Source organism: Bartonella japonica (genome assembly GCF_040545385.1).
Lineage (GTDB): Bacteria > Pseudomonadota > Alphaproteobacteria > Rhizobiales > Rhizobiaceae > Bartonella > Bartonella japonica.
Window position 1 is genome coordinate 1 of the sequence record NZ_JBEPLT010000014.1, and the last position, 40,568, is coordinate 40,568.

Here is a 40,568-nt window from a genome sequence, read left to right on the forward strand (position 1 = left end):
GACCGGAACCTCAGACCGGAACCTCAGACCGGAACCTCAGACCGGAACCTCAGACCGGAACCTCAGACCGGAACCTCAGACCGGAACCTCAGACCGGAACCTCAGACCTTTTAAAACGTTTGTTTGTGAAGAAGTGCTCCTAGGATGACAAATTACGCTTTATGCTGTCAACCTTTTTTATGAAGAAAATATTTTATGAACAACCTTGTTTTTATCCTCTTATTGGTTTCGTGTACAGATGATTTTAACAGCTGTTATTCTGATAATAAAATGGTCAAAATCTATCCCACAGCACAAACATGTGAAAAAGACGTGATACCCACCACCCAAAAATTTGCCTTTTATGGACAGCAAATATTTGCCCAATGCACCAGCATAAATGCAAACCTCCATCAACAACAGGTAAAGCTAACCTGGTCAGTGACAAATCAAGGCAATTTCCTGCTTAAAAGTCAAAATATGAATGATAAGATATCCGAAAACCATAAAGCCGTAGAAAACTTTTCAACATCATCCCAACTTCTAGGAACTTCCCTATAGACCTCTTGCATAACAAAACTGAAAAGCGTAAACTCATCAAGCATAATCAACAAATGAGATTCTATGCTATCAACCTTTTTTATGAAGAAAATATTTTATGAACAGCCTTGTTTTTATCCTCTTATCCGTTTCATATACAGATGATTTTAACAACTGTTATTCTGATAATAGAATGGTCAAAATCTAGCAATCTAGCCTACAACACAATCATGTAAACAAACTCTAAGTAAACAATCAGCAGAAAAGTACGGTATGATGGATAATAAGAAAATTGATACTTCAAAAGACCATCTTACAGAGCAAAGCACATTGCTTCAAGATCCTCCCTTACATCCTTCAGTAGAGCGCGTGAGAAAAAAACTCATGCTGTTAATGATTATTTCCATATCAATAACGCTTGTTCTTATTCTTGCTGTCCTATTTGGAGTTATCTATAAAATTGTCACAACGGAATCATCTTCAAAACAAGCCGATCTCTTTTCCTCTCACAAAACAAATCAAAAAGTGATTCACCACACACTTTCATTACCAAAAAACACACAGATTTTATCGCAAAGCCTCTCAGAACACAATATTGTGTTGAAAATCTTAACACAGGATGGGCAGATAAAATTTATGATTTACAACTATCACACTGGCGCACTAATCACTGTTCTTTCTGTTGAAATAACAGAAGAAATTCCTACAATCCGCTCCCATTAAGAAGATGCCTTCCACAAACACTTAAACATGTCTTTGTTTCAATCATCTTCCTTTTCTGAAGATGGGATCACCTAGCAACAACACAGTTTTTCTGCACCGGTCTTCATACAATCACAGTTGAAGAGACACTACTCCTGTCCACAAAACCCATTGCTGAAAATTTCTGATGTTGTATCTGAAAATACAAACGTGAATTCAAAATATAAACATTCGAGGGATTTTTCTAAGAACCTGTTTATCATTCAGCTGAAAACATCTCTCACAAGAGCTTCAAGCATCCCTTTCTGGATTAAACATTTTCCTCTGCTGAAGATGCAACCACCCGACGCCGACGTGTTTTTTTCTGTATCTCTTTACTTAATAAAGGCAGAGAAGAAACTTTTTCTGTTGTAGCATCACCATCTTGGGAAGTTGCTGATGTTTCCCATGCAGTTTCAAGGGATGGCTCTTCTTGAGCACGCACAGAACGACACCGTGAAGGTCGGCGTGTTTTTTTGACAGGTTCAGCATTTTCTCTGACAACATATTGCTCTTGATCAATTTTCTCATCAGAGAGGTTAACCTCTAATTCATCTTCACGCGTCCACCCATTTTGGGCCTTTGAATGCTGACCATGAGCAGTTTTTTGCAACTGTGTCTGTGACTCATCGGTATTGCAATTGACAGTGTTTTTTCTTTCACCTTCAGCGTTTACTTCGCCACATTCTTGTTCGTTATTTTCCTCACGCCGAAGAGGCTGTGGTGTTTGCCCGACGGCTGCCAAAATAATACGCAAGTAGTGTTCAGCATGTTGCAAATAATTTTCCGACATAACACGATCACCGGCACCTTGTGCATCACGAGCAAGGCTTATGTATTTATCTGCAATTTGCTGAGCATTTCCGCGAATTTTCACATCCGGACCGCTACTCTCATAATTTCGAGATAACGGATTAGGACCGCGACGATTATTATTGTTATTGCCATTGTTGTTATTATTGCGACCGCGTACCCGTCTATTTTGTTGTGGCCTCATTTTTATCCCTTTTTGGAGTGTGTGTGTCTTAATTGACTCTTCTTCATTACACTATTTTCGATAATGCTAGTCATGTCTAAAATACGGTTATCAGACTATCCGCGTTTTATTTCACTGAGATGATACCTACTGATATTTGATAAAAGCATTATACTTTTTGAAAATCACAAGAACAGCAAGGAAAACTTAAATTCAAAATTTCCTATTTCTCTGTTAACCAGCAGAAACCTAGTGATGTTCACATAAAATGCCAAGTATTTTTTTTAAATAGACCATATTTTACTAAAAAAGCAACTATCTTGTGGAAAAACAAAAAAACGAAAACATACATACAGAGCCTCTGGTAAAAAAAATGACCTTCACCAGAGAATAAATAGATATCCCTTTTTGTTTCTAAAACCGACCCTAAAAATGCCTATACCCTTTACCCCCTCGCACATTTAACGCATAAGCACCAACACCCACACGAATACTGTACGAAACATCTTATGAACATAGCCTCTCTTCTGCAATAAAGCAACCCCCTGTGATCGACAATCCACTATCGCTGCGGAGTTTCTTTATACTATACATAGATTAATATCAAGTATTATTCAAGACCTCATCATCATTTACAGATCAGTGTTCTTGCCAAAGGGACCCAATTACACTATTAATTTTTCTAGCTAAGTTCCACGGAATTTATAAATAAACTCTATCATTTATGAAAATCAGTATAAAATAAGATGCTAGAGAAAACAGAGAAACTTTTGAGAAAGAAATAACCAGCATGTCAGGCCAGAAAAAAGTTACAAATCCTGTCAAAACAAAATCTTCTCAAAATAAAACAACGGCTGTAAACAAAGAGATCCTCGTGCACTCTCCCTTTTTTGTTATACTTCCTGATACGAGAACCTTATTTGCAAAAAGAGCAGAGCGTTTTGCACATTTAGCCACGAAAGAGCCAACTCAAGAGTTACTCCTTTTTTTTGCACATTTTTGTAATGCGCAACAGCAGTCAAGTAAAAAATTTAAAGATCTTGCGATCCCTCTTAGCCGTTTTGGTGCCTCCTCAGCACCTCCACTTGATCGATCAAAATTATTAATTTTGGGCTTATATGAAAGCATTGTTGAAGATTTTTTGAATCATCTATCAACTCCAACATTGTCTGTTCAACCCCTCTCAGAGACAAGATACGCAGCTTTAAAAAGCACAAAACAACAAAAGAACGACTGGCGCCTGTGGAGCCATAATCTCTTAAACCATAAGCTTCCCCAACATCAATTAACAGAACATGTGTTCATCCTTGGGGCATTGCAAATTATGTATTCTCTTGCTGCTTCACAGCTTGATGCACAAAATTTAACCGCACAGCAGAACAACCTTTGCCCAGCCTGTCAAGGAACACATTCCGCCAGCCTCATAATCGACTGGAAAGCGCACGAAACTGTAAAAGTTTGTTCTTGTCTTTATTGCGGGACTCTCTGGTATCACCCACATACCCAATGTACTTTCTGTGAAGCAACAGAGCCAATCTCTACACACGTGAGCCCCACCACCCCCGACGGCATTTTATTTGAAACTTGTGACAACTGTGGCTCTTATAGCAAACTGCTTGATTGCCACAAAAACCCTACACTTGATGTTTTTACTGATGATATCAGTACTCCCACACCAGAGTTTTTAGCTTCTTCTTTTAAATATAAGAGCTTTAACCCTTTTTTAGAACAAAAGAAATAGACCCCACACCCGACAGCCCCCTAAAGAGCTGCCGGAAACTCATGGAGCGGTAGCTCAAAGCATAAAAACGAATCTTATCGCCACTATGCAATAAACATAACATTTCTCTTGCTACCTAACACAAACCTAACAAGTTCTAGAACGATTTCGATTGTCAATAACAATACGGCAGTTTTATGATTTATCTTGAAAAATTTCTCAGGTTAAAACTGTTCCAGCAATATTACAAGAACATGAAAATTTCTATATTTCCTGAATAAAAATCAAAGGAGTATGCTTTAGCATATCTCTTTTCATTTCTTTTAACTATAAACATGAAACTTCGAAAAAATATTTACCTGTTTATTTTCTCAGCTTTGTTGACTTTATGATATCCTTTAACTTTGTGGATAAGAAGAAAATTTTTCAAGACTGCCTCGAACTTCAAGCTGTGCTTTTTAAAAAGTATCTTCACTTAAAAAACACCCATTATAAAATGAGATCTTCTTGAAAAACTGGATTTTTGTATTTTAAAGTTTTTGTATAAAACTTAAAAATAATTGCGCATGGTATTTTTTCCCTCTTTTTCATTGAAGAAACAATTCCGTAAGAGAAAATAATTTCCGTCTCCTGGTCGCACCATTTTCACACATTTTTTCTTTGCATTATAGGAAAGTTCCTCCCACATTTCACGAATTGCAAAATAGGCTTCACTTTCTGAACGAATACAATGTTGGTACACGTCTTTTTTCATGTCAGGCATAACTGAAGCGGCAATTTCCTTACAATAGATACGTAAATCAAAAACAGGAATAGTTAAATCAACAACAGTTTGTTGTGTTATTTGTTTTTTAGAAGAAAAATGACTGATTATTTTTGTAACAACAAAACAAAATGCCACGATAGAAAGGAACAATACGCCAACAAAAGCGATTTTACGATATAATCTTTTAAAATAAGCTTTTTGTCTTGCGCGGATTCTTTTTTCCATAAATCCGTCTCCTTTAACATTCCAGATAAGTTTTTTTTGCAGCAAAAAATGATAGAAGAATCAATACAAACAAAATATGTAGCAAACACAAACTCTCAACATTTCTCATGTTAGAATATTCATGATATATCATGTTAGAATATTCATGATACATAGAGAAAAGAAATTTTATTCTCTTTTATTTTTAAAAAATTCTGTTTGCAACTTTCTTATCAACTTATATGATTTATCCACTTAGTATGATGAAAGCCACAGAGAGGATACTACCATAAGTACTTACTCATGTAAAATACATACAGAGGATATAATAAATTATAGATTGAGAAAAACAGACATTTTTCAATAAACGTTCTTTTTTCATGAAGCCATCTTTCTGTTTTGGAGTTTCCATATCACTTTTCAGAGCTGTGGAAGAATTTCATTCTATCTTCCCACACGAAATAAGCACCAAAATCAAAGCACAGAAACCAGAAATGAAATATATTTCCATGTTTTGGCTTTTAGAAAAAAATGAGATAAATAAAAGGATTTTACCCTTTTATACCAGCCAGCCAACACACAAGCGACCAACCACACAAGCGACCAACCACACAAGCGACCAACCACACAAGCGACCAACCATACAAGCGACCAACGCCAACCATCCGCACCACTCCAAAATGAGCCCAACCGATAGAAAACTTTCTTTGCAACAGAAGAAGGGGGATATCTCAATTTTATCATGGCATTTTTGAATAAAATGCCAAAGCTACCATTACTTATCTTGAGCATCTTCATGGCGCCTTTATTACCTATTTTCACTATTTTACTGTCTTATTTAGCTTTTTGTTTGAGCTCCTCGAGGCTTTGTCTCGTTGTTTTCAATTGTTTTTCTAAAGCATCTATACGCTGTGAAAGTAGCGCAATATTTTTGCTTTGTTGTTTATCAAAATTACTCATATTTTGATGTGCTTGATTCAACAGTGCATTTAAAGGGGCGTGTGCCATTCTTCCGCTAGCATAAAGAACGACACGAATATGTTCAGGATTATCAATATCTGCAATAGAAAATGGAAAAAGTACCATTATATTCTCTCTTTTTGATACGCTATAACCATATTTGCAAATCAGAAACATTGAAGATTGTTTATCCATCTTCTTTTCCCCCATGTTTCACCAAGAGTGGCAAAAAGATCTGGATATTGCGTTTGTAAATAAGGTTTTTCATCACACAATAGCTAAACCTATCGGTACTTTTTCTAAGCAAAAGTACCGATCAATATTTTATAAATATTCTTTGGTATGTTTCACCATTGCGCGCGCACTATTATTAACTAAGCTTGGCAGCTGTCCCTCTGCTCAATTTATACTCTCATCGACATAGGCATTTTCTGAAGCGATGATCGAGTAATCATACATTGAATTCATATAATATATCCTTTTTTCCAAAAAGAAAAACGAGCAAAGAAAGCAGCAATTTTATTTTTAGGTGATCTTATTTTTTCTATTTGGAAGCCAATTTTGTTGTAATCGACATGTAACAATTTTGTTTTTGCATTAACAAAAACAGCATCGGGTTTTAAGCGCAATACATCTTGAGCAAGAACGCCGCGATAACGTTGTGTATCTCCTTTATAATTAAAATCATAAAGCGGATAGCCATTTTTTTTTCCTATAGGGACAATATTTTCTTTAGCTCTCACATCACAAAGCCCCAAGATTCCTCCCACCAATCCAAGCACTTGCTGTATATCACGTAGAGGATCTTTTGTAACAGAAGGTATTGTTGTGGATTTTCCTGATGTTGTTCCGTAATTTCCTGCGGCCTTTGTTCCTATTTGCAACAAGCGGTCTAATTGGTTCCATTCTTTATTCTCTTGTTCTGTCCATTTTTGGCGCTCGGCATCTAAGGCATTTTGACGGTTAAGATCTTGGAAGGCTCCACCTTTCAAAGCGTTGCTTTGCGCATTACTTTGTCCTTGAAAATAGTTGTTTGCTGCATTCATCTGATCATACTTCGACCGATCAATCATCTGATTGGCATTCATCATATTATTGACATCTTGATTATATTGCTGAGCTGAAGCACTTGTTGCCAATGTGCCAAGTTCATCGGCAAGCACACCGGTATGCGCACCAGATCCGTAGCGCCCTGCTCCTGACATAGATTGATTAATCGCATCAGAAGTTTTATTCAGAGCATTTTGCAATGCGGCATTAAATTTACTATTATTTCCGATCCAATTTCCCTTTGCCATATCAGCGAGATTTGTAGCACTTTGTGTTGGTGCATTAAACTGCTGAGTCAATGTAGGATTATTATACTGCTCGGCAGCTTTTTCTAAACCAGCGAGAGCATTTTGTGTTATATTTCCCAAACCAGCAATACGTTCTCCTTGATAAATATTTCCACCAATACCTTTATTATAGAGATCAAGTGCTTGAGCGCTGGCTTTTTTAAAGATGTCTGTAGCCCAAGCGGGTGGAGTATTTGTTTGTGTTGTTGTTTGTACTCGCGGTGTTTTTTTTCTACTCATGAGTTGAGAACCTTTCTATAATAAATAAGATTTCGAGAATATCCGTGATGATCGAGCATTTTTGCCCATCCAGCTCTTCCAAACATGTGCATTTCCTGAGCATTGATTGTTCGCGCCCATTGTTCGACCTTCTCGATCATCTTAACCAATTTCAGCCCTCCCTCTCCGGCAAGATCTGAAAGAACGACGCATTTTTTTCCGGTATGGGTTATTTCGATTTTAGTGATTGCAAAGGCACAAAATTGAGTTTTATTTTTTAAGACCACCCACAATTGTGCTTTTCCGGTGGTGATTTCTTCAGCAATTGTCTGCAAACAAACCTCATCAGGAAAGCGCTTAGCATATTTTTTCAGTGCGGCATTGATATCCTGTTGATAGGGCGCCATTTTTTCCCATGACCATTGCTGTGTAAGATGCGCAGAATAAAGATTTTGACTATCATGTTTCGGTCTTATGATTTTGCTTTTCATCTTTCTTTTCGATAGAATCATGCGCTTATGACACATGCAGATCTTTTCCTTTTTAATAAGTGATATTGCAGCTCTTTCTTTTTATAAGAAGCCCATCGGGCGTGACTTTTATTCCTACCTGTATTCAAGCGCTTTAATTACCCTGTTCCCTGTAATTACCCTGTTTGCCTGTTATCTGCCTTTAATGCTTGGCAGTTCAGGTACTTTGACGATAAATACCTTAAACAGCTGCCTCTTTCTTTTACTTGATTCCATCGGGCTTTCTCTTCACATTGAACACGGGAAGTTTTTTGTTATAGGTTGCCTCCATTACCGAATACCGGCAGACTTTAACTCCACATCGAACCCAGACACATGCGACCAATTGACGCCCTCTGGAATACGCAGTTTAAAGCGATAAAACCGTGCCCTTGCGCGAGAATGAATCTGTCCCGTATTATGAGAAGGTTTTTTTTCGGGTAACCAAACAGTTTTTTCTTCAAGGGTTTGCCGAAAGCGCATTCCTACAGACAAATAAAACACCCCACTATTGACTTGTGGCATAATATTTCTCACCCGTGTTATGATTCCGTTTGTCTGCCCCATTTCTTGTGAAGTCACCACGCAAGCCATAGGTGGCCCTGAAAAAGCGCCTATTCTTCCTTGATGATCAATAGCACCAAACACAGGCGCTTCATTTTTCCAAACTCTGCTATCGAGAGAAAAGGGTAGATCATCAATACTTTTAGAGACACAATCGAGTCCTTCTAAAGTCATCCCAGCTAAAAAAATGGGCAAAATCATTTTGACATTTACGACTGCTTTTGTCCATTTTTGTAATCCCCAATCATAAATAAGTAAGATACTTTTTTGGGTGCTATCATCGATATCGATCATCCAGTATACGCGATTATATACCCCATCAATCGCTGCTGAGAGAGTATAGGCATTATTCATGCTTGATGTTGTTGTCATGGTTCGATCAATTTTTTCAAAACCAATTGGTATAATCTGCCCTTCGTTAGTGATCTGATAAAATCCTCCTTCATCAGCAAAGAATGCAAGGTTTCCTCGACAAACGATAGATTCTGAATTTTTTGCACCACGTTTATCGTGTATTTTTTGGAAACTGAAGATCATCTTAGATCCAGGGACAAAAGATCCTGCATAGATTGCAGAACGCATAAAGATGATAGGGTTTGTTGTTTCGGTAGCTCCTTGAATGAAACCACCATCGGGGAAATCTTGATAATCGCAGCTTTTTTTCCCCACAGTCCAGTGTTCTGCATCGTTCAATCCCGACCAATGTACGCGTCTTGGATTTTCTGTTAATTTCATCAAACAGACGAAATCGCCCCACACACGTACGATACCGGCTTTTGGTGGATTTCCGCCTAAATTTCTAAATTCTTTGTCATGATTAATATCAATCACTTGTGGTTTATCATTAGCGTTGACAGCAATCACATAATCTCCAAACAAAGCGAAAGACCACGGAGAATCGATATTAGCGAGATAGGAACTTTCTTTTCGACTAATATCTTTCCACTGCTTTGTTGTATTATTGAGAAGGTAGATTTTTTGTCTTGTTCCGACAATAATAGACACACCAGTTTTTGTTCTCACAGCGAAAGCCCCTAGAATGGGCTCAGGACAAGGCTCTGAGATAGGATTAAAACTTGGCATAGGAATATAAGAGCCATCAGCTGGCAACACATTGATCAATTCATCGGTAAAGCTGCTATTAATGTCAGCCACATCAGGCCGATAATCAGCGATTGGGAAGAAAGCCATTGAGAACCCCATTAGCAGAATATTTGAAGAACCTTTTCGACAGGATATTTCAAATCGACAAGGCTTATTTGTTTAACGACAAGAAACCGGATAAGACTATAAATCATACCACTCAGACTGTAGAAATGGAGGCACTGTGATACCTCCACCGGTATAATTCCCCCAACGTCAATTCAGCTCTCAGTTTTTGATTTTTTTAAAATCTCATTGGAATAATATTTGAAGTGTTTTTTCGACGAGATGTTTCAAATCGCAAAATTTGAAGATGTTCTTGATAATCTCTAAAAGAAACAGCAGCATATTCGGAATCTTTGAGGATATTTTTATAGAGCTCATATTTTGCACGTGCTTTAATGAGATCGAATGCATAAAGCAACCAAGGATTATTCTCCTCCATTAGCTCGCCATCCCCCAAACTGACATAGTTATAAGAAATGCTTACAGTTTCGTCCTGTTGTGGTGTTGGAAAGAGACCTATTTTTTGATCAATACAGGTATAAAAAAGAGGTATTCCTTGGGGTACTTTGTCCCCATATTGTTTTTTCAAAGCTTCAAATGATTTAAAAAACAATTGTTTTTGTGTTGTAGGATTTTTTCCTAAAATAACGGATTGCAAAGTTTTTTCTGATGCAATAGAAACGCCCTCTTCTTTCCCATACCACGTTTTTCCACCTTGTGTTTTGAATGTTAGGTCTTTTTTCTCATTAAAGAAAAATGGTTCATGTTCACACAAACGCAAAGCAGTCAAAATGGAATCTTGAATTTGAGTTGAATATTCAGCTGTTGTATCATCGATTTCGTCTTGAATGATCGCCACCATATGGGAAAAAGTGTTAGAATGATCAAAAGATGTGCGATCAAGATCATTTGTGTCAATATCAGAAACGGTCATAAGCAGTTACAATCCTTTTGCGTATGATAAATTTTAGATATTTCTTCCCCTCAAAAAAATATTAACCGAACATGAAATTTTACCGAACGTGAAATTTTATTGAGGAGAAGAATTAGAAAGTTTTTCAACAATGCTTAAATAAACGCTCCATAAGCAGCACTTAAAGCAAGCACTTTATGATCAACATTTTAAGCGGGCGTTGCATAAGTTGGTATTACGATAGTTCCAAAATCCTGCTTGCCTTGTTGACCTCCTGGCAAATTGTAGCAAGTTTTTTTCATACCGATAATGGTTTTAGCAGCAACACCGAACTCACGTTCATAGTCGAAGAGTTCTTCAACCAATTTATAGCGTGTTGCCCCACGATCTTTTCCAAAAGCAATGACGACACTTTGTGCTCCCAACAAAACAGCACGACGTACATTTTGTACAGGTTTGGTTCCATCAACCCCTTCTGTAATGTGTTCTGTTTCACGCAAAACGACACCATTATACATGCCAAGCGAGCCATCATAGATTGGATTTTTGATACGGCTTCCACTATAGATTGCTTTAGTGATATCGAGCCACTGTCCGGCATCTGTATTGGTACGCAATTGTGTGACCTGAGTTGGATGTAGATAAAGCACATAAACATTTTCCCCATCGACTCGAACTGGTCTAATTTTAGGGTTTGCAAGTTTAGCCCGTTCCACGGCTTTATCGATCAACGAAAGACTGAAGACATCTTTTTCTTTCAATTCTTCATCTTTTGTTTTTTCATTAGGTCGCAAGACTCGTTTATCAGTTGGTGCTGTTGGAGTATTAAAGCCGTAATGAACAGGTTTGATCGCAATATTGCGTCCTTCAAAGTTAATATTTAATGCACTATATCCACACACTTGAATGAAGAACATCATACTGAGACGATCTGCATACCAATCGACCAAACCATTTTTAGCTTCGGTCCGCAAATTGTGCAGAATTCGTTGCTGATCGATGGTTCCTTCATTTTTGACTCGCACTGCGTGAACGAGTTCATTAATTGCCAATCGATCGTTAAGAAATTGGAGAGATTCTTCATTTCCTTCAAGGGCTTGTCCTTCAGTCACCCCATCACCGTGCAGCTGTACACGCAAATTAAAGTGAATGGAATCACCACTTTCTTTATTTGTTTCATCTTTTAATTGTACAATACTGTTTGAATCTGTACCGATCAACGGTGCAATAGGGATTGCTTTTGAGACTTCTTGATTTAATAGTTTAGACCATGTTTTTACTGCCATTGGGTCGTTAATTCCGATACGAGTTACAGACATTTTATCCTCTAAAAGTTTATTGACATAAAAAAATCGGCAAAGCGCCGATTATTGACATTCCACATTTCTTCATCTTCAGATAGTGGATGAGTTATTGCGTATTTTTTATGATGTTAGTTGATCACTTTTCCCCCCTCTTTTAGAGATCTCCTCTCTGTGTCTTTGCTTTGAGAAGTCTATAGATCTCGCTTCAGATCCCCAATGCCCCCATCTCAGAACCATAGCGCCGTCACCTTATCCTTCTTCTCATATTTCCTATGCTTCTCCCCCGCCCATTAAGCGGTTAAAAGCAGCTTTGTTTTTAGGATCGGTAACCCAAGTACTAAATTCTGCTTCCGACATTTTGTCGAGCATATCTAAAGAAATGGGTCCATTGGGAGTCAAACCGTTGTAAGCAGCCAATGTGCGTGCAGAATTGTGTCTTTCCTGCAAATTCTCACCAATGTTATTGGGAAGATTTGTGTAGCCAATTCTTTGTGCAATCGTGTAGATCACTTCGGCAGGGTTTTGATTTTTTTGCGCACAATCCTGCAAGATTTTCTTCAACTCATTTCCAATCACTGTATCAACAACTTTTGGATCTGCCATTTCAGGATAGAGAGAAGCACAAGCAGCTAACTGCTTAGCACGCGTCTCATAAATAAAATCGGCAGCTTGATCAAAATCATGATATTTTTGTTTTACATTAGCCACGGATTGTTGATAGAAATTATGCAACTGTTCTGCTTCAAGAGCAGTGGAATGAGGTTGTTGTTTGTTGTTAGCTCCCTCATGTTCGTGAATTTTTTTCCCCAACCATTGCATATATCCCATAAAGTCTTTTTGCGGATCTGGTGGAGCATCACCCTCTCGCGTCTTTTGAACTTCTTGTGACTGAATAGCTTCCTGCATAAATGACTGTTGATAAAGATCTTGACGTTCTTGGAAGCTTTCTTCAAGCGTTTTTGCACCTTCACTTCCTCCAATTTTACTGTCTTCTTCCTGTTCAGTTTCTAGAGAAAAGTTCTGTTTTAATTGATTTTGTTCCGCCGGCGTTAAGTGTTCTTGATCCATATTGTTTGCCTTTTCTTTTTAAACGATAAGATAATATTTTTTAAAGGATGCCCTTTAACTTTGCACATTGTTCCCCTGCAAATAGACTAACAGCTCATCATGCTTACGATACCTCTCGAACATTCAGGCGCATTCACCTTCCGATATACCTCTGCTTCCCTCTCTCAGCATATTCCTGCACACCTTCCGATATGCCTCTGCACCCCAAAATACTCTCGCTCTTGCTCTAACGCACCGCACATCTGATCCTTATTGTTGTGCTTTAGTAGCAATTTTTTGGATCAAGAATGCCGAGGATGAGGAGCATAAAAAACATGTTTCTTGAAAAGCTGCCTTTAGCTTTGCCCATTCATTCTTTGTAAAATCGACTGCATCAAATGCTCGACATTCCCACCATATTCATCTCCAACATGAGCATTCTCTTGCCCTATCCCACCTTGTATGTCTGAGCCTTGTTGTTGTGTTTTGATAGCAATTTTTTGGATCAAAGATGCAGGTAAAGGTGAATAGCGTAAAAGATCGAGCATAATCTCTGGAGTTGTAAAATTTTGCATCAAAGGTAGCAATTGCGTAATAATGGCAAATGTGCGTTCTTTTTCATTAAGACTTGTTGGAGCATCATCAACCACAATATCATATTCAAGGCTTGTGATCATTTCGCGTGTGAGAGGAACATATTGTGCATTTTCGTCACCGGCAATACGCACCAATCGCCCATCGGAAAGATAGTTTTGAATAAGATATAGGATAATTTTTCCCTGTCGTTGTCTATAGCGACGCAAACCATCAAAGAATGATGCCAACAGATTGAGTGAGGATTGTCTGCGTTGTTCTTCAAGGATTCCTGGTTGATTAACTGCTCGTGTTCCCACAAATTCAGACGACAACCCTGTCACTTGTTCGATAGCGTTTTTTGCCTCATTAAACAGATGAAAGAAGCCTTGCGGGAATTGAGCAACGGGTTTAGGCTGGATTCTTCCCCCAGAAACGGCTCCACTTTTAAGCCAAGTAATGCTGTCTGCCCTCGCCCAGCTTTCTACAGCTTGTCGATCATCATCGAAAGCATCGCGTTCAGCCATAATACCACCTTTTGACTGACTATTTAGCAAATGCATAATTTGGCTAAAATATTTATTTGCCCAACGCTGAGGATCTTTTGTCGGTTTTACAATACCATAAAATTGTCGACTTAGCTTATCAAAAGTCCCTGTAATACACTCCCATCCCAGTTGATTTGGTGGTACCAAGGGCTTATCGGGTGCTTCGAGCAATTTTTTTCCCAAGAAGGCGCGTTTGACAATTTTTTTAGTTAATCTTGTTGCTTGTAGGAGAGGAAAACTCTGACTTAAGGTTTGGAATTCTTGTTCTGAATAATCGGTAAATTTTCCGCTTTGTGGATCAAGGACTTTATAGACAACCTCGCGTTCGAACCATCGGCATTCAGCCAAAGTAACCTTTTTTGGTCGTTGGGTGCCGTAAGTATTTTCTCCATCGCCAGCATATTTTTGTGTCTCTCCAGTGCTCGTTTGGTTGGAAAAACTATAATGTTTTACCCAGTCTGCATCCAAATCGCTCCAATGAACATGTGGGAACATTTCTTGTGCAACGGTTAGCGGTTTTTCATCAATGTACCACATACGCTGAGCATCGACCAAATTTGGTTTCACGGCACTTGCATCCCAGACCATTTTCATGGGATCCAACCTTGCAATCACGGGTTTTCCTTGTGGATCTTCTTCATAATCAAGTCTTGTATCTGTCCATCCCATACCGCAAATAATAGCGTCTTGAAAAGCATCAGAATCTTCATACTCTCCATCGGCTTCGTCACGAAACCATTCTGCAGCACCGGTAAGGATCTGATTTGCAAAGGCGGCACCTTCTTGACGTGGAATGAATTGCACTTGCCGTTTATTATTTCGTTCAGCACCGATGACAGCATTAATCAAAGGCGCGATACGGTTAAAAGTCATGACGGGTCTGTTTTGTTCTCGCAAGACATTGAGATCTTGTTCATTCCATTGGCGTCCATTATAAAAATCGTAGTCTTCTTGGGCATTTTTTCGCCATTCGTCGACATGTATTATATCGTCGTGATACCAGCTGACGAGTTTTTTAAACAGCGCTTGATGCTCAAGGATTTTAGTTGGATTAAAAGGATCTGTAGAAGTATTCATTAGAAAGCCATCCATGAAGTTTGAGAATGGTGAGAGAAACGATAAATATTTTTTTTGCGTTTTTCGTTTGGTTGTTCATAAGCTAGACACATAAGTCCGAATGCATCTGCACCATGGCTAGCCCAATCATGTTCAGCACCTAAACCGATATTGCGCTGTTCATCACGTTTTTCGTGATACCAAGCGAGAGCTTTTCGTCCTGCTTGTGTTGTTTCGCGGTTAAACCATATGGCAGGAAACAATCGCCTTACGGCTTCGATCCGCATTTTGACAGCCCCACTTCCCTGATTAGGGATTACTTTTGTTTGAAATCCAGCTTGTTGTAGCGCACTTTCAAAACTGACATTATAGACTCGATCTTTTGTTGCGCCATCATGAGGCAGCACCATGAGTGCTTTTTCATATCCCCTTTGGAACACCCATCCGACATGTTCTGAGAGCGGTTGTCCTTGTGCTTCATAATAATCGAGCACACGGATTTCACGTCCGACAAATTGTGCAACCCATAAAGCAGTGGCATCGGCTTTTGCGCCTGTCCCTCCGATATCCCAAAAGATTTTGATTTGCATAAGCGGATCGCGTGGCACGACAGTGATACGCCCTTCTTGTTGAGCTTCGAGAAGGGATTTTTGGTAATAAGCGCCTTGCATGGCTTGGAGATATTCTCCTTCCCAAATATGTGTATATTGTTCGGGTCTTTGCTGCAGATCGTCTTTGCGATCTCGATTAAGTTTTTCTGGAAATTGGGGATTATCGCGCCAATTGATTTCAGCCCCTTTGATATTAGGATTGTTGACATGACGGAATCGTTTTTCCACGGGTGCATTTTCTCGGCATGGGTTCCATGTGACCCATAATTCAGCATTCCAATCTTTTCCTTCTTCTCGCAAAGTTGGAATGAGTGTTTGCCAAGCGGATTCGGTTACCGGCTCTGCTTCATCGACCCAGCATAGGAAAACGCGCCCCATTGATTTAATACTTGCGATATTGCGATCCAATCCAGCGAAGACATAGACGATACGTCCATCCTTTGACTTGATATATTTATCGCCGATTTCATAATAATCTTGTAGAAAAGGATAGGCTTCAATAGCCCGTTTAATTTCTTCCAATGAACTTTCATTGAGAGAATTTTGAAATTGTCGTGCACAAAGAATAATGCCTCGTTCTCCAGCTTTTCCATGACGATATCCAATCACGGCAGACATTAAGGCGAAGGAACGTGTTTTTCCAGAACCTCTCCCTCCCCAAGCAGCACGCACATCAGCCTTTCCGGTAAAAACGGGAATAAGCTTTGGAATAAGAGCAATTTTTGCAGTTGTCATCCACCCTCAAACACTATCGTTAAAAACCGCACTCTCACAGATCATGAAAAGCTCGCAATCTTGAAGCTTGTTGCCCCCAGATCTCTTAGCTATCCATACCTCCTCTTCCCAAGCACGATGCCCCTCCAATATCAGGTCCTTCAACCTATCTACTCTCTCAGCTATCGCTCTTTATTCTCCATCACCCGCTCTTTATCCTCCATCACCGCCCCTTCAGACGCCTCCTCTTTAACCACCGCATTTTTTGCCTTCACTGGCACAATTTCAACGCGTGAAATTGTTTTTACCTCTCCTCCGGCATCTCCTGTAACCTGCAAAGGTAGCACTTTTGCAAGCAGAGAAAAAAAAGGTACTGGATTATTCAGAGCATGATATTGCAGATAAGAGACCAATCCATCCTCACCATAATGATATCCAGCTTGCTCAGCGGCTGTCAGAAGAGCTTCATTAAAGCGTTTTGTTGTTTTATTTACAGCGGCTTTTTTCCGCCCTCTTCGACGTAAAGGAAGACAAAGTTCATCAGCCATCAGATCATATTCCTGTACATAATCATCAGATCATATTCCTGTAAATCATTAGGAGCTAACTCATGAGATATAAAACAGTATAAAAATCAGCCACGAAATTTTCAGATTACCTATTTTTTTATAAATCAAAGCACTAGGATTTTCTCAACCATTCCCTTCTAGAGTAAGATTTATCCCAATCTCCTCTTAAGGAAGGAAAACAGTATTTCCCTCAATATATTTGTTTGCAGAAAGCCAATATATTTGGTTTCAGAAAGCTTGATATTCGAAAGAAATTTCGAAATTTGAACTCCCTCTCCGAAGAGTTTCCGAAAAATTAAAAAAACCGTGCCCCCCTGACCACCGTCTTCTATATACTGTTATATCCCCCGTTTACGTACATGGGACCGCTGCTATATCATCTTATATTGATTATATTGAAAGATATTGGCGGCACAAAGAGGAACACCAAAAGCAAGAAATCTTGCCCCTCGCCTTTTTCCCTCATCATGAAGATAGCTTTAAGGAAGAATAGATCTCATTTTTCCATTTCCATTTAGAAACGCACAATTCCGATCTTGCACTTATGGTATCTGTTTAGATTTACCTTGTCAACTTTTTTCTGTTTTTATGAGTATTTTTTTTCAAGCATCCTTTTTTTCTGTTTCTGGCATGAAGATCAATTGATCACCTTCTTTTGCGACTGTCACTGTTGTTTCGTCCTGAATTTGTCCAAACAAGATTTTTTCAGAGAGTGGATCTTGAATTTCTTTTTGGATGATGCGTTTGAGGGGACGAGCTCCATAAAGGGGATCATATCCTTTCTGAGCGAGGAATTGTCGCACTTCTGGTTTGATATGCAGTGTTATTTTTCGCTCATTAAGCAAATTTTGCAGATATTGTATTTGAATATCAACAATTGCTTCCATATCCTTTCGTTGCAATCTTTGGAAAAGGATAATCTCATCGATACGGTTTAGAAATTCTGGTCGGAAAGTGGCTTTTACCACATTCATCACGTCGTTTTTTACCTGATCAGTTTTTTGTCCTTCTGGCAAAGCAGTTAAGAATTCGGCTCCAAGATTTGATGTCATAATCAGCAATGTGTTACGAAAATCGACAGTACGTCCTTGACCATCTGTCAGGCGTCCTTCATCCAATACTTGCAGTAAGAGATTAAAAATATCTGGATGAGCTTTTTCGATTTCATCGAATAGAATGACCTGATACGGTCTTCTACGCACGGCTTCGATCAAGACTCCTCCTTCTTCGTATCCGACATATCCTGGCGGAGCTCCGATCAATCGTGCACCGGCATGTTTTTCCATATATTCCGACATATCGATACGCAACATTGCATGGGGATCTTGAAAGAGAAATGTAGCGAGTGCTTTCGTTAACTCGGTTTTTCCCACTCCGGTAGGGCCAAGGAACATAAAAGATCCGAGAGGACGATTTGGATCTTGGAGACCAGCGCGTGCCCTCCGTACGGCACGTGAAACGGCTTGCACAGCTTCGCCTTGTCCCACGACAAGGGTACCAATATCGTCTTCCATACGTAAGAGTGCTTCTCGTTCAGCTTCGAGCATACGATCAACGGGTATTCCCGTCCATCGCGAAATGACCTGAGCAATATGTTCAGCGGTAACGGTTTCTTCCACGAGGTGATTTTGTTGGTCATCATTTTCTGCGATTTGCAATTGTTTTTCGAGTTCTGGAATGACACTATAAGCGAGTTCTCCAGCTTTTTGGAATTGTCCATTACGCTGTGCGATAGCCAAAGCATTTCGTGCATCTTCGAGTTGTTTTTTCAGATCTGCAGCATGTCCTAATTTTTGTTTTTCTGCTTGCCATGCGGTCGTCATCTCTGCAGATTGTTGTTCTAATTTTTCGAGTTCGGTCTGCACAATTTTCAACCGTTCTTTGGCTGTTTGCTCGACATCTGTTTTCAAGGCTTCTCGTTCGATTTTCAATTGTAGGATTCGTCGATCGAGTGCATCGAGCTCTTCTGGTTTTGAATCGACTTGCATCCGCAATCGTGCAGCAGCTTCATCGATGAGATCGATCGCTTTATCTGGCAAGAATCGGTTGGTAATATAGCGATGAGACAATCGCGCAGCAGCGATCAAAGCGCTATCGGCGAGACGCACTTTGTGATGTTGTTCGTATTTTTCCTTAATGCCGCGTAAGATAGAGATTGTATCATCGATTGTTGGTTCTTGCACAAAGACGGTTTGGAATCGGCGAGCGAGAGCGGCATCTTTTTCGACATATTTTCGATATTCGTCGAGAGTTGTTGCCCCCACACAATGGAGTTCTCCGCGTGCAAGTGCGGGTTTTAAGAGATTAGAAGCGTCCATAGGCCCGTCGGATTTCCCAGCACCGACAAGATTGTGCAATTCATCAATGAAGAGAATAATCTGCCCGTTTTCGGCTTGCACCTCAGCGAGTACAGCTTTAAGTCGTTCTTCAAATTCGCCTCGATATTTTGCGCCAGCGATAAGTGCTCCCATATCCAATGCATAGAGTTGTTTATCGCGCAAAGTTTCTGGCACATCTCCATTGACGATGCGCAATGCCAACCCTTCTACGATTGCGGTTTTCCCTACACCTGGTTCTCCAATGAGCACAGGATTATTTTTAGTGCGTCGAGAGAGCACTTGGATGGTGCGACGAATTTCTTCTTCACGTCCAATAACAGGATCGAGCTTTCCTTCCCGTGCATCTTTGGTGAGATCTCTCGCATATTTTTCCAAAGCATCATATTGGCTTTCGGCATGAGGGTTTGTTGCTGTTTTTCCTTTCCGCAGTGCATTAATAGCCTGATTAAGAGACTGAGGGGTGAGTCCTGCATTTTTTAAAATATCTGCTGTTTTTGCGGAATTTTCCATGATAAGTGCTTGTAGCACACGTTCCACGGTCACAAATTGATCACCAGCTTTTTTTGCAAGATCTTCGGCCATGGTAAAAACTTTTGCCAATGGCTGCGAGAGGTAGAGCTGCCCGTTTCCGCCTTGGACTTTTGGTAAAGCATCGAGAGCTTCTTTGAGTGTTTTTTGAATGATAGTGAGATCACCTCCTGCTTTTTGGATCAGTGACGCAGCCAATCCTTGAGGATCATCTAGGATCACTTTAAGGAAATGCTCAGGCATAAACTGCTGATGGTCAGAAGAAAGAGCATTACTCTGAGCTGTTTGTAGAAAACCTTGCAACCGTTCACTGTATTTTTCTAGGTTCATTTTTTTCCTTTCTTGCACCACCAGCCTTCTACTACCAGCGCACTTTCTGTCCCCAAGATGTCTTACAAAAACCGGTCTAAACCACACACAATAAATAAAGCGCTCCCACCAAAAGAAAGAGAACTTCTCATATAAAAGCAATATGGGTTCTCATAAGAACGACTACAAGAGAAAAAGAAAGACGGGCTCTTATTTTTAATAGGCTGCAGCAAACGACATCTTTCCTAACCCAGCCTCATAACCTCACCCTCAAGGCTCCATTATCTATTGTGCACCTCCTTATACCTCACCCTCAAAGCTCCATTATCTATTGTACACCTCCTTATACCTCACCCTCAAAACTCCATTATCTATTGTGCACCTCCTTATACCTCACCCTCAAAGCTCCATTATCTATTGTGCACCTCCTTATACCTCACCCTCAAAGCTCCATTATCTATTGTGCACCTCCATCTTTACGCTTACTGGAGCAGCAAGCCCGCACCATCGTTATATTTGCCAGCTCCCAATGTTGCGATAGACCTTGCATTAAAACGGTTCATAAGAACCATTTTAAGTCCTTTCTTATATAAATTTGATCCACACGCTCATCCTACTTGTAACGTGCAAGCGAATGGTTTTAATTGATGTAATATAAACAGGTTTGAAATGAGACAATTTTACGTTATTCGGGACTATCATTCAACATACAAAACAGTGAATTATCATTACAAATCAATTTCTTGCACCTAATATTAAAAGCTCTATTATCCATTGTTAAAAATTGAATTTTCGCAGCAGGAAACACAACACAAATACAGACTTTGTTTAAAATAAAATGATGCTTACAATAGAATAAAAACCAAAAGTGTTCTTCATATTCTTACTTAATAAAATTCATATTTTTACTTAACAAAATATTGAATACGTATTTTAATTTTCATGTGTTTGCACTGTCTTTATTGAATTAAATGAAGCTCAATATGCCTCACAACATAAATAAAGTGCTTTTAATATTTTTTATTTCTTTTCATCAGTAAACCAAGCTATGCTGTTTTTTCTGGCAAGACTGTTATGATGCGACACACATAGGCTGAAAACATATCATTTGATACATTTTCTTTCTTTCAACAAATAGCTTACGTGATAGACCTTTCTCTATCTATTTCTGTAGAAACAAGTTTCAATTCAAGAATGGAAACAGCGGGCAGATTGGTTTATTCAATAGAGACTCTTAGAGCATTCACTTCTCTATAAGAATGCAACTCTATAAAGGATGCAATGAGGTGGAAAAGTGATAAATGCAAACATTTTACTCATGCAAGCTCGACCGTACGCCGGTAAGATTGAATTTCCGTGAAAGATTGGACGTCTCGATACCAATGAGATATTTTTAAGAATGGCAATCTTATCACAGAAAATAATAACCGATCTTATATCTATCTGGTAAAGAAATAATAGAATGAATTAACCTTTTAGAGATAAGAAAGCCTCTCTCAAAGGACACTCAGCCTTTAAGAGGTAAGAAAATTCCTTTCTCGATTTGGAAGCCAATGGGAGAGTGAGGAATAACTTTTGGTCTCACTACCATTGTTTTTTACTTTTCTGGTAGCTCTAAGCTCATTATTTTATCCGTTAGAGAAATGATACTTTAACTTTTAAAACGCCTTTATAAAGATCACAGTTTTTTATTTTTTAAGATTTGTCTGTTTTTGTGCCTCTTTCAATTTTTTTGTGACTGTTTTACCTCTCATCTTGCACTTTTCCAGTCTCATTTTTATGATCTTAAATATTTTTCTATTTTTACTCCTCTTCATCACTTATTTGCGGCGGCGGCGGTAAGATATAGGCACCTGAAAGCCAGCGGTTCAGATCAATAGCTCGACATCGTGTTGAACAAAAGGGATAAGTATTTTGCTGTGATTTATGTCCACAAATTGGACAAGGATGAGGAGGACGGTTTGTTTTTGTTTGTATGAAGTCTGATTTTTTAGGCATTTTGTGTATTTTTGTTTTTTCTCTCAGGCATTTTTTTGTGTTGTTTTTTCGATTTCTGCGTCTCTTCTTTCTATATTTTAGGCTATTTCATTGGTTTTGCCTGTTGATAACTTTTTCTAAGTTTATCAACTTATCTTAACTTATCTCACTTATTTCGCTAGTCCAAGTTGAGAGGATGGGATATTGATAAGCTGTTAGAAGATCCATAGTTTCTGCCAATGGCAATCCCACCACATTGGAATAAGATCCGGCGATATGGATTATGAAAGCACCTGCTTTTCCCTGAATAGCATATCCACCTGCTTTTCCCTGCCATTCTCCAGAATCGATATATGCTTGCATAATCTGAGAAGTTAATCGCCTAAAACGAACACGACTTTCGACTAATTTTACGGTTATTTTTCCGGATTCATTGAGCGCACAAACAGCGCCATAGACTTTGTGGAATCGTCCAGAAAGGAACCGTAAACATTGATAGGCTTCATCTTCACTTTCTGGTTTAGGTAGAATAACACATCCAACAGCGACCACAGTATCAGCTGCCAAGATGACAATTTTCTGTTTTTCAGCTTTTTGTTTATTTTTTTGGTCACTTATTTTGTCACTTAAGTGCAAAAAGTCTTGTGCTCTGAGCGCTTTTTCTTTTGCCAAGCGTTTTGCAAGATTTGCAGGATGCTCTCTTAATTTTGGGGTTTCATCGATATTTGTCGCATAAACTTCATGAGGATCGAGTCCAATTTGTGCTAAAAGCGCTAAACGACGTGGTGAAGCAGAAGCAAGTACCAACTGGATTTTTTCTGAAGGATTTTTGTGCAAATCATTTTTTTCTTTATTTTCCATTTTTGCCCCATCAGAATGCTTTTAAGCCATCACTCCATTCACTTTTGCGCCACGAACATTCTTTAGGATTCATGCTTTCCTCAAGTTATGTCGATTTTTGCCTTTATTTTATGTTTGATTTCTAGGAAATAAATAGAGATATTTTAGAAATAATCTCTCATTTTTTTAAAGTTTTTTCTAAAAAGGGAAAGGCATTAGCGAAAGGCATTTCTGAGTTATTTATAGCGATATATGATCCGTCCTTTTGTCAAATCATAAGGTGTCATTTCGACCATGATTTTATCACCAGCCAACACACGAATACGATTTTTTCTCATTCTTCCAGCGGTATGAGCGATAATTTCATGATCATTTTCTAGTTTCACACGAAACATTGCATTCGGTAAGAGTTCGGTTACGATGCCAGAAAATTCCAAAACTTCTTCTTTTGACATAAACAGTAATTTCCTTTATAATGCGTACGATTTTTAGCTGCGCGTCATTTTTCGATATTGATAGCTTATTTTCTTTATTTTGTGAATAAAATTTAACAAAAAGGAAGATATTTTTCTTTTTGTGTGTTTTTTTTGACGCTCTTAAGAGGCTCTAACTAACATATTAGCATATAGCATAGCGTAAACAAGTTCTAAGCGATTATTCGCTCACTCGCGTATTCGCTCACTCGCAGATACCCTTCCATTATATCCTTTCATCCATGATCCCGCTCATCTTTTCTTTACTCACCACAACTGAAACCACCTAAAAATCTCTTCCTCACCTCCCACACAACCTTCCACCCTCTACTCTTCATCCCACCCTTATCCCCTTCTCAATGTCCTCTCTCTCATCCCACCTTTATCCTCTTCTCAATCACCCTCTCTCATCCACTCACCTTATCCTTTTACATTGCAATAAGGTAAGAACATCGTACGGCATAATCTTTTACTTTTTACACATTTACAGATTTACGCTTTTGTAATTTCACAGAAGATACTGCCTATAAAAACCCTTCTGAAACATATGAATAAATCTGCCTTGAAGTTAAAATTCAAGATGCCCTTCACGAAATACCTTAATGACATTGTTTTCATATAAGAAAGATCACAGTATTAGAAATTGATAAATAGAATGAGAGTATCACCTTATAGCTTGCATAAGCAAAGATAGTAAAAGCTCATGCATTTCACATGATGCTATTTTTAGATATTGTCGTAAAATAAACCTAAAAGCAAAGAGTCATCACACAAAAATATTATGCCAAAACAACCCATATGATCATCGTAAGCTGCATTCTTCATATTTAAGTTGCTCATAGTTGATAAAAAGAAGCTGTCTTTAGCCTATTTTTCTAGCAATATGACGGTCAAAATAATGGTATGTTCGTTCACCCTTTTACAACTTTAAGAAGCATAGCATTGTTAAAATGTTTTAACCTCTATTCAATAAAGCTTTTTACAATGAAATTTAAATGCGAAGATGAGAACATAATGCATTATATTATCAAGCTTATAAATTCATATCAGCAATGATCAATATACAACAAAAAGAGAGGTCCATTCACAAGGAATAGACCCCACAATAATTAGAAAATCGTTTGACAACATCCTTCTAATCTTAAACCTAACACTTTTTAAGCATTCACTTCAATACTAAAAAAATCTAACGACAAGAATGAATCTAGTGCGCCATTTAAAAATGACAAGAGAAAAAAGTTTTTTATCAGTAAAAAAGATTTAAGTTAAAGAAGTGCTTACACAAGTTACCATAAAGTTTTTTTTCGAACAATAATTTTTAATTCTTCCCACCACTTTATTACTTTAACACTTTACAACACTTTTTAATACAAAGAATTCATGTAACAATTGCATAAGCTATCAACAATGCCCTATCCGAGTACTACAAAAATTGAGAGTTAAATTTTTCCCTGAATATCAAAAAAGAGATGGCACCACGAAGAGTACCATCTCTTTGTTAAGATAATATTGCCTTAAAGTTTTATGAGAAACCTTTAAGGTGAGGAAGGAAACCAACTTGACAACAACTCATATCTTACGGGATCATCGGCACATTGCCCACCTCCACATTCGAGTACGGTAGAAATCAAATTCGCAGCAATCAAAAAAACAAATAAGAAACTTGCCATTTTGCTGAGCACAGGCAAAGAAGAAAATATTTTAAATTTGTGCGACAACTCACCTAAAATCATAACCAAGGAAACTGCGAAAATACAGAGGACTGAGATAATGAATGCCCAAGTGTAAAAATGCAAACCGAAGAAGGTTGACCCATATCCGAGATCATCTGGTGTGATATGCAAGAACACTTGGCGTGCAGCAATAATACTTGTCACCATACAACCAAGAATTACCATACCATAATGTGTATTTTTGACTTTATGGTGGATATTGAGCAAGAATCCACACCCTGCAAGCATTAAACCGACACGCTGAAGCAAACAGAGTGGACAAGGTAATTCAAATTTTACCAATTGATAATAAAAAGCAATCAATAGGACGATGGATAATCCAATAAGCCCTAACGCATTAAGGAATATGATGAAATGAGGATTTTCTTGTTTATGATCCATGATTACTCTCTCAAAAAGACAAATTCAAAGTAGATGTTGCATGATGATTAAAGGTGAGAAGGATGACAACCAACAGAACTGCCCATAAGGCATAACTTATATTTTTTTTGCCATACAAAGTCGTTATTGCTGTACCTAAAGCAATGAGAAATGGAACAAACATGGTGAAATCTCCTTGTACTTATTATGACACGTAACATATCTCAAAATTTGTCAAAAAAGAGACAGCACGCCTGTTATTCACAATTCATCATTCTATTTCACGGAATTTTGGGTATGAAATAAGAAACGATATAACTAGATCATTAAAAGACAATATCAACAATAAAAAAACAATATTAACAAAAACATTTAACCAAGAGCTCTTTAATTTTATCAACAAGCAAAAAAGCGCATTTCCCCAACAAGCAAAAAAGCGCAAAAAGCATATTGCCCCGCGTGAAAGAATTATTTTGTAGCGAGATAAGGAATTATTTTTTCATATAATTATTTGTTAATATTGAGATTTCCCCCCTTTATTTTTCAGAATAAAACACTTTTTTTTCAGATATCTTATTCGCCTTTTTTCAGATGTCTTAATTTGCCATCACCCCTTATATTCAAGCGATGGCTTAAAGCTGCTTAAAATTTTGGCGGATTTTAACTACAATTGTTCTTTTTAGCAAATAAAAAATTTAATCACAATGTAAGATTCTTAAAATTTTACAAGAAATTGTACTTTACCTATCAAACATTTTCTCTTGAGTTTTCCCTGTTAACAAGCACTCAAACACATATTATTCTCTTTATATTTTCTTTCGAAGATGTGACACTCGAAATCAAAGCACTTCTCTCTGCCTCTCTTCACATAATTCCAAGAGAAAAGATAACTTTAATATATTTTCTTGGCAAATTGTCCTACTGTCCATAATATTTCGACAAATTATGTCTTAAAATCTAAAAGGAAAGCTTTTATTTTTGTTTGCCCGTTGATTTTAAAATATTTCTTTACAAAATCCTTTGTTTTTTCCCTTTGTCTTTTCATTGGAGTAAATCTATCTGTGTGATAAACTTAGAAAATCGCAGATTTTTTTTCTTAAGAATTAGGTATTCAAAGCCCTTAAGTTTTTTTTACAGAAAATACTTTCTGAAATACAATATGATGAAAAGTTAGCATCACTGTTTTATCAACTATGGATAAATTCTATAGTTATGAAATCCATAGCCATGTTAAAATTCACTTGAAAAACTGTTGTTCTATCATCAATTGACTTTGCAAAGTAGAGTATAAAACTCTAAAAGAATAAAAAGAAAGAATCGCATTGAACATTTGAAAAGGATTTAGCAATGACGAAGGAAAGATGGGATGTAGCGATTTTAATGGGCAGTCAATCGGATTGGCAAACGATGCGTCATAGCGCGGATATTTTAACCTGCCTTGGTATTTCTCATGTTTCTCGTATTGTTTCGGCACACCGAACCCCTGAACGTCTTTATCAATTTGCGAAAGAGGCAAAAGCGTCTGGTTTTAAAATTTTGATTGCTGGAGCTGGGGGAGCCGCTCATCTTCCTGGTATGTTAGCAGCGCTCACTTCACTTCCTGTTTTTGGAGTTCCGGTGCACTCACAATCTTTATCTGGTCAAGATTCATTATTTTCCATTGTACAAATGCCGGCAGGAATACCGGTTGGCACATTAGCGATTGGCAAAGCAGGTGCTATTAATGCAGCACTTTTAGCGGCCGCAGTCATGGCAGTTTACGATGATGCCCTAGCACAGCGTTTACAAGATTGGCGTCATCAACAAACAGCCAATGTCGGGCAAACTCCTATCACTGAGGTATAAAATGACACAATCTTCTGACATTTTTTCTTCACCCCATGCCCCCTCTATGCCTCACACAACCTCGGCATCCAGTGCGCCCTCTACACTTCACGCGCCTTCCACGCCTCACACAACCTCTGCGTCTATAGCCCCCTCTATGCCTCACACAACCTCGGCATCCAGTGCGCCCTCTACCCCCACTTCATCCCAAAAATTCTCCACCTCCACTATATTGCCTTTAAGAAGTGTAATTGGTTTAATAGGTGGAGGACAGCTGGCACGCATGTTATGCATAGCAGCTGCAGAATTAGGATTTCGGACGATTGTTTTTTGTCCTGAACCAGATTGTCCAGCAGCCCAAACAGCCAATGATCATATTGTTGCATCCTATGATGATACTTCGGCATTAGATCGTTTTATTTCTCTGTGTGATCTTGTGACCTATGAGTTTGAAAATCTTTCACTTCAAACGGCTCAATATGTAGAGAACGCGAAATGTGTTCACCCCTCTTCTAAAGCATTGGAGATAACGCAAGATCGGCTTTTTGAGAAGCAATTTTTGCATAAGCAAGGCATCCGCACGGCCTCTTGGTATGCTGTTGATAATCACTCTTCTCTTGTTTCAGCGCTTTCTGCATTCAATGGATATGGTCTTTTGAAGACACGCCGTTTTGGCTATGATGGAAAGAACCAGATTATGTTGAAGCAGTCAGATGAGCAGTCTATTGATGAAGCCTTAACGGCTTTTCATGGACAGCCGTCGATTTTAGAAGAGATTGTGCCTTTTTTATCGGAAATTTCGGTTATCTCAGCACGCACGAAGCAAGGTGAGCATATTTTTTATGATTGTTCCGAAAATCAGCATGAGAACGGTATTCTTCGTAAATCATTTGTTCCATCGTATGTTCCGCCTAACGTACAGAGGACTGCGCAAGAAATAAGCGTAGCAGTAATGGATAGCTTAGATTATGTTGGCGTACTTTGCATTGAATTTTTTGTTTTAATAGATGGTACACTTTTAGTGAATGAACTGGCACCTCGTGTCCACAATTCTGGTCATTGGACGCAGAAAGCATGCGTAACGTCACAGTTTGAACAGCATATTCGTGCTATTTGTGGTCTTCCTTTGGGCAGCACATACCGTCATAGCAATTGTCAAATGATTAATCTTCTTGGTAATAATCTCAATGATTTCAAATATTTTTTGAAACAAAAGGATACCTCTGTTCACTTATATGGCAAGAGTTCTGTTCAATCGCTACGCAAGATGGGACATATCATCCAATTAACGGGACCAGCGACCAAATCTTCCCCCTAATTTTTCCAAGATCTCTCACTTCTCCTTTCCTCAAGGGATTCCCCTTGCGTAAAGGCATTCTCTTTTACGCAAAAGAAAAAGAAACTCCATTCATCTTCATCAACGACAGTCAAAAGGTCACCTCATCAACGACAGCCAAAAGATCTCCTCACGAAAAGTTAGTCAAAAGGAATATTGATCAATTTTCCCCAATTATTCCAGAAAGAGTACTAAGCAATGATAAGAATTTCTCCTTACCCCGATAAATTCTTCCATAAAAATGTGAAAACAGGAGGTGTTTTATCAATCACCGTAACAGCGCTACAAGTTTGGCATTTAACTGCGCTTTCCGTAACTGCGCTTTCTAATATTTCATGTAACCAATGTGCCAATTTGTATCAAACACACCATAGAATCTACAAAAGATAATCTCTTGACAAAAAGAAGGATTTTTGTTAGAAAGGTTGTAGCTTTTTAAATTTTCGCTTATTCATTGTAGAGATGAAATTTGTGAATGTGCTCCTTTATTCTAAAGGTGCACTTTTCTTTTTTAGTCATAATGAGTAAAGTGTTTAAGGTTTAAGTGTCGTAACACAAAATAGCACAATGTTCGTAGAGCAGTGTGTGGAAGTATGGGATTTTCCTTATCGTTGTGTTATAGAGGTATGTATAAACGGTGAGTCTGATGAAAATTAAAAATTCACTTAAAGCACTGAGAGATCGCCACCGTAACAATCGTTTGGTGCGTCGTAAGGGTCGTGTTTATATTCTCAATAAAACGAATCCACGTTTTAGAGCTCGTCAAGGCTAATGGTTTTTGTGCCTGCTTTTTTGTGGGCATTAAACCTTCTTTCCTTAATAATATATTTTTGATACCATTTTATTGCCTGTTGTTTTATTTTTGTGAGATCTTGTCTTTCGAAGCGGCAATATAGGGAGTGTTTATATATATTTAAAATTTCATATATAAATTCTTCCCATATCATATATAAATTCTTCCCATATTGAGCGTTTTTCCCATATTGAGCATTTAACGTCATAAAGATATGATGTTGTTTATGCCTGATTTCTATTTTCTTTTTTATTCACTCAATATATTTTCTTTTTCATTCATTAAGTATAAAGTTAAAAACTGAAGTCATAGTTTACCTTTGGAGTTTATGAGGTTAATAGGTTGTTATCCGGTAATTCCGTACAGAGCGTGATTTTATGACATAAGCCTAGATGGTGATAGTCTTCGTTGAAAAGAGCGAAGAGAAGTTTGACTTTTGAGGACTTATTTTTATGGAATTTTTTATTTTTCCAAAAGCTTTACAATTGCAAAGGTTCTGTATTTTCCGGCAATTTTTTTTGCTTTGTTTAAGTTTTTTTTATTTTACCTCTAGTGGATATGGTCAAAATCCTCCTTCGCTTCCTCAAGATCGTCCTTCTCCACAGTTGTTTTTGCCCTTAGATGATCTGATTCCCAGCAAGCCCTCATCACCGACGACGTCACATTCTGATTCGTCAGCGACTCTTCTTGAAGATTCTGATTCCTCTTCGCATAAGCATGCAGATGGGGCGAAGCAGCGTAAAGAAGCGGAAATTGTACGCCTTCTCAAAGAATTGAAATTTTGTGCCGATGCTTCTGAAGCAAAGAAGCTCAGTCAACAGCTTCAGCATTTATGGTCTCAATCGGGCAGTGAAACGATTGACCTTTTGATGTCTTGGGCTGAAAATGCGATCAGCACGGACAATCATGGTCTTGCTCTTGATTACATTGACAATGCTCTTGCTCTTTTACCCACTTATGCGGAAGCTTGGGTAAGACGTGCTTGGATTCATATTCAACTGAGTGATTTTAAGCTTGCCATGATTGACCTTCATCATGCTCTCCAACTTGAACCTCGTAATTACATGGCATTTTTTGAGCTTGGAATAACCATGGAAGCAACAGAGCGTCCACATCTTGCTCTTAAAGCTTATGAAAAGGCGCTTGAATATTATCCACAAATGCATAACTTGCAAAAGCGCATTGAAGTTTTATTAGACGAACAATCTCCGCAAACACTTTAATCTTTCGTGAGATTTATTTATCACGCTTTTGTATTTTGTCTTCTTAACTCTAAGATTATGCTCCTAGGCTGGATTAATTCATTTTGGCTTCCTATGCGACTGAATCGCGCTTATAATACTTTCCCTACACTCTGAAACTTGAAGCACACAATTAACAGTGTATTTTTTTGATTTTTAAATCATCACGGAAATGAGATATCTTTCCCAATTTTTCCCTCTTACTTTTTCGCCAATGCTCTATCTCCATGTCTTCATTTCAATATTTTTCTCTCTTATTTTCTGCCATTTTTTCAAATCCTCCTTACACATAGCGGAATCAGTTTTTTCTCAATCTCTTTGCGCAAAAACATCTCTTGCATCCAAAGTCTCCTCAAACCTCACCTCTCAAATTGGCTAAAAAGACGTTATATAAAGATCATTTTATATCTAGCCGAAACTCTCAAACTGTTTTATATTCATAGAGGTGTTCTGCGCTTCTCGACAGGAAATAACGTATTCCTGAGACCGTATTGATCTCCAAGGGAGCTGTCCCTGAGAAAGCTCGTGGGCTTTTTCATATGGCGCCCACCTATTTGTGTAGGTTCCCGGGATCAACTTTTTCCATCGGCTGTTGTGGATCACCTTTTTTTCATACAAAATGAACTATTATAATCCTTTTTCGCATGAAGTGAATGACCATAATATCTTTTGGAACAGGGGAATTTTTGACAGTTTATCTTTATTTTCCTGCAGCTTATAGCAGGGTCTAAAATGATTGAAAAACAATGACGCAAGATACAAAAGATCTGCAAGCTATTTTGTCGTTTCGATCGCAGTTACGCAAGAAAGGTTTATCCCAACGAGATGCCCTTTCTGCTAGAGAGCGTACTCTTTTTTCGCAGCGCGCCTGTTCTCACTTGCTTCGCAGCCTTGAAGAAAAATGGGAAGATTTTTCACATTTGATTTTGGCTGGTTATTGGCCCATCAAATCAGAAATAGACCCCCGTCCTTTATTTAAGGCTATAGCGTTACGTGGTGGATGTTTAGCATTACCTGCAGTTCTTGATTCAAGCACCATGGTTTTTCGTACCTTTTCGCAAGAGACTATTTTAGAATCTATGCGTTTTGGCACATTAGGTCCTGGAGCAGAGAATGCAATTGTTATCCCGAATCTTATTATTGTTCCTCTTTCAGCGTTTGACAATCAATGTCACCGTCTTGGTTATGGAGGAGGATATTATGATCGTGCTGTTAAAACTCTTGAAAAAGAAGGACATCAGGTTCATTTATTAGGTTTAGGCTTTTCCTGTCAAAAAGTTGGATTGATTCCCCATGCCGAACACGACTTGATTGTGGAAGGAATTTTTACAGAAAAAGGTTTCTTAAAACGTTAAAATGTGATTAAAACGCCTATGCGTTTTTTGTTTTTAGGTGATATTGTTGGAACAACGGGTTGCGCGGTTGTCTTTGAGCAACTTCCACGACTCATTGAGAAATGGAAACTTGATTTTGTTGTTGTCAATGGCGAGAATGCGTCTGATGGTTTTGGTATCAAACAGGAGACGTATCATGATCTTTTGATGGTAGGAGCTGACGTTGTGACGACGGGGAATCATGCTTTTTCCTGTAAAGAAGCGCTTTATTATGCTCATGAAAGCGACCGTTTTTTACGTCCAGCCAATTTTTGTAGAGAAACTCCTGGAAGGGGTTCTGGTGTTTTTACGGCTAAGAATGGTGCTCGTGTTCTTGTTGCGAACATTTTAGGGAGTGTTTTTATGCCGTGCAAAGTGCATGATCCTTTTGAAACGGCAGAAAAGATTTTATTATCTTGCTCTTTGATAGAGCAAGCAGATGTGATTATTTTTGACTTTCACGCAGAAACGACGAGTGAGAAGCAATGTTTTGGTCATTTTCTTGATGGTCGTGTGAGTGTTATTGTGGGAACGCATACCCATATTCCTACGGCTGATGCTCAGATTTTAGAAGGAGGCAGTGCTTACTTGTCGGATGCGGGAATGTGTGGAGATTATAATTCATCTATTGGTATGGAAAAGGAAGAACCATTACATCGTTTTCTTTATAAGCAAAAAAAGGATCGTTTTGAGCCAGCACAAGGTCCGGCAACACTTTGCGGTTTAGCGGTTGAGCTTTCAGACCGCACGGGTTTGGCGGAAAAGGTTTCTGCCGTACGGATTGGTCCTCATTTAAAGACCGAATTTCCAGATTTTTGGTAACATTCTTCGCATAATTTTTAGAGTTTTCATTCCACGCAGACCTCATTCCACGCAGACCTCATTCCACGCAGACCTCATTCCACGCAGACCTCATTCCACGCAGACCTCATTCCATAGATCATATTCAGATGACCATCGCAAACCTTTAGTCAACTAAAAAAGCTTTTTGCTTTTTTCCCCACTCTGAGTCATCAGCTTCACACAACTATTGGCTTCCATCACTCTGTTTTCAGCGCTTTTTTCCAACACCACCGCACTTTTTTTTCCAAGCTCTGTGCCCAATTTTTCACAGAAAACTTCCCTCAGCACTCTTTCCAACCTTCTCTTCACCACAGTAATATGTCCCCCAACTCACGCTCCTAAATTCTTGATCCTATCTCATCAGAACATTTCTCGCTCCTACGACATCTCTCACGCCCATTTCCCCAATTATTTCCAATGGCGCCACTCTTTCTAGTGCATGAGTTACTTTCTAAAAGCGCCACGCCAAAAACCTCCGGAAAGATACAGTTAAAGATAGTTCTTTCAAAAGCCGTCTTGAAAAGAATATCATGTTGTACACACTAAAAAGCTTTTCCAAAAACGCACAGCATGAAAAGAGAAAGACTTATGAAACCATCAAAAAAAACTCCAAGAGTCCCCATGCATAAGCGCACCACTCAAATATTCCCCATGCTAAGCGCACACCCCAAGAATCCCCATACTAAAAGCACACCACCTCAAGAGTCCCCATGCATAAGCGCACCACTCAAATATTGAAGATGATTAAGCTGTTAATCTTTGAATGACAGCGCCACATCGGGCTAATTTTTCTTCCAATCTCTCAAATCCGCGATCAAGATGATACACGCGGCTAACAATAGTTTCTCCTTTTGCAGCCAGAGCAGCAATAACAAGAGAGACAGAAGCACGCAAATCAGTGGCCATCACTGGTGCACCTTGCAGATTTTCTATTCCATAAACAGTTGCAGTCTGTCCATTGAGCTTTATCTGAGCCCCCAGACGTGTAAGTTCCTGAACATGCATGAAGCGATTTTCAAAAATGGTTTCGGTGATACGAGCTGTTCCTTGAGCGCGCGTCATCAAGGCCATAAATTGGGCTTGGAGATCGGTTGGAAAATCTGGATAAGGTCCTGTTTTGATATCAACAGGTATTATTTTTGTTTGCCGTGGATTTCGTTTAACGGAAATTCCCTGAGATTTTATTTCGATATTGAGTCCGGTTTTTTGTAAAGCTTTGAACACTTGAGTCATGTGTTTATGCTCAGCATTTTTGAGCAATACTTCGCCTCCGGTCATAGCAACCGCTATTGCATAAGTTCCAGCTTCGATTCGATCAGCGATGACGCGTATTCTTGCCCCCCCGAGTTTTTTCACGCCTTGAATGGTGAGAGTTTTTGTTCCTTCACCGGTAATTTTTGCCCCCATAGCGTTGAGAGCCTGAATAAGGTTTGTGACTTCTGGCTCACGAGCAGCATTATCGAGGATTGTTGTTCCGTTTGCGGTGACAGCCGCCATGAGCATCACATGTGTTCCACCAACGGTCACTTTAGGAAAATGATAGTGAGCGCCTTTTAATCCTTTTGGAGCTTTAGCATGGACATATCCATTTTCGATAGTCACACGTGCTCCGAGTTTTTTAAGTCCCTCGAGAATAAAATCGACGGGTCTTGTTCCGATAGCGCATCCTCCAGGGAGGGAAACATAGGCTTCTCGGCATCGCGCAAGTAGGGGTCCGATCACCCAAAAACTTGCGCGCATTTTTTTCACCAATTCGTATGGAGCACGTGTTGTTGTTATTTTTTGTGCGGTAAAATGGATTGTTCTTGAATCCACACAATCATGGTTTGGTTTTTGTCCATCAACAGCATATGCGATTCCATGATTATTGAGAATACGAATGAGCAATTCGACATCAGCCATATGAGGAACATTTTCTAAAGTTAGGGTTTCTTCGGTAAGCAACGCAGCAATCATAAGAGGCAATGCAGCATTTTTTGCCCCTGAAATAGGGATCGTTCCTGTGAGTTTTTTTCCTCCAATGATTTGAATAGAATCCATAATACTTTCCCTCTTTCCCTTTGCTTTTCCCCTTCCAAAGGTTCTATCCCCTTGGGAAGCTATTCTTTTATATGGTTTAAGAACCAATCCAAATGATTTCATCCGAGTCATTATGAAAATGAATCGAAAATGTTAGAACGAATCATTGAGAAGTTTGGTTGCAAAACGCTGTAAAAAACATTGTTTTACGATTCTGTTTGTGCTCTTTTTCGACTTTGTTCTTTTCGGCGTTTTAGGTTTTGACGCAATTGTTTGGCGAGTCTTTCCTGTCGCCGTTTTTCCTTTTCTTCTTGTTGGCTTGACTTTTCTTGCTTTTGTCTTTGATGCATCTGTATCATTGCACAACCTTTTGAATAGTATTGAGCTTCTTTAAGCAACTCACAGCCGTGTTATAAGAGATACATGTCATGACACAAGACAGGTTTTCTTTCAAGAAGATACAAATGTTCTCTTGCCTATTTTATGACAATATGGCACAAGACAGCGCGAAGATTGAAAAATGCTGCGGTAGCTCAGTGGTAGAGCACTCCCTTGGTAAGGGAGAGGTCGAGAGTTCAATCCTCTCTCGCAGCACCATTCCATACAATTTTTGTACCATTTACAGCGCTTTATGGGAAATACGAAACCAAACATCTGTAAAAAAGTGATGAGATATCGAGCTGGCGCCACCTCTGTTACGCCTATGGGGTTTTACGATCTCTTCCTTATAAAGAGAATGTATCGGTTTCATTCCCATTCTCACAATAGTCCTCACTCTCAGAATAATCACCTCATTTAAAAAAGAGAAAAACAAAATCAAAAAAACAAGGAGAAATGACTATGTCACTTTATGGTTTTCTGTTTCTGCTCGTCCTAGTAGCTCTCATTTGTATAGTCGGGACAATTATTGAGAACGCAGATAAAACACCAAAAGAAAAAGAAAGAATGCAACAAACTGCAAGGGAACGAGCTGCAAGAGAAAACGAAGCAACAGCGCGAAGACTAGAAGAAGAAGAATATGAGAGAAGAAGAAGAAGAGAGAGGGAAGAAGAAAAATATGAGAGAATGAGAGAGGAAGACGACTAGAATAAGATAAGGATAAAAATAGAAGCAATTCTTAAGTTATGAAGTCCACGCACAAAACCGCTATCCAAAGACGGTTAGGGGGGGACTATTAATGATCATTTAACACCTCACTTCCCCTTACGACTTCCCTGACACTCCTCTCACACCTCACTTCCCCCGAACAACTTCCCTGACACTCCTCTCACACCTCACTTCCCACGAACAACTTCCCTGACACTCCTCTCATATCTCTCTTCCCCCGAACAACTTTCCTGACACTCCTCTCATATCTCTCTTCCCCCGAACAACTTCCCTGACACCCCTCTCATATCTCTCTTCCCCCGAACAACTTCCCTGACACTCCTCTCACACCTCACTTCCCACGAACAACTTCCCTGACTCCCCTCTCACACCTCACTTCCCCCGAACAACTTCCCTGACACTCCTCTCATATCTCTCTTCCCCCGACAACTCCCCTAACACTCCTCTCATATCTCACTTCCCCCGAACAACTTCCCTGACACCCCTCTCATATCTCTCTTCCCCCGACAACTCCCCTAACACTCCTCTCATATCTCACTTCCCCCGACAACTCCCTGACACTCCTCTCATATCTCACTTCCCCCGACAACTCCCTGACACTCCTCTCATATCTCACTTCCCCCGACAACTCCCTGACACTCCTCTCACACCACATCTTCCCCCTACATTCCTCCTACACTCCCTCTGCTCTTTTCCCTGATTTTTAACTGTTGTACGTTCTTTTTTGCTCTCTTTCAGGACATTTTCTATTCTTATGCTAAACCCTGTATGAGTAGACTTAATTTTTTGGACCATAATCTCCAACTCCTCATTAAAACGACTAATTTCACTTTCAAGTTTGCGAATATAAATTTCATCACGATAAGCACGCTTAATGAGAGGTGGCATATCAGGCCAATAAAGCATCAAATCCACCCATTCACGTTGAGCAATCCATAATCCTCCCTGACATTGTGCTTTATGCTCCTCTGGAAAACTCTTTTGGTAAAAATGAGGGATCAAGATTTCAGGTTTTTTAGTTTTGATTTCCAGCACCCCATTTGTTCCAATAAAAGCATCTGGAGAAAAACCTTTCATACGATCTTCAGTAATAACAAAACCAATACATTCAGGCTTTGTATTGGTCAGCGTTCCATAAAGCTGCCGTGCACCTGGTTCTAATTCGGTTCCGCGTCGCATAGCAAGTGTTGTCCCCTCATCAACGGTTTTTCCCGTGATTCTTTCTCCAGCGAGTTTCATCATAACGGATTGATATTTTGAAGTTTTTTGCCCCTGTTTTTTTCGTGCCACAACCATTTCAAACAAAGAAGCGGTAATCAAGCCATTGCGTGCTTGCTGCCATTGTGCTGATCCCTGAATACAATCGATAATAATTGGCATAATTTTTTATCTCCTCCTTTTTTGAAGTTTTTTCTTTGCAACCTTCTCCATTTGCTTTGAAACCTCCACTATTTTGAGGTTTACGATATATTGTCATTGATTAATCTTAACCTTTATCACCTCCCCTCATGCTTCCCCCAAAGCAAGCCCCTAACATCTTCCACGCCCAATCTCTCCCACCCCCTCCTATGAGACCAACAAAACTTTAAACCTTTGAGATCATTTAAGAAGCAATCTTATAAAAAAGTCTGCATCCTTATAGTGATCGGTTCAAATTCTCTCTCAATCATGCTGTTACAGGCATGCTGTCACAGGCATGCTGTCACAGGCATATTGTTACAGGCATATTGTTACAGGATACAAAAATCGTTACAGAAATATTTTTTTGGCAAATTTTTCTCGCCAGATTCTGCATCTTGCTATGAACTCGATATGAAGAGAATTGCACTGTGTTTTTGTGGTTCAATTCTGATTGTATTTTGGATATTTCCAGAGCAGTAGAATCGAAGAAGTTTTGAAATAACTTCCCGTTATTTCTTACCACCAATAATCATCTAAGACATCACATGGGCGCAAACGATGTTGTTTTTCGTAAGAACCATAGAGATTATCTTCATACTCACGCGCAGCTTTTTGATCTAAGTAAACATGATAAGCATCACTGTTAAGAACAAATGGTTGAAGTTGAATATCTTGTTCGTCCATTTCATAATTTGCGACATATGCATCAGCAAGTTGTTCACTCACATCTTCTGCATGAAGTGTTGTGAGATCGAGTCGCAAGATTTTTTGAACAGTTTCATATTCTTCGATATATTCGAGGACTTCTTCGACTTGATCGATAATTCCCTCATAAGCATCACTTTTTTCATCTTCACAAATAATGATGATAACTTCATCCTCTTTAACGAATGGAATATTTTTCATGATTTCCCCCTTTAGATAGTTGACAAGCTCAAATATAGCGTTAGTCTTATATCCTCTATGGAAGAGATGTCAATAGTTTTGTCCTTTATAAAAGATAAATTTTTAATCTTTGTAGCATTCAAAAAACATATATATCAATAAAACACCTCCTTTTCTATTCAGCATATATCTTTATGCCGTTCTCCATTTGTTCTTACTTAATATAACCCCCCATAGACAGGAGAAATAAAATGAATGATTTAGAATTAATAAGACACTGGCACAAACTTGATGAGAAAACACAAAAAGAGATTATTTTAGTTCTTCGCCATTTGATCTCCGCAAAAGAGTCAAAACCGCCTGTTTCTCTTCAGGAGAAAGCTTTGAAATAAGATCTATAAATTCTTTATCGTTAGAACTTACTCCCTGCCCATAAAGGATATGATTCACACTGATATTAATTTCATGACAAACACGAACTAAAGATTCAATTGTTGGTTCTTTTCCTTCTGCTAGGATAGAATGAAGGTACCCTGGGCCTTTACCGGCTGCGAGGGAAACAGATCTTTTTGACCGTCCACTTTTCTCAAGCGCTTCGCTTAATCTTTGACGCCAACCATCGATATTCATAATCTCACCATATAGCGCGTCTTTAAAAAAAAACACGTCCTTTTTGTAAAACGGGCTTGCATTATCCTTTAAAAAGGATAAAATTAAGAAAATAAATTTTATTTTTTTTGGGAGAGATAACATTTATTTTCGGGTCCAAAAAACATTTTATCACCCCAAAGGATGTAAAAGGCGCCCCCCGAAAGCCATAATTTTAAGAAGTTTTTGTCTTTTTACCCTTTACCACCTAAGCAATTTCAGGCTGTAAGTCTGTATTTACCTAACCATCTCAACAACCATAGGTTTGCTTTCATAAAGCAGTTTTAAAAATCCTGTCATTGAAGAGAACACATCACGACATAATGACAGTCATTTTACTAAAATCACAAAAACTTCAATCGAATGCTAACGCACGCATAACAACATTTTTTTCCAATTTTATTGTCACTGGAAATATATAAAGAAGAAAGTAGCTTGAAGCATGAAAAATGTTCATCAACAAGAAACTCCTCACTATGAATCGTCTACGCTTCCCTATGTTTGTTGGTATCAAAATGATTTTCTAGGAGGCGTTCGTGGAATGCGTGCACACGAAATTGGAATCTATACGATTCTTCTCAACGAGATGTACGCACGTGGTCGTCCACTAGAATTATCACAAGAACGTTTAGCGCGTCTTTGCGGTTGTGACAAGCGTACTTTTGAGAGTGTTTTAAAAATGCTTATAAAAGAGGGAAAGATTTTAAATTTAGCCAATGGTTTATGGAATAAGCGTTGCGAAAATGTTTTTTATGAGCGTACAAAATTGCTTGAACAAAAATCCTTTGCGGGTCGTTCTTCGGCAAAAAAACGCAAGAAAATCAATGAACAATTTCAACACCTGCTCAACGAGAGTGTAAGAGATGCTAGACAAAACTCAGAATCTCAGAAGGAAGAAGAAAAGGAAACACCTTACGGTGTTTCAGAAAAGCAATTTTTTTTGATCAAGGGAGATGAAAAAGAGGAGCGAGATCAAGAGTCTTCATTTTCCTCCCTATCTTCTTCTCTTCTCGCCAGTAAGCAAGAAAGGATAGAAGGCTCTTGCGCGCTATTGGGAAAAGCGGCTACCCCAGGCAGCCCTGTATCCCCCTTAGCCCCCCCTGAGAAAGTAAGCAGGAAATCCAAAAGCCGGATATCCCCCCCTAAAGGACAGCGTCTTCCTTCGGATTGGCAAGCAGACATCAGCGCAGCGGTTTTAGAAGGTTTGAGTGAAGAACAAGCCCGTTGGCAAGAAAAGAAATTTCGCGATTACTGGAAAGCTAAAAGCGGTAAAGAAGCTCTGAAAGTAGATTGGCAAGCCACATGGCGCAACTGGTATCGCTGGGAAATCGAACGGATAAAAAACCATCATGAAAAACTTATTTTTTTTGCTTCTCGCTCCACGGTTGCGCCTCACTCAAAACCAGCATCTCATGGCAGTGATGATGATGCTCTTTACCGTAATCTTATCAACTACAACGACGAATAAACATGAGCACAATTTTTGAGATCAAACAGAAGCTTTCATCACAAGCAAGGATGATCGTGGAAATGCTTCTTC

35 protein-coding genes, 1 tRNA gene, 1 other RNA gene and 2 pseudogenes are annotated in these 40,568 nt (G+C 38.8%); 13 read left to right on the plus strand and 26 right to left on the minus strand.

Going from position 1 to position 40,568, the window contains the following annotated elements:
* Nucleotides 1-195: 195 nt before the first annotated feature.
* Complete coding sequence (locus ABID39_RS06210) at nucleotides 196-540, plus strand: hypothetical protein (protein WP_354187077.1); 345 nt, start codon at nucleotides 196-198, stop codon at nucleotides 538-540.
* A 255-nt stretch (nucleotides 541-795) separates the two neighbouring features.
* Entirely contained in the window at nucleotides 796-1,242 is a 447-nt protein-coding gene (locus ABID39_RS06215) for a hypothetical protein (protein WP_354187079.1), read from the plus strand.
* A 289-nt stretch (nucleotides 1,243-1,531) separates the two neighbouring features.
* Here the strand turns inward: ABID39_RS06215 and ABID39_RS06220 are convergent, their stop codons facing one another.
* Entirely contained in the window at nucleotides 1,532-2,257 is a 726-nt protein-coding gene (locus tag ABID39_RS06220; RefSeq protein ID WP_354187081.1) for a DUF4167 domain-containing protein, read from the minus strand.
* 769 nt (nucleotides 2,258-3,026) lie between these two features.
* On the opposite strand from ABID39_RS06220, the gene ABID39_RS06225 reads away from it, so the two are divergent.
* Nucleotides 3,027-3,977 carry a formate dehydrogenase accessory protein FdhE gene (locus ABID39_RS06225; protein WP_354187083.1) on the plus strand — a complete coding sequence of 317 codons (951 nt, stop codon included), beginning with the start codon at nucleotides 3,027-3,029 and terminating at the stop codon, nucleotides 3,975-3,977.
* Between the two features lie 529 nt (nucleotides 3,978-4,506).
* Here the strand turns inward: ABID39_RS06225 and ABID39_RS06230 are convergent.
* The 20 genes and pseudogenes from ABID39_RS06230 to ABID39_RS06325 form a co-directional block, all read right to left on the minus strand.
* Nucleotides 4,507-4,947, minus strand: a complete 441-nt coding sequence (locus tag ABID39_RS06230) for a hypothetical protein (RefSeq protein ID WP_354187085.1) — start codon at nucleotides 4,945-4,947, stop codon at nucleotides 4,507-4,509.
* 453 nt (nucleotides 4,948-5,400) lie between these two features.
* Nucleotides 5,401-5,718, minus strand: a complete 318-nt coding sequence (locus tag ABID39_RS06235; protein WP_354187087.1) for a hypothetical protein — start codon at nucleotides 5,716-5,718, stop codon at nucleotides 5,401-5,403.
* Nucleotides 5,719-5,760: 42 nt separating this feature from the next.
* Nucleotides 5,761-6,012 (minus strand): hypothetical protein, encoded by a 252-nt coding sequence (locus ABID39_RS06240; RefSeq protein WP_354187089.1) that lies wholly within the window; start codon nucleotides 6,010-6,012, stop codon nucleotides 5,761-5,763.
* Between the two features lie 201 nt (nucleotides 6,013-6,213).
* A pseudogene (locus ABID39_RS06245) lies at nucleotides 6,214-6,354 on the minus strand (phage tail protein); the annotation flags it as partial.
* Entirely contained in the window at nucleotides 6,351-7,463 is a 1,113-nt protein-coding gene (gene bgtD / locus ABID39_RS06250) for a BaGTA-type gene transfer agent maturation protease BgtD (RefSeq protein WP_354187091.1), read from the minus strand. The gene bgtD and the pseudogene ABID39_RS06245, both read right to left, overlap by 4 nt.
* Nucleotides 7,460-7,933 carry a hypothetical protein gene (locus ABID39_RS06255; RefSeq protein WP_354187093.1) on the minus strand — a complete coding sequence of 158 codons (474 nt, stop codon included), beginning with the start codon at nucleotides 7,931-7,933 and terminating at the stop codon, nucleotides 7,460-7,462. The genes bgtD and ABID39_RS06255 overlap by 4 nt, the downstream gene beginning before the upstream one ends.
* 309 nt (nucleotides 7,934-8,242) lie before the next feature.
* The gene (gene bgtE, locus ABID39_RS06260) at nucleotides 8,243-9,706 is read right to left on the minus strand and encodes a gene transfer agent protein BgtE (protein ID WP_354187095.1); all 1,464 of its coding nucleotides are present in this window, start codon (nucleotides 9,704-9,706) and stop codon (nucleotides 8,243-8,245) included.
* 196 nt (nucleotides 9,707-9,902) lie between these two features.
* Nucleotides 9,903-10,598: a hypothetical protein gene (locus ABID39_RS06265; RefSeq protein WP_354187097.1), complete on the minus strand. Its 696-nt coding sequence runs from the start codon at nucleotides 10,596-10,598 to the stop codon at nucleotides 9,903-9,905.
* A 188-nt stretch (nucleotides 10,599-10,786) separates the two neighbouring features.
* Nucleotides 10,787-11,896 carry a BaGTA-type gene transfer agent major capsid protein gene (gene bgtG / locus ABID39_RS06270; protein ID WP_354187099.1) on the minus strand — a complete coding sequence of 370 codons (1,110 nt, stop codon included), beginning with the start codon at nucleotides 11,894-11,896 and terminating at the stop codon, nucleotides 10,787-10,789.
* A gap of 255 nt (nucleotides 11,897-12,151) precedes the next feature.
* Nucleotides 12,152-12,949, minus strand: a complete 798-nt coding sequence (locus ABID39_RS06275) for a hypothetical protein (RefSeq protein ID WP_354187101.1) — start codon at nucleotides 12,947-12,949, stop codon at nucleotides 12,152-12,154.
* A 335-nt stretch (nucleotides 12,950-13,284) separates the two neighbouring features.
* Nucleotides 13,285-15,126 carry a BaGTA-type gene transfer agent portal protein BgtI gene (gene bgtI / locus ABID39_RS06280; RefSeq protein ID WP_354187103.1) on the minus strand — a complete coding sequence of 614 codons (1,842 nt, stop codon included), beginning with the start codon at nucleotides 15,124-15,126 and terminating at the stop codon, nucleotides 13,285-13,287.
* Nucleotides 15,126-16,451, minus strand: a complete 1,326-nt coding sequence (locus ABID39_RS06285; protein WP_354187105.1) for a PBSX family phage terminase large subunit — start codon at nucleotides 16,449-16,451, stop codon at nucleotides 15,126-15,128. Before ABID39_RS06285 ends, bgtI begins: the two co-directional genes overlap by 1 nt.
* A gap of 161 nt (nucleotides 16,452-16,612) precedes the next feature.
* Nucleotides 16,613-16,978: a hypothetical protein gene (locus tag ABID39_RS06290; RefSeq protein WP_354187107.1), complete on the minus strand. Its 366-nt coding sequence runs from the start codon at nucleotides 16,976-16,978 to the stop codon at nucleotides 16,613-16,615.
* Between the two features lie 623 nt (nucleotides 16,979-17,601).
* Complete coding sequence (gene clpB, locus ABID39_RS06295) at nucleotides 17,602-20,196, minus strand: ATP-dependent chaperone ClpB (protein ID WP_354187109.1); 2,595 nt, start codon at nucleotides 20,194-20,196, stop codon at nucleotides 17,602-17,604.
* Between the two features lie 439 nt (nucleotides 20,197-20,635).
* Nucleotides 20,636-20,747, minus strand: a pseudogene (locus ABID39_RS06300) (integrase); the annotation flags it as partial.
* Nucleotides 20,748-21,978: 1,231 nt separating this feature from the next.
* Nucleotides 21,979-22,200 carry a DNA gyrase inhibitor YacG gene (yacG, locus tag ABID39_RS06305; RefSeq protein WP_354187138.1) on the minus strand — a complete coding sequence of 74 codons (222 nt, stop codon included), beginning with the start codon at nucleotides 22,198-22,200 and terminating at the stop codon, nucleotides 21,979-21,981.
* A gap of 108 nt (nucleotides 22,201-22,308) precedes the next feature.
* Nucleotides 22,309-23,013 (minus strand): Maf family nucleotide pyrophosphatase, encoded by a 705-nt coding sequence (locus ABID39_RS06310; RefSeq protein ID WP_354187111.1) that lies wholly within the window; start codon nucleotides 23,011-23,013, stop codon nucleotides 22,309-22,311.
* A 215-nt stretch (nucleotides 23,014-23,228) separates the two neighbouring features.
* A complete protein-coding gene (gene infA, locus ABID39_RS06315) occupies nucleotides 23,229-23,447 on the minus strand; it encodes a translation initiation factor IF-1 (protein ID WP_004856585.1) in 219 nt (72 codons plus the stop codon).
* A gap of 1,553 nt (nucleotides 23,448-25,000) precedes the next feature.
* On the minus strand, nucleotides 25,001-25,579 hold the full coding sequence (locus tag ABID39_RS06320) for a disulfide bond formation protein B (protein WP_354187115.1): 579 nt from the start codon (nucleotides 25,577-25,579) through the stop codon (nucleotides 25,001-25,003).
* 10 nt (nucleotides 25,580-25,589) lie between these two features.
* Nucleotides 25,590-25,742, minus strand: a complete 153-nt coding sequence (locus ABID39_RS06325) for a DUF5993 family protein (protein WP_354187117.1) — start codon at nucleotides 25,740-25,742, stop codon at nucleotides 25,590-25,592.
* Between the two features lie 1,163 nt (nucleotides 25,743-26,905).
* On the opposite strand from ABID39_RS06325, the gene purE reads away from it, so the two are divergent.
* The 7 genes from purE to ABID39_RS06360 all read left to right on the plus strand — a co-directional run bounded on the left by purE (nucleotide 26,906) and on the right by ABID39_RS06360 (nucleotide 32,947).
* Nucleotides 26,906-27,403 (plus strand): 5-(carboxyamino)imidazole ribonucleotide mutase, encoded by a 498-nt coding sequence (purE, locus tag ABID39_RS06330; RefSeq protein WP_354187119.1) that lies wholly within the window; start codon nucleotides 26,906-26,908, stop codon nucleotides 27,401-27,403.
* Nucleotide 27,404: 1 nt separating this feature from the next.
* Nucleotides 27,405-28,700, plus strand: a complete 1,296-nt coding sequence (locus ABID39_RS06335) for a 5-(carboxyamino)imidazole ribonucleotide synthase (RefSeq protein ID WP_354187121.1) — start codon at nucleotides 27,405-27,407, stop codon at nucleotides 28,698-28,700.
* A 664-nt stretch (nucleotides 28,701-29,364) separates the two neighbouring features.
* On the plus strand, nucleotides 29,365-29,490 hold the full coding sequence (gene ykgO / locus ABID39_RS06340) for a type B 50S ribosomal protein L36 (RefSeq protein ID WP_040296424.1): 126 nt from the start codon (nucleotides 29,365-29,367) through the stop codon (nucleotides 29,488-29,490).
* 473 nt (nucleotides 29,491-29,963) lie between these two features.
* On the plus strand, nucleotides 29,964-30,734 hold the full coding sequence (locus ABID39_RS06345; RefSeq protein WP_354187124.1) for a tetratricopeptide repeat protein: 771 nt from the start codon (nucleotides 29,964-29,966) through the stop codon (nucleotides 30,732-30,734).
* Between the two features lie 462 nt (nucleotides 30,735-31,196).
* Nucleotides 31,197-31,357: non-coding RNA, 6S RNA (ssrS, locus tag ABID39_RS06350), on the plus strand.
* A 141-nt stretch (nucleotides 31,358-31,498) separates the two neighbouring features.
* Nucleotides 31,499-32,107, plus strand: a complete 609-nt coding sequence (locus ABID39_RS06355; protein WP_354187126.1) for a 5-formyltetrahydrofolate cyclo-ligase — start codon at nucleotides 31,499-31,501, stop codon at nucleotides 32,105-32,107.
* An 18-nt stretch (nucleotides 32,108-32,125) separates the two neighbouring features.
* On the plus strand, nucleotides 32,126-32,947 hold the full coding sequence (locus ABID39_RS06360; protein ID WP_354187139.1) for a TIGR00282 family metallophosphoesterase: 822 nt from the start codon (nucleotides 32,126-32,128) through the stop codon (nucleotides 32,945-32,947).
* A gap of 765 nt (nucleotides 32,948-33,712) precedes the next feature.
* Here ABID39_RS06360 and murA read toward each other — a convergent pair.
* Together murA and ABID39_RS06370 are read right to left on the minus strand one after the other, a co-directional pair.
* The gene (murA, locus tag ABID39_RS06365) at nucleotides 33,713-35,008 is read right to left on the minus strand and encodes a UDP-N-acetylglucosamine 1-carboxyvinyltransferase (RefSeq protein WP_354187128.1); all 1,296 of its coding nucleotides are present in this window, start codon (nucleotides 35,006-35,008) and stop codon (nucleotides 33,713-33,715) included.
* Between the two features lie 185 nt (nucleotides 35,009-35,193).
* Nucleotides 35,194-35,346 (minus strand): hypothetical protein, encoded by a 153-nt coding sequence (locus tag ABID39_RS06370; protein ID WP_354187129.1) that lies wholly within the window; start codon nucleotides 35,344-35,346, stop codon nucleotides 35,194-35,196.
* Between the two features lie 163 nt (nucleotides 35,347-35,509).
* On the opposite strand from ABID39_RS06370, the gene ABID39_RS06375 reads away from it, so the two are divergent.
* Both ABID39_RS06375 and ABID39_RS06380 read left to right on the plus strand, forming a co-directional pair.
* Nucleotides 35,510-35,584, plus strand: a tRNA-Thr gene (locus ABID39_RS06375).
* Between the two features lie 243 nt (nucleotides 35,585-35,827).
* On the plus strand, nucleotides 35,828-36,073 hold the full coding sequence (locus ABID39_RS06380; RefSeq protein ID WP_354187130.1) for a hypothetical protein: 246 nt from the start codon (nucleotides 35,828-35,830) through the stop codon (nucleotides 36,071-36,073).
* Nucleotides 36,074-36,706: 633 nt separating this feature from the next.
* Here the strand turns inward: ABID39_RS06380 and ABID39_RS06385 are convergent.
* From ABID39_RS06385 to ABID39_RS06395, 3 genes are all read right to left on the minus strand, one after another.
* Nucleotides 36,707-37,474 carry a lambda exonuclease family protein gene (locus tag ABID39_RS06385; RefSeq protein ID WP_354187132.1) on the minus strand — a complete coding sequence of 256 codons (768 nt, stop codon included), beginning with the start codon at nucleotides 37,472-37,474 and terminating at the stop codon, nucleotides 36,707-36,709.
* Between the two features lie 537 nt (nucleotides 37,475-38,011).
* Entirely contained in the window at nucleotides 38,012-38,401 is a 390-nt protein-coding gene (locus ABID39_RS06390) for a hypothetical protein (RefSeq protein WP_354187134.1), read from the minus strand.
* 291 nt (nucleotides 38,402-38,692) lie between these two features.
* Entirely contained in the window at nucleotides 38,693-39,010 is a 318-nt protein-coding gene (locus tag ABID39_RS06395) for an XRE family transcriptional regulator (protein ID WP_354187136.1), read from the minus strand.
* Between the two features lie 460 nt (nucleotides 39,011-39,470).
* Here ABID39_RS06395 and ABID39_RS06400 point away from each other — a divergent pair, with 460 nt between their 5' ends.
* Nucleotides 39,471-40,496 (plus strand): YdaU family protein, encoded by a 1,026-nt coding sequence (locus tag ABID39_RS06400; protein ID WP_354187137.1) that lies wholly within the window; start codon nucleotides 39,471-39,473, stop codon nucleotides 40,494-40,496.
* Nucleotides 40,497-40,568: the final 72 nt, after the last annotated feature.

Bases quoted from the DNA above. Each gene is read 5' to 3' on its own strand.
- ABID39_RS06290 (WP_354187107.1), bottom strand. From the start codon at position 16,978: ATGGCTGATGAACTTTGTCTTCCTTTACGTCGAAGAGGGCGGAAAAAA.
- ABID39_RS06215 (WP_354187079.1), top strand. From the start codon at position 796: ATGGATAATAAGAAAATTGATACTTCAAAAGACCATCTTACAGAGCAA.
- ABID39_RS06355 (WP_354187126.1), top strand. From the start codon at position 31,499: ATGACGCAAGATACAAAAGATCTGCAAGCTATTTTGTCGTTTCGATCG.
- ABID39_RS06220 (WP_354187081.1), bottom strand. From the start codon at position 2,257: ATGAGGCCACAACAAAATAGACGGGTACGCGGTCGCAATAATAACAAC.
- ABID39_RS06320 (WP_354187115.1), bottom strand. From the start codon at position 25,579: ATGGATCATAAACAAGAAAATCCTCATTTCATCATATTCCTTAATGCG.
- ABID39_RS06255 (WP_354187093.1), bottom strand. From the start codon at position 7,933: ATGAAAAGCAAAATCATAAGACCGAAACATGATAGTCAAAATCTTTAT.
- ABID39_RS06395 (WP_354187136.1), bottom strand. From the start codon at position 39,010: ATGAATATCGATGGTTGGCGTCAAAGATTAAGCGAAGCGCTTGAGAAA.
- bgtG (WP_354187099.1), bottom strand. From the start codon at position 11,896: ATGTCTGTAACTCGTATCGGAATTAACGACCCAATGGCAGTAAAAACA.
- murA (WP_354187128.1), bottom strand. From the start codon at position 35,008: ATGGATTCTATTCAAATCATTGGAGGAAAAAAACTCACAGGAACGATC.
- bgtD (WP_354187091.1), bottom strand. From the start codon at position 7,463: ATGAGTAGAAAAAAAACACCGCGAGTACAAACAACAACACAAACAAAT.
- ABID39_RS06275 (WP_354187101.1), bottom strand. From the start codon at position 12,949: ATGGATCAAGAACACTTAACGCCGGCGGAACAAAATCAATTAAAACAG.
- clpB (WP_354187109.1), bottom strand. From the start codon at position 20,196: ATGAACCTAGAAAAATACAGTGAACGGTTGCAAGGTTTTCTACAAACA.
- ABID39_RS06265 (WP_354187097.1), bottom strand. From the start codon at position 10,598: ATGACCGTTTCTGATATTGACACAAATGATCTTGATCGCACATCTTTT.
- infA (WP_004856585.1), bottom strand. From the start codon at position 23,447: ATGTCAAAAGAAGAAGTTTTGGAATTTTCTGGCATCGTAACCGAACTC.
- ABID39_RS06385 (WP_354187132.1), bottom strand. From the start codon at position 37,474: ATGCCAATTATTATCGATTGTATTCAGGGATCAGCACAATGGCAGCAA.
- ABID39_RS06345 (WP_354187124.1), top strand. From the start codon at position 29,964: ATGGAATTTTTTATTTTTCCAAAAGCTTTACAATTGCAAAGGTTCTGT.
- ABID39_RS06240 (WP_354187089.1), bottom strand. From the start codon at position 6,012: ATGGTACTTTTTCCATTTTCTATTGCAGATATTGATAATCCTGAACAT.
- ABID39_RS06310 (WP_354187111.1), bottom strand. From the start codon at position 23,013: ATGGAAAATAAAGAAAAAAATGATTTGCACAAAAATCCTTCAGAAAAA.
- ykgO (WP_040296424.1), top strand. From the start codon at position 29,365: ATGAAAATTAAAAATTCACTTAAAGCACTGAGAGATCGCCACCGTAAC.
- ABID39_RS06325 (WP_354187117.1), bottom strand. From the start codon at position 25,742: ATGTTTGTTCCATTTCTCATTGCTTTAGGTACAGCAATAACGACTTTG.
- ABID39_RS06225 (WP_354187083.1), top strand. From the start codon at position 3,027: ATGTCAGGCCAGAAAAAAGTTACAAATCCTGTCAAAACAAAATCTTCT.
- ABID39_RS06360 (WP_354187139.1), top strand. From the start codon at position 32,126: ATGCGTTTTTTGTTTTTAGGTGATATTGTTGGAACAACGGGTTGCGCG.
- ABID39_RS06400 (WP_354187137.1), top strand. From the start codon at position 39,471: ATGAAAAATGTTCATCAACAAGAAACTCCTCACTATGAATCGTCTACG.
- ABID39_RS06380 (WP_354187130.1), top strand. From the start codon at position 35,828: ATGTCACTTTATGGTTTTCTGTTTCTGCTCGTCCTAGTAGCTCTCATT.
- ABID39_RS06230 (WP_354187085.1), bottom strand. From the start codon at position 4,947: ATGGAAAAAAGAATCCGCGCAAGACAAAAAGCTTATTTTAAAAGATTA.
- purE (WP_354187119.1), top strand. From the start codon at position 26,906: ATGACGAAGGAAAGATGGGATGTAGCGATTTTAATGGGCAGTCAATCG.
- ABID39_RS06390 (WP_354187134.1), bottom strand. From the start codon at position 38,401: ATGAAAAATATTCCATTCGTTAAAGAGGATGAAGTTATCATCATTATT.
- ABID39_RS06285 (WP_354187105.1), bottom strand. From the start codon at position 16,451: ATGACAACTGCAAAAATTGCTCTTATTCCAAAGCTTATTCCCGTTTTT.
- ABID39_RS06370 (WP_354187129.1), bottom strand. From the start codon at position 35,346: ATGATACAGATGCATCAAAGACAAAAGCAAGAAAAGTCAAGCCAACAA.
- bgtI (WP_354187103.1), bottom strand. From the start codon at position 15,126: ATGAATACTTCTACAGATCCTTTTAATCCAACTAAAATCCTTGAGCAT.
- ABID39_RS06210 (WP_354187077.1), top strand. From the start codon at position 196: ATGAACAACCTTGTTTTTATCCTCTTATTGGTTTCGTGTACAGATGAT.
- ABID39_RS06335 (WP_354187121.1), top strand. From the start codon at position 27,405: ATGACACAATCTTCTGACATTTTTTCTTCACCCCATGCCCCCTCTATG.
- bgtE (WP_354187095.1), bottom strand. From the start codon at position 9,706: ATGGCTTTCTTCCCAATCGCTGATTATCGGCCTGATGTGGCTGACATT.
- ABID39_RS06235 (WP_354187087.1), bottom strand. From the start codon at position 5,718: ATGCTCAAGATAAGTAATGGTAGCTTTGGCATTTTATTCAAAAATGCC.